This is a genomic window from Sulfitobacter sp. M39 (genome assembly GCF_021735935.1).
Taxonomy (GTDB): domain Bacteria; phylum Pseudomonadota; class Alphaproteobacteria; order Rhodobacterales; family Rhodobacteraceae; genus Sulfitobacter.
Genome location: NZ_WMDZ01000001.1, coordinates 3,002,471 through 3,059,300 on the forward strand (window position 1 = coordinate 3,002,471; position 56,830 = coordinate 3,059,300).

Below are 56,830 nucleotides of genomic sequence, written 5' to 3' on the forward strand. Positions count from 1 at the left end.
ATCTTGTTCGGCAGCGGGATTGGGCCGCGAACAGATGCACCGGTACGCTTGGCGGTGTTAACGATTTCCTGTGTGGACGCATCCAGCACGCGGTAATCGAACGCCTTCAAACGGATGCGGATATTTTGGCTTTGTGCCATATGTCATCATCCCTCATTGGGAGTAGAAACGAAGAGGAAGAGACGCCTCATCACGGCCCTTCATTGCGTTTTGTCGTAAATCAAACGGGGCGCGTAAAAACGCACCCCGCTGAGACTTGGGCTCTATAGGTCGAGTCGCGCCATGTGGCAAGGGGGGAATCCGAGGTTTCGCTCAAATCCGCCCAGTACGACCGCCATCCGCGGTCAAAACAGTCGTGTCACAGCCAGCAACGCCCGCCCCCAGACAAAGAAAAAGGCCGCCCCGATTGGGAGCGGCCTTCGCGTTCATGCCGGTTAGCGGGGTGACCCGCGGGTCGGCTTACTCGGTGATTTTGGAAACCACACCCGCGCCAACGGTACGACCGCCTTCGCGGATCGCGAAGCGCAGACCGTCTTCCATCGCGATGGGGGCGATCAGTTCAACGTCGAACTGCAGGTTGTCGCCAGGCATAACCATTTCAGTGCCTTCTGGCAGCTGAACGGTACCGGTGACGTCTGTGGTCCGGAAGTAGAACTGTGGACGGTAGTTCGCGAAGAACGGCGTGTGACGGCCACCCTCTTCTTTGGTGAGGATATAGGCTTCGGCTGTGAACTTGGTGTGCGGCTTAACCGAACCTGGCTTACACAGAACCTGACCACGCTCAACGCCTTCACGGTCAACGCCGCGCAGCAGGGCACCGATGTTGTCGCCAGCTTCACCGCGGTCCAGCAGTTTGCGGAACATTTCAACGCCGGTACAGGTGGTTTTCTTGGTGTCGCGGATGCCAACGATTTCGATTTCGTCGCCAACGTTGATCACGCCACGCTCAACACGGCCCGTCACAACTGTACCACGACCGGAGATCGAGAACACGTCTTCCACTGGCATCAGGAACGGCTGGTCAACAGCGCGTGCTGGTGTCGGGATGTATTCGTCAACAGCGGCCATCAGCGCGCGGATGGATTTCTCGCCGATTTCCTCATCGCGACCTTCCATAGCTGCCAGAGCGGAGCCAGGGATCACAGGCATGTCGTCGCCTGGGTAGTCGTAGGAAGACAGCAATTCGCGGATTTCCATTTCCACCAATTCCAGCAGCTCTTCGTCGTCAACCTGGTCAACTTTGTTCATGTAGACAACCATGGTTGGAATACCAACCTGGCGGCCCAGCAGGATGTGCTCGCGGGTTTGTGGCATGGGGCCATCAGCCGCGTTCACAACCAGGATCGCGCCGTCCATCTGAGCCGCACCGGTGATCATGTTTTTCACATAGTCAGCGTGGCCGGGGCAGTCGACGTGTGCGTAGTGACGTGCTTCGGTTTCATATTCAACGTGAGCAGTCGAAATGGTGATACCGCGTGCTTTTTCTTCGGGCGCGCCGTCAATCTGGTCATAGGCGCGGAAGTCGCCGAAGTACTTGGTGATCGCCGCGGTCAACGTGGTTTTGCCGTGGTCAACGTGACCAATGGTACCGATGTTAACGTGTGGTTTATTACGTTCAAACTTTGCCTTAGCCATGGTGGCCTCCTTGGTTTTCAAATTGGGCGGTGGGTTGATCACCCACCCTACGGTTTGGGTAGGGCGGGGTTATCCCCGCCGTCCCAGTTATTGCAACGCGCAGTTACGCGAATTTCGCTTGGATCTCATCAGAGATGTTCTGCGGAACAGGTTCGTAGTGCGAGAACTGCATGGTGAAGTTCGCACGACCCGACGACATCGAACGCAGCGTGTTGATGTAGCCGAACATGTTGGCCAGTGGCACATTTGCGTCGATCGCAATGGCGTTACCGCGTGTATCCTGACCCTGAACCTGACCGCGACGCGATGTCAGATCGCCGATGATACCACCTGTGTAGTCTTCAGGGGTGATAACTTCGACTTTCATGATCGGTTCAAGCAGTTTCGCGCCAGCTTTACGCATGCCTTCGCGCATACCCATACGGGCCGCGATTTCAAACGCCAGAACGCTGGAGTCAACGTCGTGGAATTTACCGTCGATCAGCGCAACCTTAAAGTCGATGACCGGGAAGCCCGCCAAAGGACCGGAGTCCATGACCGAGTTGATCCCTTTTTCGACGCCTGGGATGTATTCTTTCGGAACGGCACCACCAACGATGCGGCTTTCAAAGGAATAGCCTTCGCCTGGCTCGGTTGGCATCAGGATCATCTTCACCTCAGCGAACTGACCGGAACCACCGGACTGTTTCTTGTGGGTGTAGGTGATTTCCGCTTCGCGCGAGATGGTTTCGCGGTAGGCAACCTGAGGCGCACCGATGTTCGCTTCAACTTTGAATTCACGACGCAGACGGTCCACCAGAATGTCGAGGTGAAGTTCGCCCATGCCCTTCATGATGGTCTGACCGGATTCCAGATCCGTTTCAACGCGGAAGGAGGGATCTTCTGCAGCCAGACGCGCCAGACCGGTGGACATCTTCTCTTGGTCAGCCTTGGTCTTAGGCTCAACCGCGATTTCGATAACCGGATCGGGGAAGGTCATTGTTTCAAGAACAACAGGGTCGTTGACGGCGCAAAGCGTGTCACCTGTTGTCGTGTCTTTCAAACCTGCCAGCGCGATGATGTCGCCCGCGAACGCTTCTTGAATCTCTTCACGATCGTTGGAGTGCATCATCATCATACGACCGACGCGCTCTTTCTTACCTTTGGTGGAGTTCAAGAGCGTGTCGCCCTTGTTCAGCACACCAGAGTAGATGCGGGTAAAGGTCAGCGAGCCAACAAAGGGGTCGTTCATGATTTTGAACGCCAGACCGGAGAAGGCCATATCGTCATCCGCACGACGTGCGATGTTACGTGTTTCTTCTTCGTCGCCTGGTTTAAAGCCCATGTAGTCAACAACGTCCATCGGGGATGGCAGATAGTCGATAACAGCGTTCAACAGAGGCTGAACACCTTTGTTTTTGAACGCGGAGCCGCACAGTACGGGGATGAACTTGATCGCCAACGTCCCTTTGCGGATCAGCGACCGCAGAGTGTCGACGTCAGGCTCTGCGCCGTCCATCAGGTAGTTTTCCATGGCTTCGTCATCCATCTCGACCGCAGTCTCGATCAGATGCGCGCGCCATTCGTCGGCCAGGTCTTTCAACTCGGCACGGATTTCGCGCTGTTCCCAGCCGGCACCCAGGTCTTCGCCGCTCCAGACCCATTCTTTCATGGTGACCAGATCGACCAAGCCTTCCAGTTCGGTTTCGGCACCGATCGGAATTTGAATCGGCGCAGGTGTCGCACCGGTACGGTCTTTGATCATCTTCACGCAGTTGAAGAAGTCAGCGCCGATTTTGTCCATTTTGTTGACGAAAACGATGCGTGGAACCTTGTAGCGGTCAGCTTGGCGCCAAACAGTTTCGGTCTGGGGCTCAACACCGGCGTTGGCGTCAAGAACAGCAACCGCGCCGTCAAGAACGGCCAGCGAACGTTCAACTTCGATGGTGAAGTCAACGTGGCCGGGGGTGTCGATGATGTTCATCCGGTACTTGGTGTCGGATGTCGCGTCGGCTGTTGGCTCTTCCTGGCGCTGCCAGAAAGTTGTCGTCGCAGCGGAGGTAATTGTAATACCGCGTTCCTGCTCCTGCTCCATCCAGTCCATCGTGGCGGCACCGTCGTGCACTTCGCCGATGTTGTGGGACTTACCAGTGTAAAACAGGATCCGTTCGGAGCAGGTTGTTTTACCTGCGTCGATGTGGGCCATGATGCCGAAATTGCGGTAGCGTGAGAGCGGATAGTCGCGTGCCATTGGGCTGCTTCCTCGAATATATCTGAAACGGATAAATCGCGCCCCAGGGTGGGACGCGACGGGAACGGCTTATGCCGCCCGAATTACCAGCGGTAGTGGCTGAACGCTTTGTTCGCGTCGGCCATCTTGTGGGTGTCTTCGCGCTTCTTAACAGCAGTACCGCGCGATTGAACAGCGTCCAGAAGCTCACCGGCCAGGCGCTCTTCCATAGTGTTCTCGTTGCGGGCGCGGGACGCTTTGATCAACCAGCGGATCGCCAGTGCTTCGCGACGCTCGGGGCGCACTTCGACAGGTACCTGATAGGTGGCACCACCAACGCGGCGCGAACGCACTTCGACGGACGGCTTGATGTTGTCCAGCGCTTCGTGGAAGACTTCGATGGGCGCGCGTTTGATTTTGTCTTCAACGCGGTTCATCGCGTTGTAAACGATACGCTCCGCAACCGACTTCTTACCGTCGATCATCAGGTTGTTCATGAATTTGGTGAGAACCAGATCACCATACTTGGCGTCTGGCAGTACTTCGCGTTTTTCAGCGGCGTGACGACGTGACATTTAAAGCTCCTAATTGTCAGTTGCCGAGGCAGGTTTGGTCCAGTGCGTCTGGTGCATATTGCACCCCGATCGTCCGGCGCTCAGTCTTACTCGGCTCACTCCCTTACGGGAAAACATGGCGGGCGGCGGGATCCGGCATCGTGTATCCGCGATACGCGACCCCAAACCGACCCAAATTACTTTGGCTTCTTTGCACCATATTTGGAGCGACGCTGCTTACGGTCTTTAACGCCTTGCGTATCGAGAACACCGCGCAGGATGTGGTAGCGCACACCGGGAAGGTCTTTTACACGGCCGCCACGGATCAGAACAACGGAGTGTTCTTGCAGGTTGTGCGATTCACCCGGGATGTAGCTGATGACTTCGAAACCGTTGGTCAGGCGCACTTTGGCGACCTTACGCATGGCCGAGTTCGGCTTCTTAGGTGTGGTGGTGTAAACACGTGTACAAACGCCGCGCTTTTGCGGGCATTCCTGCAGGTGCATGGATTTCGAACGTTTGATTTTAGGCTGGCGCGGTTTGCGGATCAGCTGTTGGATCGTTGGCATTCCGGTTTTATCCCCGTTTAGCTCACATAAGTGGTGCAGCGGGGCGGACCCCAGTGCGGTTTCAAATTCGGTCACTTCGCACGTCCACGAAGCCTATCTTTCGCCCTACACCACTGGCGCAAAGCAAAATCACCGCAGCGTTCCCGTACCGAGGAAAACGAAGCGGTGGGGTAACAGAGGATCGAGTCAGCAGTAGACCGGATCGTGACCACAGTAGATATGATGTCGGCAAAGCAGGGCGACCCCCGCATCCGAGATAAGGGGCGTATAGGCAGAGTCGTCCACGCTGTCAACAGCCCCCGCCCCCAAGCCGCCCACGGCACGCCAAACGGGTATTCCACCTTGCAAGACACCCCGGCTACCGCGCATATTTATGCCACATTATTCGGACAGGGCGGATCACGATGCAGGTACTTGGGCTATGCCGCTTTTCCTATCCGGCGCTTGGCGGGTTTCAGGTCGGGCATGACACCACCGCTGATCGTATCGCCTACCTTTATGATCCCACGCGGCTTGAGGAAAGGTTCCGGCTGTTCGAAACCGTCGCCCTGCCTAGCCTGATGGCGCAAACAGACCCCGATTTCGAAATGATCGTGCTGGTCGGCGATCGCTTTCCCCGTGTCCATCTGGAACGGCTAACGGCTTTGCTCGCCCCACTGCCCCAAGCGCGGATTACGGTAGAACCGCCGCGACCACACCGCGAGGTGATGAAAGAGATTCTGAACAAGGCCCGCCACGCGCGCTTTGAGCCCTGCGTCCAATTCCGCTTTGATGACGACGACGCGATCGCGGTCGATTTCGTGGCCAAGCTGCGTAAAGCTGTTGATGACGCCGCCCCGCTACTGGTCCAGCACAAATCTGTCGCGCTTGACTGGAACAAGGGCTACGTGGCCAAGTTCGGCGCGGATGGTATCGCGGCGACCCCGTCGTTCCGGCCCTTCTACACCGCGGCTTTGGCAATGTTCGTGAACGCGGGGTGTCCGCTGACGATCATGAATTTTGCCCACGACAAGCTGCCTCGCTTCATGCCTGCGCTCAGCTTCCCGGACCCTGCGATGTATGTCCGCGGTCACAATGGATTTAACGATTCACGTCAAAAGAATACGCGGGCGGTCGACCTATCCCCGCTCAGCCCCGAGGAAGAGATCCTGTTCAAGGACCGCTTTGCCATCGACATCGACACTGTGCGCCGCGTCTTTTCCAAGGGTTAAAGCGGCGGCAGTGGGCGGGTTGTGATGCGTTCACGGTAGAGCGTGAACAGCCCCGTCGCAGCGACGATAGATGCGCCGGCCAGTGTTGACGGCACTGGCCAGTCGCCGAACACCAACCACCCGAGAATAAGCGCCCAGATCAACCCTGTGTAGCGGAACGGCGCGATGAACGATACGTCGCCCACCCGCATCGTCTGCACGCTGAAATAATACCCCATCAGCACAAAGACCGCGGCCGCCGTAATGGCGATCCAATGTGCGGAAGTGACCGGAGCCCACGGCGTGGTGAACTGCGCGAAAGTCGAAAACCCCGTCACGGCCAGCACAGCGGCGAAGGTCACGGTCATCGACGGCACCTCTTTCGACAAGCGGCGGGTGCTGAGATCGCGCACGGTGACAAAGAACACCGCGATCAGCGCGTAGATCGACCAAATATTGAACCCGTCGGTGCCCGGTTTGACGATCAGCATCACGCCGAGGAACCCCACAAGAATCGCAGAGAAACGCCGCCAGCCGACCTTTTCGCGATAGACCAGCGCCGCGCCCAAAGTCACCGTCAGCGGCAGGGATTGCAGAATGGCGCTGAGGTTCGCCAAGGGCATGTTGAACAGCGCGGTCACGAAGAAAAAGCTCGCCCCGACTTCGGCACCAGACCGGATGGCGACCAACTTCCAATCGCGCCGGCTAAGACGCAGGTGCATCGGGCCAAGCCGCCCCCATAGCATTACAATCAACGAGATAGAGATCACACCACGCAGAAACAGCAGCTGGAACAGCGGAACCGCCCCGCCCGTGGTCTTGGTCATTGTATCGTTCAAGACAAAGGCCGCCATGGAGCCCATCATGAAAAGTGCTCCGGCAAGGTTTGGCGACATCGGGTGGCTTTCAGTTTGTTAGGTTGACTTATCATTGGCGCAAGCCGCGGTGGAAAACCAGCCCACCTGCGCAAATTTTCGACGCTATTTCATCCCCCTGCCCCACAACGAAAAACCCCCGCCGATCTCTCGGCGGGGGCTCTGTTCGTCAGCTATCAAGCCTAGGCTTAGCTGCGGCTTTCGTCGTCGCTGGGGACGTTGTCGAAGACATCGCCACCAACGACATCGTCGGCTGTAGGCTCGGGCGCGGCCAGACGTGCTGCGGCTTCGGCTTCTTCGCGACGGGCTTCGATAACCACGTTGTCACGATCTGTCGCAACCTTACGCATCTGCTGCGTCGCACCACCGGTACCGGCTGGGATCAGACGGCCCACGATGACGTTCTCTTTCAGGCCAACCAGCTTGTCGCGCTTACCCTGAACCGATGCTTCGGTCAGAACGCGTGTGGTTTCCTGGAAGGACGCCGCCGAGATGAAGCTGCGGGTTTGCAGCGACGCCTTGGTGATCCCCAGCAGGATCGGTTCGCCCTGCGCAGGACGCCCACCTTTGGACAGCGCTTTGGCACAGGCCTGGTCGAACTCTTGCTTGTCGACGTGTTCGCCTTTCAACAGGGTGGTATCACCGCTGTCTTGGACTTCCCACTTCTGCAACATCTGACGCACGATCACTTCGATATGCTTATCGTTGATCTTAACGCCTTGCAGACGATAAACATCCTGCACTTCGTCGATCATGTAGTCAGCCAGCGCTTCGACACCCATAATCGCGAGGATGTCATGCGGCGCAGGGTTGCCGTCCATGATGTAGTCGCCCTTCTGGACAAAGTCACCTTCCGCAACGGGAATGTGCTTACCCTTAGGCACCATGTATTCGACCTTGTGATCCGGATCCTCGGACGACTCGATCGAGATACGACGCTTGTTTTTGTAGTCCTTGCCGTAGCGGACGTACCCGTCGATCTCGGCGATGATCGCGTGGTCTTTGGGGCGACGTGCCTCAAAGAGTTCCGCAACACGTGGCAGACCACCGGTAATATCCTTGGTCTTGGCACCTTCACGCGGGATACGCGCAACGATGTCACCGGCCTTGATTTCAGTCTGGTCCTCAACGGACAGAATGGCATCAACGGACATTGGGTAGGTCACCGGGTTGCCCGCATCGTTGCGGACCGGCTCGCCATCGGCATCCACCAGAATGATTTCCGGCTTCAGCTCATTGCCTTTGGGTGCTGCACGCCAGTCGATCACGATCTTCTGTGTCATACCGGTTGCATCATCGGTTTCATCCTTAACCGCGATCCCCGACGTCAGGTCGACGAACTTGGTCATACCGGATTTCTCCGCGATGATCGGCAGCGTGTAGGGGTCCCATTCGAACAGCTTGTCGCCGCGCAGGATCGACTGACCCTCCTTGACGAACAGCTTGGTCCCGTAGCCAACCTTGTGGCTGGCGCGCTCGTCGCCGTTATCATCCACGATGGCAAGCTTCATGTTCCGGCCCATTACCATGATCTCGCCTGCGGCGTTCTCAAGGGTTTGAGCGTTCTCGAACACAACCTTACCGGACTGCGATGCCTCGAGGAAGGACTGCTGGCCACCCTGCGCAACACCACCAATGTGGAATGTACGCATGGTCAGCTGCGTGCCGGGTTCACCGATCGACTGAGCAGCGATAATGCCGACAGCTTCACCTTGGTTCACCAGCGTACCGCGTGCAAGGTCACGACCATAGCACATGGCGCAGACGCCCTCTTCGGCCTCGCAGGTCAGCGGGCTGCGGATCCGTGCGGATTGAACAGCCGCTTCGTCGATGATGTCAGCCAGACGTTCGTCGATCACAGTCTGCGCAGGCACCAACACTTCGTCGGTCCCGGGGCGCAGGATGTCATCCGCCGCAACGCGACCCAGCAGACGTTCTGCCAGCGAAGAGACAACTTCACCATCATTCACAGCCGCTTCGGCAGTGATCGCGGTTTCGGTGCCACAGTCATGCATACGAACGATACAGTCCTGCGCAACGTCCACCAGACGACGGGTCAGGTAACCCGAGTTCGCTGTTTTCAAAGCGGTATCCGACAGACCCTTACGGGCACCGTGGGTGGAGTTAAAGTACTCCAGAACGGTCAGACCTTCTTTAAAGTTCGAGATAATCGGTGTCTCGATGATGTCGCCGTTCGGCTTCGCCATCAGACCGCGCATCCCGCCCAGCTGTTTCATCTGTGTGACCGAGCCACGCGCACCGGAGTGCGCCATCATGTAGACCGAGTTCGGCTCCATGACCGCGCCGTCATCATTGCGACGTTCAGCGGAAATGGCCCCCATCATCGCGTCGGTGACCTTGTCGTTACACTTGGACCAGGCATCGACAACTTTGTTGTACTTTTCACCCTGAGTGATCAGGCCGTCCATGTACTGCTGTTCAAAGTCTTTAACCTGCTCGCGCGTTTCGTCCACCAAGGTCCACTTGGTTTCTGGGATCAGCATGTCGTCCTTACCGAAGGAAATACCGGCACGGAAAGCTTCGCGGAAGCCCATGGTCATGATCTGGTCACAGAAGATAACGGATTCTTTCTGACCACAGTAGCGGTAGACCGTATCGATGACCTGCTGCACTTCTTTCTTACGCAGCAGACGGTTCACCAGATCGAACGGCGCTTTAGCGTTCAGCGGCAACAGCGCGCCAAGGCGAATACGGCCCGGCGTGGTGTCGAAACGCTTCATCACTTCGTTGCCTTCGGCATCGATCTGCTTGATCCGCGCTTTGATCTTGGTGTGCAGGTGGATCGCACCGGCACCAAGCGCGTGCTCGACTTCTTCGACAGAGCCGAACACCATGCCTTCGCCCGGCATGCCTTCGCGTTCCAGGGTCGTGTAGTACAGACCCAAGATCATATCCTGCGACGGAACGATGATCGGCGCGCCGTTTGCAGGCGACAGAACGTTGTTCGTCGACATCATCAAGACGCGTGCTTCCAGCTGTGCTTCCAGCGAAAGCGGCACGTGAACAGCCATTTGGTCGCCGTCAAAGTCAGCGTTAAAGGCGGAACAGACCAGCGGGTGAAGCTGGATCGCTTTCCCTTCGATCAGTACCGGTTCGAACGCCTGAATGCCCAAACGGTGCAAGGTAGGCGCACGGTTCAGCATGACGGGGTGTTCGCGGATCACTTCGTCCAGGATGTCCCACACTTCGGGACGCTCTTTTTCAACCAACTTCTTGGCTTGTTTCACAGTGGAAGACAGACCTTTGGCTTCAAGACGCGAATAGATGAACGGCTTGAACAGCTCGAGCGCCATCTTCTTGGGCAGGCCGCACTGGTGCAGCTTCAGTTCAGGGCCGGTCACAATGACCGAACGACCGGAGAAGTCGACGCGCTTACCCAAAAGGTTCTGACGGAAGCGACCTTGCTTACCTTTCAGCATGTCGGACAGCGACTTCAGCGGGCGCTTGTTTGCGCCGGTGATGACGCGGCCGCGACGGCCGTTGTCGAACAAGGCGTCGACGGATTCTTGCAGCATGCGCTTTTCGTTACGCACGATGATGTCAGGCGCGCGCAGTTCAATCAGACGCTTCAAGCGGTTGTTCCGGTTGATCACGCGGCGATACAGGTCGTTCAGATCCGACGTCGCGAAACGGCCACCGTCCAGCGGCACCAGCGGGCGCAGCTCTGGCGGGATCACGGGAATGACGGTCATGATCATCCACTCGGGCCGGTTGCCGGACTCGAGGAAGGATTCAACGACTTTCAGACGCTTGATGATCTTCTTGGGCTTCAGTTCGCCGGTCGCCTCTTTCAGATCGGCACGCAACTGGTCTGCTTCGGCTTCCAGATCGATGGCGGCCAGCATTTCGCGGATCGCTTCGGCACCGATATTGGCGGTGAACGCGTCCATGCCATAGGCATCCTGCGCGTCCATATACTCTTCCTCGGTCATCATCTGACCATAGGTGAGGTCCGTCAGACCGGGTTCGATCACAACGTAGTTTTCAAAGTAAAGAACACGTTCCAGATCGCGCAGAGTCATGTCCAGCATCAGGCCGATGCGCGATGGCAGCGACTTGAGGAACCAGATGTGCGCAACAGGCGACGCCAGCTCGATGTGGCCCATACGCTCCCGGCGGACCTTTTGCAGCGTGACTTCAACACCACATTTCTCGCAGACAACCCCGCGATACTTCATGCGTTTATATTTACCGCACAGGCATTCGTAGTCTTTGATCGGGCCAAAGATACGCGCGCAGAACAGGCCGTCACGCTCTGGCTTGAACGTCCGGTAGTTGATGGTTTCTGGTTTCTTGATTTCACCGAACGACCACGACAGGATCCGCTCTGGCGATGCCAGAGAGACCTTGATTTCGTCGAACGTCTTCATCGGCGCGACGGGGTTGAACGGGTTGTTTGTCAGTTCCTGGTTCATCTTAAATCCTTAGATAAGTCTCGAAAGCGGAGGGAGTGAGGTGTTTCCTGCTTCAGGAAACGGTCCGGGGTTTATGAAAACCCCGGCGCGTGCCTCACTCGTCTTCCTCCGCATCCAGGAGTTCCATGTTCAGGCCAAGACCGCGTACCTCTTTCACAAGTACGTTGAACGATTCCGGAATACCGGCTTCGAAGTTGTCTTCGCCTTTGACGATGCTTTCGTAGACCTTGGTCCGTCCGGCCACGTCATCCGATTTCACAGTCAGCATTTCCTGCAGGGTGTATGCAGCGCCGTAAGCTTCCAGAGCCCAGACCTCCATCTCACCAAAGCGCTGACCACCGAACTGCGCTTTACCGCCCAATGGCTGCTGGGTGACCAGCGAGTATGGACCGGTTGAACGCGCGTGGATTTTATCGTCCACAAGGTGGTGCAGTTTCAGCAGGTATTTGACGCCAACGGTGACGGGGCGGGCAAACTGCTCGCCTGTACGACCGTCAAACAGAACCGACTGACCGGAGGTATCGAACCCGGCCCGTGTCAGGCTGTCGTTCACGTCCGCTTCCTTGGCACCATCGAAAACCGGCGTGGCGATAGGCACACCGCGCGCGACGTTCTTGGCTGCGTCCAACAATGTTTCCTCGTCCATGCCAACGATGCCTTCTTCATAGACATCGTCGCCATAGGCGTGGTGCATTGCTTCGCGCACAGGTGTCAAATCGCCGGAGCGTTTGTATTCCTGCAGCGCCTCGTCGATGTTGATGCCCAGGCCACGTGCGGCCCAACCCATGTGGGTTTCAAGGATCTGACCAACGTTCATACGCGACGGAACACCCAGCGGGTTCAAACAGAAGTCGACCGGTGTACCATCCGCGAGGAACGGCATGTCTTCCATCGGTACAACCTTGGAAATAACACCTTTGTTGCCGTGACGACCGGCCATTTTATCACCCGGTTGCAGCTTGCGCTTCACCGCGACGAAAACTTTGACCATCTTCATCACGCCCGGGGGCAGATCGTCACCACGACGGACTTTTTCGACTTTGTCCTCGAAACGTGCATCCAAGGTCCGTTTCTGGATCTCGTACTGCTCGTTCAGGGCTTCGACGATCTTGGCATCATCTTCGTCGGCCAAAGCCAACTGCCACCACTGACCGCGCGACAAGGATGCCAGCAGGTCTTCGGTGATTTCAGAGTTTGCCTTGACGCCTTTCGGGCCTTTGACAGCCGTCTTGCCGATGATCATCGACTGCAAACGCGCGTAGATGTTACGGTCAAGAATGCCAAGTTCGTCGTCCCGGTCACGGGCCAGACGTTCGACTTCTTCACGTTCGATCTGCAGCGCACGTTCGTCTTTTTCAACGCCGTGACGGTTGAACACGCGGACTTCAACAACCGTACCGAAGTCACCGGGCTTCACACGCAGCGACGTATCGCGCACGTCCGAGGCTTTCTCACCGAAGATGGCGCGCAGCAGTTTTTCCTCTGGCGTCATCGGGCTTTCGCCCTTGGGTGTGATCTTACCGACGAGAATGTCACCGGGTTCAACATCCGCGCCGATGTACACGATGCCCGCCTCGTCGAGGTTGCGCAGCGCTTCTTCACCGACGTTCGGAATATCGCGTGTGATTTCCTCTGGCCCCAGCTTTGTATCACGGGCGGCAACTTCGAATTCCTCGATGTGGATCGAGGTAAACACGTCGTCACGCGATACACGTTCAGAGATCAGGATGGAGTCTTCGTAGTTGTAGCCGTTCCAGGGCATGAACGCGACGACCACGTTCTTACCAAGCGCCAGTTCACCCATGTCGGTCGATGGACCGTCCGCGATAACCTGACCTTTTTGAACCGTCTCGCCCACTTTCACCAGCGGACGCTGGTTGATGCAGGTGTTCTGGTTCGAACGCTGGAATTTGCGCATGCGGTAGATGTCTACGCCCGCGTCGCCCAGCTCAAGGTCTTCAGTGGCGCGGATAACGATACGGCTGGCGTCGACTTGGTCGATGATACCACCGCGTTTCGCCATATAGGCAGCACCGGAATCCCGTGCGACGACTTCTTCGATACCTGTCCCCACCAGTGGTGCTTCGGCTTGAAGCAAAGGCACCGCCTGACGTTGCATGTTCGAGCCCATCAAGGCCCTGTTCGCATCGTCGTTTTCTAGGAACGGGATCAAGGACGCAGCGACCGAGACCAACTGTTTCGGCGAAACGTCGATCAGATCGACATTCTCGGAAGGCGACAGCGTGTAGTCACCGGATTTCCGTGTCGACACCAGATCGTTGACGAACTTCATGTTCTCATCAAGGTTCGCGTTCGCCTGCGCCACAGTGTGCCGCATCTCTTCGGTGGCGGACATGTACTGCACGTCATCGGAAACCACACCGCCTGATACCTTGCGATAGGGTGTTTCGATAAAGCCGTATTTGTTCACGCGGGCGAATGTTGCCAACGAGTTGATCAGACCAATGTTCGGACCTTCGGGCGTTTCAATCGGACACATACGACCGTAGTGGGTCGCGTGAACGTCACGCACCTCAAAGCCGGCGCGTTCGCGGGTCAGACCGCCTGGCCCAAGCGCGGAAAGACGACGCTTGTGCGTCACCTCGGACAGCGGGTTGGTTTGGTCCATGAACTGCGACAGCTGGCTGGAGCCGAAGAATTCACGTACCGCAGCAGCCGCTGGCTTCGCGTTGATCAGGTCTTGTGGCATGACTGTGTCGATCTCGACCGAGGACATACGTTCCTTGATCGCACGCTCCATCCGGAGCAGGCCGACGCGGTACTGGTTTTCCATCAGCTCGCCAACGGAGCGTACACGGCGGTTACCAAGGTGGTCGATGTCATCGATGTCGCCACGGCCGTCACGCAAATCAACCAGCGCCTTGATGCAGGCGACGATGTCAGCACGGTCCAGCGTGCGCTGTGTGTCTTCTTTGTCGAGCGCAAGACGCATGTTCATCTTAACGCGGCCAACCGCGGAAAGGTCATAACGGTCCGCATCGAAGAACAGCGTGTCGAACAGGTTCGACGCGGCTTCGACTGTGGGCGGCTCGCCCGGGCGCATCACGCGGTAGATGTCCATGAGCGCGGTATCGCGGTTCATGTTCTTGTCCGCCGCCATGGTGTTACGCATGTAAGGGCCGACGTTGATGTTGTCGATGTCGAGAAGTGGGATCTCGGTGATGCCCGCGTCGATCAGCTCTTTCGCTGTACCGCCGATGAGCGTGCCGTCTTTATCGTGCTCGAGCGTCAGCTCGTCGCCCGCTTCGACATAGATCGCGCCAGTTTCTTCGTTGATGATGTCACGCGCGGCGAATTTGCCCGCGATGTGATCGAAGGGCAGCAACAGTTCTGTAACTTTGCCTTCGTCGATCAACTGCTTAACGGCACGAGGTGTAACCTTTTTGCCCTTCTCGAACAGGATCTCGCCTGTTGCAGCGTCAACCAGATCATACGATGGACGTGTGCCCCGCACACGGTCAGGGAAGAAGGGTGCAACCCAACCTTCGCCGTCTTTCAGCGTATAGTTCACGGTGTTGTAATACGCGTTCATGATCGCTTCTTGGTCAAGGCCAAGCGCGTAGAGCAGCGTTGTTACAGGCAGCTTACGACGACGGTCGATGCGCGCGAACACGATGTCTTTTGCATCGAATTCAAAGTCGAGCCACGACCCGCGGTATGGGATGATGCGGCAAGCAAACAGCAACTTACCCGAAGAGTGGGTTTTGCCTTTGTCGTGGTCAAAGAACACGCCGGGCGAACGGTGCATCTGGGATACGATAACACGCTCTGTACCGTTCACAACAAAGGTACCGTTTGGCGTCATCAGGGGCATGTCGCCCATGAACACGTCTTGTTCTTTGATGTCTTTTACCGATTTCGCACCGGTGTCTTCATCCACATCAAACACGATGAGGCGCAGCGTCACCTTCAAAGGCGCGCTGTAGGTCATGTCGCGTTGCTGACATTCCTCGACGTCGTATTTGGGCTTTTCAAGCTCGTACTTGACGTATTCAAGCACCGATGTCTCGTTGAAGTCCTTGATCGGGAAAACCGACTGGAACACGCCTTGGATGCCGTCACCGTCTGTCGGTGTTTCCGCATCGCCGGAGCGCAGGAACAAATCATAAGAGGATTTTTGAACCTCGATCAGGTTCGGCATCTCCAGCACTTCGCGGATTTTGCCATAGTATTTACGTAGACGTTTCTGGCCAAGGAAGGTTTGCGCCATGTGTCTGTCACCTTTCGTATCTCTTGCCGAGCTCGCCATCACCGGGGCCGTGATGCGCGCCCATAAGAGCGGTAAATCCTGATCAATTCTTGAGGCACGTCCCACCGTACCTCTTCCGACCACTAGGACCTATCCAGAGAAATATTTCGCACGAAATACTTTTCAAAACAGATCAGGCTGGACAGGGAATTCCCCGTCCAGCCTTAATTTTTATGGGCTTGCCCGAAGCTTTACAAACTTCGGTCTGCTCTCATCAAGTAAAAACAGCACCCTGATCGAATGGCTTAGGCCAGTTCAACTTCTGCGCCAGCTGCTTCCAGCTTGGCTTTAACGTCTTCAGCTTCCGCTTTATCAACGCCTTCTTTGATCTTGCCGCCAGCTTCAACCAGATCTTTGGCTTCTTTCAGGCCCAGACCGGTGATGCCGCGAACTTCTTTGATCACGTTGATTTTGGATGCGCCGGCGTTCTTCAGAACGACGTCGAATTCAGTTTTCTCTTCTTCAGCTGCGCCGCCATCTGCGGGGCCAGCCATCATCACTGCGCCGCCAGCTGCGGGCTCGATGCCATACTCGTCTTTGAGGATGGTTTTCAGTTCTTGTGCTTCCAGCAGTGTCAGACCAACGATGTCTTCTGCCAGTTTTTTCAGATCAGCCATGTTTAGCTCTTTCCGTTAACGATATGTGTGTTCCAACGCGAGTGTTCAACCCTGCGCCAGCTTGACGATATTGCTTCACGCAGCCGCCTTGTCCTCGATCGTGGACAAGATGGAAGCGATGTTGCTTGCAGGTGCGCCAATGGCCCCGGCGATGTTGGAAGCAGGTGCGCCCAGCATACCCGCGATGGTGGAGATAAGCTCCTCCCGCGAAGGCATCTTGGACACGGCTTCAACACCGGCGACATCCAGTGCGTTCTCACCCATTGCGCCGCCGAGAATGACAAACTTTTGATTCTCTTTAGCGAATTCCTGAGCGACCTTGGCAGCTGCCACGGGGTCTTCGGAATAGGTCAGAACGGTCATACCCGTCAGGAGATCTGCAATGCTTTCGCATGGCTTTCCGTCTAGGGCAATTTTGGCGAGCCTGTTTTTGGCAACACGCACGGCCCCGCCCGCAGCGCGAGCGCGCGCACGGAGGTCCTGCATATCAGCAACTGTCAGGCCGACGTAGTGGCTTACCACAACGACGCCAGAGCTTTCGAAGATTTGGCCGAGCTCGTCGACCAACTGTTCTTTCTGGGCTCTATCCACAGTTTCACTCCAAATCTGGGGGTTACCCCCCGGCTCAATTAAGTCCGCTTACGCGAACAGTCTTGGTCCATTTTACGGGAATAAGCCAAAATAGCCCCACGCTTACGCGAACGGTAATTCTTGCATCTCCCATCTCAGAAAGGAATTAAGGCTTGCGCCACCCTTCGTCTCGGACAGAAGACTCACCATGCGATGCATAGTGAATCGAGGGCTTCTTAGGGAATGCAGCGCGGAATGCCAAGGGGAAACTCGACTTTCTTGCGCCGAGTTTAGGCTAATCTGTTTCAAACGCCATCAGACCGCGATTTTCCGGCCGGTTTCCGCATAAAAAATCCCCGCATTGGATGACCAATGCGGGGATCTGATAACGGGCGCAGGACTGCGCCTATCGCTGAACCTTACTCGGTTACGGCGTTGTCGACTTCTACAGTCACACCTGGGCCCATTGTGGAGCTCAGCGCGATCTTTTTCATGTAGGCACCCTTGGAGCCGGTAGGCTTGGCTTTGGACACGGCACCAACAAAGGCACGTACGTTTTCAACCAGCTTGGCTTCGTCAAAGGACAGTTTGCCGATGCCAGCATGCACAACGCCGCCTTTTTCAGCTTTGAACTGAACCTGACCGCCTTTAGCAGCTTCAACAGCTTCTTTGATGTCCATTGTAACTGTGCCAACTTTTGGGTTTGGCATCAGGTTACGTGGGCCGAGAACCTTACCAAGACGACCAACGATGGGCATCATGTCAGGTGTCGCGATGCAGCGATCAAAGTCGATCTTGCCGCCTTGGACGGCTTCCATCAGGTCTTCTGCGCCTACGATGTCGGCACCTGCTGCTTGTGCTTCGTCAGCCTTGGGGCCACGGGCGAATACAGCAACGCGAACGGATTTGCCGGTGCCGTTTGGCAGGCCGACAACACCGCGAACCATTTGGTCAGCGTGACGGGGGTCAACACCGAGGTTCATCGCGATTTCGATGGTTTCGTCAAATTTCGCGGTTGCGTTGGCTTTGATCAGTGCGACTGCTTCTTCAACGGTCAGATCTTCTTTGCCTACGAATGCTTCGCGTGCGGCGCGGGTGCGTTTTCCGAGTTTTGCCATCTTACTTAACCTCGATGCCCATGGAGCGGGCAGAGCCCAGAATGATTTTCATCGCGGATTCAACATCCACAGCGCTCAGGTCGGCCATTTTGGCTTCTGCGATTTCGCGCAGTTGCTTGGTGGTCACGGTGCCGACGGTCTCGCGGCTTGGTGTTTTCGCGCCGGAGTTAACCTTGGCAGCTTTCTTCAGGTAGTAGGACGCAGGAGGCGTCTTGATGTCCATGGTGAAGGACTTGTCCTGATAGTAGCTGATCACGGTTGGGCAAGGTGCACCTGGCTCCATGTCCGCTGTCTTGGCGTTGAACGCCTTACAGAATTCCATGATGTTGATCCCGCGCTGACCCAATGCGGGGCCGACGGGTGGGGATGGGTTCGCTTGACCCGCTTTAACTTGCAACTTCATCGTACCGACGAGTTTCTTGGCCATTGGCCTTCTCCTTTTAATGTCGGTGAACTTTCATTCACCCTATACAACCACATCGCGATGTGGCCGCTTGCTAGCGTGGTGCGGTTGGGCGGCGCGCCGCTGTCCCCTTCCACAAACGAACGGTGTTGCCACCGTATGGCGGGTCGCCCCGCCGATCGCTCAGACCTGTTTGTTGACCTGAGTGAATTCCAATTCGACCGGTGTTTCCCGGCCAAAGATCGACACAGACACCTTGAGGCGCTGGTTCTCGTCGTCGACCTCTTCGATCATGCCGTCGAAGTCTTCGAACGGGCCGTCCGCCACCTTGACCTTCTCACCCACTTCAAAGTGGATCAGGGTGCGCGGTGCTTCTTCGCCCTCTTGGACGCGGCCCAGGATCGCGGTGACTTCGGCGTCACGCATCGGCATCGGACGGCCCTGCGGCCCCAGAAAACCGGTGACGCGGTTGATCGAGTTGATCAGGTGATACCCGCGATCGGACATCTCCATATGGACCAGCACATAGCCGGGCATAAAGCGACGCTCTGTCGTGACTTTCTTGCCGCGCCGGACCTCGATCACCTCTTCGGTGGGGACCAGCACTTCGTCGATCTGGTCCTCAAGCTCTTGCTCGGCGACCGTGGTGCGGATTTGCTCGGCAATCTTCTTTTCGAAGTTCGACAAAACACTGACCGAATACCATCTTTTCGCCATCTGAACTTGGTCCCTGTCTTGTGATGCAGCAACGGCCACATCTAATTCTCGTAAAAACCAGCCTGTCGCAGCATGCCGGCGGTGAACAAAAAATCGGCGCGCAACACGAATCGCCGCACGCCCCTCTTGATCAGGTCTGCGGGATAGCCCGCAATCGCACATGTTTCAAGAGGGCCGCGGCGTTTTAAGGTGCCGCACCCCTGGATCAGCCGAAGGCGGCCAGGATGTACTGCAATCCGCCACGGATGAGGATATCGACAATCGCAAAAAACACCGCTGTCAGCGCGGCAAGGATGAACACCATAACCGTGGTGAGCATGACCTCGCGACGGGTGGGCCAGACGACCTTGGATACTTCGGAACGCACTTGCTGGATGAACTGAAGCGGGTTGACTGTGGCCATGTCGGTTTTCCTGTATACGAACGATTGTGGGGATGTATCTGTCAAAAGCGCTGAATTCAAGGCTTCAAATCAAGCTTGCCTACTGGCGAAGCTGATACACCAAAGTGTGCGTTCTCATATGTGTTGAGATTGGCAGGGGCTGAGGGACTCGAACCCACGACCCTCGGTTTTGGAGACCGATGCTCTACCAACTGAGCTAAACCCCTATGCCGAGTGGTGAGGTAGTCGATATTCGCTGGGGGATCAAGGGCAGATAGACGCATTACGCATGAATAATCACGCCCGCCCCCAGACAAAGAAAAAGGCCGCCCCGATTGGGAGCGGCCTTCGCGTTAATGCCGGTGCGCGGGATACCCCGCAGGTTGGCTTACTCGGTGATTTTGGAAACCACGCCCGCGCCAACGGTACGACCGCCTTCGCGGATCGCGAAGCGCAGACCGTCTTCCATCGCGATGGGGGCGATCAGCTCAACGTCGAACTGCAGGTTGTCGCCAGGCATAACCATTTCAGTGCCTTCTGGCAGCTGAACGGTACCGGTGACGTCTGTGGTCCGGAAGTAGAACTGTGGACGGTAGTTCGCGAAGAACGGCGTGTGACGGCCACCCTCTTCTTTGGTGAGGATATAGGCTTCGGCTGTGAACTTGGTGTGCGGCTTAACCGAACCTGGCTTACACAGAACCTGACCACGCTCAACGCCTTCACGGTCAACGCCGCGCAGCAGGGCGCCGATGTTGTCGCCTGCTTCCCCACGGTCCAGCAGTTTGCGGAACATTTCAACGCCGGTACAGGTGGTTTTCTTGGTGTCGCGGATGCCAACGATTTCGATTTCGTCGCCAACGTTGATCACGCCACGCTCAACACGGCCCGTCACAACTGTACCACGACCGGAGATCGAGAAGACGTCTTCCACTGGCATCAGGAACGGCTGGTCAACAGCGCGCTCTGGTGTCGGGATGTAGTTGTCGACTTCTTCCATCAGCTTGCGGATGGAGTTCTCGCCGATGTTCTCGTCACGGCCTTCCATCGCCGCCAGAGCGGAACCGGGGATCACAGGGATGTCGTCGCCTGGGTAGTCGTAGGAAGACAGCAGTTCGCGGATTTCCATTTCAACCAGTTCCAGCAGCTCTTCATCGTCCACCTGGTCTACTTTGTTCATGTAGACAACCATGGCGGGGATGCCGACCTGACGGCCCAGCAGGATGTGCTCGCGGGTTTGTGGCATGGGGCCATCAGCAGCGTTCACAACCAGGATCGCGCCGTCCATCTGCGCCGCACCGGTGATCATGTTTTTCACATAGTCAGCGTGGCCGGGGCAGTCGACGTGGGCGTAGTGACGGCCTTCGGTCTCATACTCAACGTGTGCGGTCGAGATGGTGATGCCGCGTGCTTTTTCTTCGGGCGCGCCGTCGATCTGGTCATAGGCGCGGAAGTCGCCGAAGTACTTGGTGATCGCCGCGGTCAACGTGGTTTTGCCGTGGTCAACGTGACCAATGGTACCGATGTTAACGTGTGGTTTATTACGTTCAAACTTTGCCTTAGCCATGGAGCAGCCCTTTATATTAATGAGGGCCTGAACCCAGACCCAAACCTATCTGGCGGGCGATGTATTGGGTCTGGCGCATAAAATCAAGCACCTGTTCGCCTCACACCGCCCCAGAATTCATGTAAATGCGCACTAGTTCGCTGTTACCGCCGGCGCAGAGGGGATTTCTGCGCGCTCGATGACCGCGTCCGCCGGGCGTTCGAACCAGCCTTCGGCCTTATTTTGCTTGACCAAATAGGTCTCGATCGACTTTGCCGCATTCTGGCTGAGGTTCTTAAGCTGTTCTTCAGCAGTCTTGGTGTAGCCAGACCCGACGATAGGCCCCTGATCAAGGGATTCGAAAACGGTGATCTGGTGCGGCTCGTCCGTAAGCTTCTTACCCGCGGCGTCGTCCCAAACGGTAAGGTTCAGGATCATGATCGACTTGGGCGCAAGCACAAGCGGAATACCCGGCGGGGCAAGAACGTAGCCTTCGACGCTGACGCCAAAGTGGTAATTGCGCGCGCCTTCATAGCGGTCAAAACGCTCGGCAATGGCGTCTTTGACAGCCGTCGTCAGCACCTCTTCGCTGACTTCGCGGCTGATCGGCAGTTTCTGTACCTTCGGCGCGACGACGATGTTGTGGTATAGATTAAAGTCACCCAAAGGCACCGCCGGCTTGTCGAGGTCGGATGCCCCGTTACACGCAGAAAGGACCACGATACTGATCAAAGCTGATAAAATTCGAACCATTTCATGCCTCCTCGGCGCATTTATGCCCTTTGCGATACCCTAAGGCGGAATAGGGTGCAACGTTTGCTAAAGTGGCACGCACGGGGTGGCGTGCTACCCTATATCCGTCTGATGAAGGATAATTGCCATGGATCGCCCCCTGCCCGCCCGCGTGGCCTTGGTTAACCAGCCCCTAGGCCTGTTTCGCAGCCTCGCGATGGCGCGACGCAATGTGCTTAGCATTATTCCTGAAATAGCTGTCAAACAGCCGATGGTCTCTGGCAAAATGGGCAAGCGCTGGCACATGGTTATGGACCCGACTGCCATCCGCGAGATGCTGTTGGATCGGGTCGACGACTACCCCAAATCCTTGGTGACAAAAAACCTTTTGCGCCCCGCGATCGGAGAATCCCTGTTTATTGCGGAAGGTGCGCATTGGCGCTGGCAGCGCCGCGCGGTGGCACCGGCCTTTTCGCACCGCAATATGCTGAACCTGTCGCCCATCATGACCGCAGCGGCGCAAAGATCCGCTGACCGGATCGCCGCCGCTGGCCCGCGGGCCATCAATATGCTGGACGAGATGGTCACAACGACATTCGACGTCATCTCGGATGTCACATTCTCGGGGGGCGACGGGTTTGACCGCGACGCCGTGCACCGCGCCATCGACGACTATATTGCAGAGGCTGGGAAGCTGAGCCTTTTCGATATTCTTGGCCTTCCAGACTGGCTTCCGCGCCCAGGACGGGCGATGTCGGGCCGTGCCTTGAAAGACATGAAACGCATTGCCGACGGCGCGATAGAGGCCCGAGCCGAACGGGAGCCCAGCGATACGCCGGACCTGCTGGATCTTCTGTTAGATGGCACCGACCCCAAGACCAAGCGTCAGATGAATACGGCCGAGCTACGGGACAATCTGTTAACCTTCATCGTGGCGGGGCATGAGACGACGGCCCTTACCCTGTCCTGGGCGCTCTATCTGATGGGCTTTGATCAGGCCGTGCAGCAAAAGGCCCGCGCCGAAGCACAAACCGTGTTGCAGGGGCGCGCGGCGACAGGTGCAGACGTCGAAAACCTACCATACATCCGCCAAATTATCGACGAAACCCTGCGCCTGTACCCGCCAGCGGGGGTGATTTCACGCACCGCGCAGAGAAACGACACCTTATGCGGCAGGGAAGTTCGGCCCGGCGATACTGTCATGGTGCCGATTTACGCGCTTGGCCGCCATCAGCAGCTCTGGGATCAGCCCGACGTTTTCGACCCCGACCGTTTCAAAGATCGCAAAGCGATCGACCGATACGCCTACCTGCCCTTTGGCGATGGCCCGCGTATCTGCATCGGCGCGTCCTTTGCGCAGCAAGAGGCGGTGATCATCCTCGCGACCTTGCTTTCGCGGTTTCGTTTCACACCTGTCGCCGGAAAAAGCCCTGAACCGGTTATGATCCTGACCCTACGCCCCGAAGGCGGAGTATGGTTAACCGCAACGCCTGCCTAGTCGCAAATCCGCCGCAGGTCGCCCCAGGCGTCCACGTCGACAATAGCTGAGTATTCAGACTGCGCGCGCGCCGCATTTTGCGCTGTGGCGATGCGGTCATCGAATGATGGATGGCTCAGGAAATGGGCCATCAACGGGTTCGCGTCGCCTTGGGTCTGGCGCATGCGCTCGAACATGGCCCCCATCGCTTTCGGAGACACGCCCGCAGCCGCCAGAAGCTTATGCCCGAACGCGTCTGCCTCTGTTTCAGCCTGCTGGGTATAGTTCGCGCTGATCAAACGCTCTGCCAGAAACAACACCACGGCACCGCCTGCGAAGTCACCGAACAAAAGCCCCAACACGCCAATCGATCCGGCGGACCGCAACGCATGGCGTGTCGGGTCACGACTGACAACATGACCAATTTCATGCGCCAGCACAGCGGCGACCTCATCCGGGGACTGGGCTTGCTGGATCAGCCCGTCGAACAGCACGACAATCCCGCCGGGCAGCGCAAAAGCGTTCACCATCGGGTGGTCCAGCACCAGAACATTCAAATCCTGCACCGCCCCCTCGCCCGCGTTAAGCGCGGTGATCATGCTGGTGAGCGCCGCTTCGCCCGCCGAGGCGTCGCAAATGGCGAGGGGCTGCATGCCGGTTTCGTCCAAGGCCCTGCGAATTTGACCCAATGTCGCCTTACCCAAGGCCGCCTCTCCCGCTGGTGGGATGAAATTCGCCAAGCGGTCCGCCAGAAATGGCACCAGCACTGTAATCTGAAGCACAACGGCCGCGACGGCTGCGATTGCCCAAGCGAACAAGCGGCCCCGCCCTCGGGCCGGCGCAGGACGCCGAGCGGCAGGAAGATGTCGTAGCAGCGTCTCATCCGCAACGATAAGCCGCGCCAGCGGATCGGTAACCGAGCGCAGGGTATAGTCTTTCCCACGCGACTGATCGGGCACCAACCGAATATTGCCAAGCCGCCAGAAGATAATATCTTCGCTATCCAGTCCAATCTGCAGATTATCGTTCGCAATATGCAGGCTGACATCTTCGGCGACCGGACAATCACCATCAAAATATGCCGCCCCCATGCCGTTAAACCCGACGCTCATATCGCCGCTCCCAGGTCCAACGCCTCTGCAAACCCTTCGGCTTCGGCGAAGTCATCCCGCCCCGACTGGCTGATGCTTTGCAAACCGTCATACCGCGGAAGCGCACAGGTTTTGGCCATGTGACGCATTAACGGAAAGGTGACGAATGTGTTGTAGCAAACGTTCCACATCAAAAAGACCGAGAGGTAAAAGCCCGCCAACACCACGATCGCCAAAGCCCGAGGAATCGGAAGCGTTTCAATGTCGATCCCCAAATCAAACCCCATAAAGGCGCTTGGTCCAATGACGACAAATGCCCCTAACACTAGCAAAATCACCCCCAGAACGAGGACGGAATATGCGATAAAGCTACCGAAAACGTAGATGAACGCGATACGCGGTGCGCTTAGCCTCGACGTTATGGCGATACCATTCGCTGTCTTGTGGTTTGCCATTATTCTTTTCGAAACAAAGCGATAGTGCACTGCACCGTAGACCATGCCTAGCAGGCTCACGGGGAAAAGGAGCAACCACCAAGCGCCTTGCATAGAAAATGCTGCGCCCTGCCCGTCAGCCAGCGTTTCGAGCATCTGCGAGGCGAAGCCCGACGTATCGAAAGTCTGGGACGCGGCAGATATGTACGCGTAGGCCACGCTACCAAGAAGTAGCAACGTGAACAAACAGAACGGAATCGCGGCACGATAGAGCATGCCCCAACGCCCCCCTTGATGCAGCTGTGCCGATCCGAAAAAGGTGCGGTCGGTCGTGTATTTTTCAAGGTAGAAGGTCATACGCGGCCAAAGCAGCCCTAGCGAGAAAACGGTGACCAGCCAATGCAGCATAGCGCGCCAGACATATCCCCACGCACCCTTATCAAGGCCAAATCGCACCCCGCGCCATCGCGTGCGCCCCAAGACATACCGTCGTGCACGATATCGGGCATAAAACCACAGGGGTACAACCCCGAACCCCGCTGCGAAGTACCCTAAGGTCGCGCTTGAGAACACCGAGAAGCTGACGAACATCAGAATCAGATTAACGATCCCGATGTAGAAGGTGAGGATCACAACGGCGATAAAGAATCCCAACAGCTTCTCAATCGGATCGCCGACGTATTCCATCGGATGCCCGCCCGGCCGAATTGCGGACCAATACCATCGCCGCAAACGGGTCTTCATCCAGAACCGATAGACCCCCAGCGTCATAATCGTGAGAAGGCCGGTTTTGAACGCCAACCAAAAGAGCGCGCCGCGCCCCCCGACGAATTGAACCGACATCGCAGGTGCCGAACCGCTGGGGTATGATAGCTCGGCGTCACTCACGTCGTTTGCGATTAACTAAAACGGTTATCACGCGGGAATCCACGCGGTGCCATGCGCCCCGCTGTCGCGCGTTTGCCAGTCCATTCGGTCAGGTCAGCTTCGGTGCGTGTCCGTCCCGCAGGATCCTGCCAGCTTAGCCCGTTTTCTCGGTTAAACGTGATCGCATCAGACATGCCTCCGTCTTTGTACTTTTGAAGGCGCACACCTTTGCCGCGTCCCATTTCGGGAAGTTCGTCCAAGCCAAACACCAAGACTTTGCGATTTTCGCCCACAACGGCAACGGCATTCGCATCGCCGGTTAACGGCGCGCAGATCATTGCTTTCGCGTCACCGCGCACGTTCAGGACCTGTTTACCGCTGCGTGTCTGCGCCAGAACATCGTCCTCTGGCACGATAAATCCATCCCCGGCTGAGGAAGCCACCAATAGCCTGCGCCCCGCCTTGTGGATCAAAATATCGACAATTTGAACTTCGTTGGGCAAATCCACCATCAACCGCAATGGCTCCCCCATGCCGCGCCCGCCGGGCAAGGTCGATGCAGACACCGTGTAAAAGCGCCCGTTCGACCCGAAGACCAGCAGCCTGTCTGTTGTCTCTGCATGGAAAATAAAGCGGGGGCCGTCACCATCCTTGAACTTCAGCTCGCGGTTCAAATCGATATGCCCCGTCATCGCACGAATCCAGCCCATCTGCGAACAGACAACTGTAATCGGTTCGCGGTCGATCATCGCCTCCAGAGGGACTTCCTCGATCACGCCGGCTTCGGAAAAGCTCGTTCTACGACGACCGATGTTCTTACCGTCCAGCGACCAGTCCTTGCCGAACTGCTTTTTCGTCTCGCGCAGCTGGTCGATGATCGTATCCCATTGGGTTCCTTCGTTTTCCAACAGATCTTCAAGACCCGATCGCTCCTCCATCAAGGCGGATTGCTCGCGCAGCAACTCGATTTCTTCCAGGCGGCGCAACGACCGCAGCCGCATATTCAAAATCGCGTCCGCTTGAACTTCGGATAGGGAGTTTTCTGCGGAGGGCGCTGGCGGTACATAGTTCGCCTCGTCCATTGCGCGCACGTGATCCTTGCCCCAATCCTCGGCCATCAAAGCTGATTTCGGGTCCTCGTCATAGCGAATGATATCAATCACACGATCGAGGTTAAGAAACGCGACGATAAAACCTTCCAAGACCTCTAGGCGGTGGTCGATTTTCTCCATCCGGTGGGTCGAGCGCCGCTGAAGCACCTCGCGCCGGTGATCAAGAAACGCGCGCAGCACTTCCTTCATCGAGCATACTTTTGGTGTCACCCCGTCGATCAAGACGTTCATGTTCAACGAGAACCGCACCTCAAGATCAGAGCTGCGATACAGCATCCCCATCAGGACCTCGGGATCAACGTTCTTGGAACGCGGCTCGATAATCAGGCGAATATCGTCGGCCGATTCGTCGCGTACATCGCCCAGAATTGGAATCTTCTTGGTCTGGATAAGCTCTGCGATCTTTTCGATCAGCTTGGATTTCTGCACCTGATAGGGAATTTCAGTGATGACAATTTGCCAAGCACCGCGCCCCAGATCCTCGGTTTCCCACCGACAGCGCAAACGGAAACCGCCCTTACCCGTACGATAGGCATTCGCAATGTTTTCAGGCGGTTCAACGATAATACCGCCGGTCGGAAAATCGGGACCGGGAACGTATTTGAGCAAGGTATCATCGCGGGCATCGGGCGTTTTGATCAGGTGAATACAGGCGTCCACCAGTTCCGAGATGTTGTGCGGCGGGATGTTGGTGGCCATGCCGACAGCGATACCCGACGACCCGTTTGCCAGAAGGTTGGGGAACTGCGCCGGCAGAACGGCAGGCTCGGTCAGTGTACCGTCGTAATTCTCTCTAAAATCGACAGCATTTTCGTTGAGGCCTTCAAGCATGGCCTCGGCCACGGCGGTCATGCGCGCTTCGGTATATCGGCTTGCAGCGGGGTTATCCCCGTCGATGTTGCCAAAGTTACCCTGCCCGTCAACCAACGGATAACGCACGTTAAAATCTTGCGCGAGACGCGCCATCGCATCGTAAATCGCAGCGTCGCCGTGCGGGTGATAGTTCCCCATCACGTCGCCAGAAATTTTCGCAGACTTCCGGAATCCCCCGGTGCTATTAAGCCTCAGTTCACGCATCGCGAATAGAATCCGTCGGTGAACGGGCTTTAACCCGTCGCGCGCATCTGGCAGCGCGCGGTGCATAATTGTAGACAGCGCATAGGTCAGATACCGGTCGCCCAAGGCACGGCGCAAAGGCTCTGACGAATTGCGAGAATCTGGATCGGCGGGGGTGGTTACATCTGACATCTTCATTGTTTAGCCAAGGCCGCGAGACGCGGCAAGCGACTGTTTGGCGCGCAATGCCCCAGCACGGCGTGCGGTGTCTCTGTCATGCAACTTTGCAAACATATTGGAACGATTAGGCAGCATTTTATGTTATACTTGATAATACAGCCTTGGGGAGACCTGCTGCGGGTCTAGGCTGTCTGCTATTTCGAGGAATGTGTGATGAAGCGGTTTATTTTGTTGACCTTCGGGTTTCTTGGTTGGGCATTCTACGAGATGAGCGGCGGGGCCGATTTCCAACCCGCGAGCGCTCAGATGGCTGCGAATGCAGACCAAATGCCCGCGCAAGAGAATGAAATCACTGCCAAAACCCCAAGCAACGACACTGTCAAGACTGCAGAGGTCATCCCGGCGGTCGCGACGGCTCCGGTTGATACGACCCCGCCAGGTTTTGAAAGTACCGCGCAAGCTGATGATGCCGAGCGCGTTTCTGTCACCCTTACCACCGCATTGAATGGCGCGGACACCGGTGCCGCGACAGACGTATCGTATGTGCCTGTTGCCCAGAATATCGCGGTGAACGGGGCGGACACTCCCGCAATTATTCCCAGTCTGATTGTTCCGAACGACAGCGGTGCCGCGATTGTAGACGCCAGTGCTGAAACCAACCTGAGCAGCGAAGCGGACATTCGGTCTGTATCCGGTAACCGTGTGAATGTTCGTGGTGGGCCCGGCACCGAATTTCAGGTCGTGACCAAGCTAGGGCGCGGCGATTCGGTCGAGATCATCCAAGATAACGGCGATGGATGGGTGAAGATGCGCCCCGTGGACGGCGGGCCAGAAGGCTGGATGGCCGATTTTCTGTTGTCGAACGGGTAAACTATTCAACAACTGTTCATGCAAAAACGTTCAATTTTAATTACCGGCTGCTCCTCTGGGATCGGCTACGCCGCTGCGCATGCCTTGCGCGAACGCGGCTGGAAGGTTTATGCCTCGTGCCGCCAAACACACGATTGCGAAAAGCTAGCCGCCGAAGGATTCGATGCGCCCCACCTCGACTATACCGATGCCACCAGCATCGCCGCTGCGGTAGATCATGTACTTGAGCAAACCGGTGGCACGCTAGATGCCCTGTATAATAACGGTGCCCATGCGACACCCGGTGCCGTCGAAGACCTTCCCACAGATGCGCTGCGCGAGATATTCGAAAGCAATTTTTTCGGCTGGCACGAGCTTACGCGCAAGATCATCCCTGTGATGCGGGCACAGGGTCACGGGCGCATTATCCAATGTTCGTCCGTCCTGGGTCTTGTCACAATGCCGTGGCGTGGCGCTTACAATTCTACGAAATTCGCGCTGGAAGGCTTAACGGACACGCTGCGCATTGAACTGCGCGACACCCCCATCCACGTGACCCTGATCGAGCCCGGGCCCATTACATCCAACATCCGCGCGAACTCTATCCCGCACTTCGAGCGCTGGATCGATTGGAAAAGCTCTGCACGAAAGGCACAATACGAAAGCGCGTTGTTAGACAGGCTATACACTGCGCGAGGCCCCGACAGGTTCGAGCTTCCACCTCAAGCAGTCGTTGACAAGCTTATCCATGCGCTGGAGGCCGACCGCCCACGGCCGCGGTATTATGTCACGACGCCGACGCGTATCTCGGGCATTTTAAAGCGTATTTTACCCACACGCGCCCTGGACTGGGTACTCTCTCGTTAAATTCGGGTTGCGCTACGGCATGACCCCGCTACATCTTTCAGCAACACAAAGGATGCTTATGTTTGCTGATCCGTTATATATCCTGACCGTCGTTGCCGTGATTGCGGTGGTTATCGTATTGATTTTTGGGCTTGGGGGCTTCGCGGGTGGCGGAGAATTCAATAAGCGCAATTCAAATAAACTTATGCGTATGCGCATCATTGCACAGTTCATCGCGGTCGTTCTCATCGTCATATATGTGTACCTGCGAAAGGACGCCGGCTGATGGTTGTTCTTAATAAAATCTACACCCGCACCGGCGACAAAGGCGAAACCGCGTTGGGGAACGGGGACCGAGTGGCCAAACACGACCTGCGGGTCGAGGCATATGGCACGTCTGACGAATTAAATTGTTTTGTTGGTGTCGCGCGGCTTGAGGCGAAAGGCGAAACCGACGCCGCGCTGTCGCGCATCCAGAACGACCTGTTCGACCTGGGCGCTGATCTGTGCCGCCCCGATATGGAAGCGGATGCAGACGCCGAATACCCGCCTCTCCGCCTCGCGGCTGAACAAGTCGACAGACTTGAGCGCGAGATCGACGTGATGAACGCAGAACTGTCGCCGCTGCGAAGCTTTATTCTGCCAGGCGGCACCGCACTTGCCGCGCATTTGCACGTGTGCCGAACAGTTGCCCGCCGCGCCGAACGGCTCGCGGTGCACTTGGCAGACAGAGATTCTATTAATCCCGCCACCGTCAAATATCTGAACCGGCTAAGCGATTGGTTTTTCGTCGCGGCTAGGGCTTCAAATAACGGCGGTAAGGACGATGTATTATGGGTGCCCGGGGCAAATCGTTAAGGCCGTCAGTCAGAAACGCCGCGTCGAAAGACAATAAATTACTATTTTTGACTGTTTTGCATTCGATTGCTTCGTTACACCGACGAAGAGTTCACATGATCGGGGCCGAACCGGCCCCGATCGTCAACTGAGGAGAGAGAACGCTCATGAAGGTACTGGTACCTGTAAAGCGCGTGATCGACTACAACGTGAAAGTACGCGTCAAAGCGGACGGCACGGGTGTTGATCTTGCCAACGTAAAGATGTCGATGAACCCGTTTGACGAGATTTCCGTCGAACAAGCGATCCGCATGAAAGAGGCCGGCCAGGTCGAAGAAGTTGTGGTCGTCTCTATCGGCGTAAAGCAGGCGCAGGAAACACTGCGCACAGCGCTGGCAATGGGCGCGGACCGCGCGATTCTGATCGTGGCAGCCGACGATGTGCACAACGATATCGAGCCTTTGACCGTTGCCAAAATCCTGAAAGGCGTCGTCGATGAAGAGAAGCCCGACCTTATTCTTTGCGGCAAGCAGGCGATCGACAACGACATGAACGCCACTGGCCAAATGCTGTCTGCTCTGCTGGGTTGGTCGCAAGCGACCTTCGCCTCCAAAGTCGACATCGATGGCGACAGCGCTGTTGTTACACGTGAAGTAGACGGCGGTTTGCAGACTATTAAGGTTTCCATGCCTACAGTCGTGACTGTGGATCTGCGCCTGAACGAACCACGCTATGCGTCGCTGCCCAACATCATGAAGGCTAAGAAAAAGCCTTTGGATGAAAAGACACCTGCCGATTATGGCGTCGAGGTTTCCAACCGTTTGGAAATCATCAAGACGGCTGAGCCAGCGGAACGAGCTGCAGGCATCAAGGTCGATTCGGTCGATGAACTGGTTGCAAAACTTAAAGAAGCGGGGGCTGTGTAATGGCTGTTCTACTCCTTGCAGAAGTGACTGATGGCGAACTGGCACTCGACGCGACATCCAAGGCCGTTGCTGCGGCCAAGATGCTGGGCGATGTCACTGTTCTATGCGCTGGTGGTTCCGCCGCTGCAGCGGGCGAAGCGGCAGCGAAAATCAACGGTGTTTCCAAAGTTCTGGTTGCCGAGGATGAGACCCTTGGCCACCGCCTCGCGGAATCTACGGCGGCATTGATCGTGTCGCTCGCCGGTGATTACGACCACATCACCGCGCCAGCGACCACAGACGCTAAAAACGTGATGCCACGTGTTGCTGCGTTGCTTGACGTCATGTTGCTGTCCGATGTGTCCGGTGTTGTCGACGCCGACACGTTCGAACGTCCCATCTATGCGGGCAACGCGATCCAGACGGTCAAATCTTCGGATGCGAAAAAGGTCATCACCTTCCGCACCACGACGTTTGACGCCGCGGGCGACGGTGGCTCCGCCTCTGTAGAAACGGTATCCGCTGCGGCCGATCCCGGCCTTTCTTCCTGGGTTGAAGACCACGTTGCAGAAAGCGACCGCCCCGAGCTGACATCGGCTGGCGTGGTTGTTTCCGGCGGCCGTGGCGTTGGCTCCGAAGAAGACTTCGCCTTGATCGAAAAGCTGGCTGACAAGCTGGGTGCCGCTGTTGGCGCTTCGCGCGCTGCCGTTGATTCGGGCTATGCTCCGAACGACTGGCAAGTTGGTCAGACCGGTAAGGTTGTCGCGCCCGAGCTTTATGTGGCGGTTGGTATCTCCGGTGCGATCCAGCACTTGGCCGGTATGAAAGACAGCAAGATCATCGTCGCCATTAACAAAGACGAAGAAGCGCCGATCTTCCAGGTTGCGGACTATGGTCTAGTTGCAGATCTGTTCGAAGCCGTTCCCGAACTGATCGAAAAACTGTAAGCCTTTTAGGTTTTAATGGATAAGGCCCGCAGTCACCTGCGGGCCTTTTTCTATTTCAGGCGTTCAATCGCCTGCGCAACCGCCGTCGCAATCTCTTGATGCGCCCGAACGCCGGGGAGCTGTAGCGCCCGCTCCTTCTCTATTGCAGGGAATACCATCCCCGCCGTCGCCTCGGACACGGCCGCGTGTGACAGTGTCACATATACGACCCCAGCCGCCAGACGGCTTACCTGAGCAACCATAGCTTTGGTCACGAACAAAGGCCCCGCACTAGCCTGCGCCCTCATTTCACGAATCGGCTCCTCGGGGCCAAGGTGAAGCAGCACGCATGGCCCCGTCATCCGGCCAAGCAGCAGGGTCATCCGTGCGATCCAAGCCTGCTGAAGCTCATGCACCACCATTGCAAACCGAGTGGGCGAGACTTGCTTGAGCGCTTCCAATAGGTGGCGCGTGAAATGAAACTCCGCAAAATCGACCTCGGGGTAGATGGAGCAAAGCAGTTTCGACGGTGCGATAAATCTGTCGTTTCGGCGAGGGTGTACGGAATAGTAACGATTCGACATGTTGTGTGCCCCCAACACCTGCACCACGGACACATGCGCCCCGGCGGCAATTTTCATGACTTCGGCATCATGTAGAAACACATCCAGACCCGCATTTTGACACCCGAAATTGATGCAAGGCATCCTGCTAGACTGTTCAACCACCGCAGGGAACGGAGTTTCGACATAGCGGCCAAACGTCTGGGTGCCGCCGACGAAAACCACATAGGGCACGGAAGTTCCCCGAAGAGGTCCGCGAAAAAGTAGTTTCGACGTGCCATAGCGGCACAACGCGTAGTCCAACCGCCGCCTGCCATAATCCGTAGCGCCCATACCGCTCACCCTGTTCTACCGCTTTACGGACGCAGAATCGCCCTAAGTATTTTCAATTTCCTTAATGTTCGGATTTGAGAAAAGCTGTCGTGAATTCCGACCCTTGCGGCTGCTACCCCGCCCGCTTTATGCTGCGGCGAAACAAAAGGGGACAGCGCATGGATATCCAGACAATCGGCATCGTTGGCGCAGGCCAAATGGGCAACGGCATCGCCCATGTGATGGCTTTGGCGGGCTACGACGTGCTGTTGAACGATGTAAGCGCTGAGGCACTGCAAAAAGCGGTTGATACCATTACTGGCAACCTCGACCGTCAGGTCGGCCGCGGTAAGGTGACAGAAGCGGACCGGGACGCGACGCTTAAAAGAATCGTGACAACCCAAACACTTGCAGAGTTGGGGCAAAGCGATCTGGTGATCGAGGCGGCGACGGAACGTGAAACCGTCAAACAAGCGATTTTCGAGGATCTGATACCCCACCTCAAGCCGAGTACGATCCTGACGTCAAACACTTCGTCGATTTCAATCACCAGACTGGCCAGCCGAACTGACCGCCCCGAGAAGTTTATGGGGTTTCACTTCATGAACCCAGTGCCCGTGATGCAACTGGTGGAGCTGATCCGCGGGATTGCGACGGATAAGGAAACCTTCGAAGCCTGCCGCGGCGTCGTTGATAAACTGGGCAAAACTGCGGCCTCTGCCGAAGACTTCCCGGCATTTATCGTAAATCGTATCCTGATGCCGATGATCAACGAGGCTGTCTATACACTCTATGAAGGTGTGGGCTCTGTCGAATCTATCGATAGTTCACTCAAGCTGGGGGCCAACCACCCGATGGGTCCGCTGGAGCTTGCAGATTTCATCGGTCTAGACACCTGCCTGGCGATTATGAACGTGTTGCATGACGGGCTGGCCGATACGAAATATCGTCCCTGCCCGCTGCTGACAAAATATGTCGAAGCGGGATGGCTGGGGCGTAAATCTCAGCGGGGTTTCTATGACTATCGCGGCGATGTGCCTGTTCCCACGCGATAAATCTGCGGCAAGAAGCGGGGGCCAGCCCCCGCGCCCCCGGGATTTATCCCATTTGGAAGATAGCGTTAATCTTTAAGCGCTAGTGTATGCGCCCGTAGCCACGCCATGAAACCGCGCGGATCGTCCGCATGGGCGGCCATCTGCTCTGGCGAAAGCGGTGCGCCCACAATCGGGCCCTGCGGCTTGTCGCATGCGTGCACAATCTCGTGAAGCAGAAGCCCCTGCCGCAGGATGGGCGAGATTTTATTCGCAATTTGATAGGCTCTGCTATTTTGGCCAGGGAAGCGCATCGGCACCACTTGAGCGCCCGAACGCCGGATCATTTTCGCGGTGAAAACGTTCCATTCCGCCTCGATAGCAGGGCCGAACATTGTATCCGAAGCCGCGACGACACCAGAGGGGAACAGCGCGACAACACCGCCATCCTTCAGATGCGCCATCGCTTTGCTGCGCATTTCGACACCCTTGCGCTGCGCATCAGGGTCATGGGGAAACGGCACGGGGATCATATAGCTGCCCGCAACCTCGTCGATTGAAGTCAGCAGCGAGCGTGTGAGGATACGATAATCAGGGCGTACCCGTCCGATCAGATCGGCGAAAATCATGCCATCGACCATCCCGTGCGGGTGGTTTGCCACAACGACCACCGGACCCGTTTTCGGAATGCGATCCAGCTGTTCTTGAGGGGTCGTCAGGTCGATCCCCATGGTATCGAGTGCCGCACGCCAGAAGCCCTGCCCTGTAGGCGCACCCTGTCTCTCGAACTGTCGGATAAGGCGCAGAACCTTGAGCTTTCCGGTGAAAAGCTCAATAGCGCTGATGATCCCGGACTTTACCGGGTGGTCGAAAGTCGACGCATATGAAAGGCTGCTTCTGTCGTATTTGGTAAAGGTCACGGGCTCGCCAGTGCCCTCATTCAGCAGGGGTGCGGGTCCAGTTTGCGCATTCTCCGTCATATCGTTAACCATTCACCCTCTGTAGTGATCGCCGACGGCAATAGACGCACGGCAATCAGTGGCCTTCGCCAAACTTGTCAGCAACCAATGCAGTCAACGCTTCCGCTAAAGCATCCTGGTCAGGACCGGATGTTTGCACATCAATCATACAGCCTTTGGATGCAGCAAGCATGAGCAGGCCCATAATGCTGTCACCCGATGCCGACATACCGTCCTTGCTAACTTCGGCGCGCGCATCGAATGCCTCGACGACCTCCACCAGTTTGGCAGAGGCGCGGGCGTGCAGACCTTTTTCGTTTACAATTTTCAATGAGACTTGGGTCATAAGTTTAAGGCCTTGCTATTCCGCACTGACATTTTGGCTATCAATGTACTTTCTGCCAGCCGCCAGCGCGGCGCGCACGGCTTCTGGTACATCCAAGTCTCGAGACTTGGCGAGTTTGATCAACATGGGCAGGTTCGCGCCATATAGAATACGGCGGTTTTCAGGGCGGCATGCGAGAAGACTAAGGTTTGACGGGGAGCCCCCGAAAAGATCGGTTACGACAACGACGCCGTTCCCAGTATCCACATCGTCAGCTGCCGCACAGATTTCCTGCTGCTTTTCAGTCCGGTCGTGATCCGCGTGAATGGCAATTGCACGCACACCGTTTTGCGATCCAACAACATGTTCGATCGCAGCCAAATATTCTTTGGCCAACCCGCCGTGTGCGACAATCACAATACCAATCAACGCTGTGTCTCTTCCCGTCTGTTTCGGTCCAACTCGCGATGCCTGACCGACACTTGCCAACCTGCATTCGATAAGTTGGACGCCAGATGTTCCGCCAAAGTTACGGAACGGTGTTGCCCCCCTGTGCACCCAAAGGCAAGAGAGATATGCGATTTCCCTTCCGTCTTGCATGCAGGGAGGATCAATTTACACAAATCTTGCACCTGCGTGGCGTAGTCTCGAAACAGGAGGTCAGCCCTCACATAATCAGCGACGGGCTGCTGCGTCCCGTTCATACTCCGCAGCGAGGGTTCCCAATAAGGGTTCCGCAGAAACCGACAATCAAACACCATATCGGCGCTGCGGGGCAGCCCGCGTTTATACGAGAAAGACTGGACAGATATACTCAGATGGTGCACACCGTCGAGGGCAAACCAGCGTTCCACCTCGGCACGCAGCTGATGCACGTTAAGCTCAGACGTGTCGATCAAAACATCGGCCAAGGCCAATACAGGTTCCAACAATTCTTTCTCACGGCCAATGCCGTCAACCGGTGCCGCCGTCGGTGCCATCGGGTGGCGCCTTCGGGTTTCGGAAAAGCGGCGCAGCAATACACTCGTGTCGCAATCAAGGTAGAGCAGTTCGATGTCGACATCAGGGCGTGACCTCATCTCCGACATCAATTCGATCACTCGATCTGTAGAGAAGTCCCGGTTACGTAAGTCGACACCAAGCGCCATAGGGCGCAACTGTCCAGGTGCTTCGAGCAACGCGCGCAGCATCCGCATAGGGATGTTATCAATCGCTTCAAAGCCTGCATCTTCCAGTACGTTCAGCGCAGATGACCGCCCTGCCCCTGCCGGACCTGTTACCAGTACAATGCGCCGGTTGGGTGTAATCTCGTCAGTCATCTGGTGTGTATTTCATCATCTTTACCATCAAGTAAACAGAGGCCGCGAAATGAGGACCATTGGCGCGCTTCAGACAGCGCGCCCGTATGCCCATCACCTCACGATGGGTAATCTCCGGCAGTCGGTCGGGCTCTTCTTGGTCTAAGTCTACAATCAGATAAATCGGTACGAGCGCGCAGTGTTTCAAGGTCAGCAACCCCACCCCGCGCGCTTCAATCAAGCCTTCGATCGCTTTGGGCGGGCTCGCTAGAAGTTGGTCGCCTTGGATAATCAGATCTGTGCGATCGTCCGATACAAGGTCAGCCCCTATCGCGATCATCTGCAATGCCAGTGTCGACTTCCCACGCCCAGAAGCGCCAAGTATCATCACGCCACGCCCTTCGACCGCGATGGTGGTGGCGTGAAGATTGCTAGCCGGCATGCCCAGAGATCAGGTAGGCAAACCGACCACAAAGCGTGCGCCAAGTGGCTCGGATGTCATATCGGCATCGGTGGGCCGGATGTTCTCGGCCCAGATCACACCGCCATGCGCCTCAACAATCTGCTTGGAGATCGCAAGGCCTAGCCCCGAGTTATTACCAAAGTGTTGTTCGGGACGCTCAGAATAGAAACGTTTGAAAATTTTAGAGAGGGCTTGTTCGGGGATGCCCGGGCCTGTGTCCTCGACCACCACAAGAACCCTATTTTCCCTCTGCCTTGCCCAGACACGAATCGCGTCGCCATCCTCGCAGAAGGATACAGCGTTGCTGATCAGATTAACAAAAACCTGTGCCAGCCGGGCTTCTAGGCCATGCACGATGATTGGTTGTTCAGGAAGATCCGTGATGAAATCGATGCCGCGCTTACGGGCATCTTCACCCAAATATTGCCCTAGGTTACTGATCATCATCAGCAGATCAAACGGCTCTTCTTCCTCCTTGACCAATTCGCTATCCAAACGGGACGCATTGGAGATGTCGCTGACCAAACGGTCCAGGCGGCGCACATCGTGATCAATTACATCAAGAAGCTTCTCGCGTTGATCTTCGCGTTTGATCAAGCGCAGCGTTCCGACTGCAGAGCGTAAGGAGGCGAGAGGGTTCTTAATTTCATGCGCGACGTCGGCTGCAAATTGTTCGTTTCCGTCAATTCTGTTATACAGCGCAGATACCATACCGCGTAGTGCGCCAGACAAGCGGCCGATTTCATCGGGGCGTGCTGTAAGATCAGGAATACGGATACGCCCCGGGTTCATCTTGCGCGCATCTTTGTCCCGCCCGAGTTCAGCCGCGGCAGCCAGATCAGATAGCGGGTTCGCAATGGTAGAAGCCAAAACAAGACTAAGCCCGATGGACACCAGCGTGGCGATCACGAACATCTGCAGGACGCGTTCCCGCTCCGCGCGGACCAGCTTGTCAATTTCACCGGCTGCCGACGTGACCGCGACAACCCCAAGAGGTAATCCGTTCTGCACGATCGGGGTCGCTACGGAAAACAATGTACCGCCCTCAGCGATCAAATCGTTGCGCACTTGTGTGCCTGCGGCCAACGCACCGGTCACTAAGGGCTGCAATTGATCTTCTAACGGAGCAGCTTCTGCTACGACGTCGCCCGCAAATGGGCTGGACAACAAACCCCAAAGCCAGGTTAGCCCATCTGAAATAAACGCCCTTTCCCCAGCCGCCCCATCATCGGCCGTGCGATCAATGCGCCCCGCGGTCTGTGCGACTAAATCTTGCGCCGTATCGAAGATAAAAACCTCAACCCCGCTTCGAAGATCAAGCCTACCCAAGCTTGCATCAACATTCACCGCTCCGGCTAGATCGACGGCATCTACGGTCGCCAATTGGGCCTCAAATACGTCGGCAATCAATTCAGCTTCCGAAACGAGCGATGCCCCTCGCTGCACCACAAGACTATCGCGCGAAGAGTTAAGATAAAGGATACCAGCAGCCAAAACATTCAACGCAATTAGGTTAAATGTAATGATTTTTCGCGTCAGCGGCGACGCGCGCAGCGAGAAAAGGCCCCGCCGTGCGCGTTTGCTGCGCAATTCATCTGTCGCGGCTTTGTCCGGAGCAACCCAGTCGTCGCCCAGCACGACATCACCGTCCCCACCAGGCGTGGTCATGTCTCGCACAAAATTCCTTTCGACAATGGCCATGGCTCAGGTCACTCTTCGTTGTATCTGTAGCCGATGCCATACAGTGTTTCGATCGCGGAAAACTCGTCATCCGCAGATCGCATCTTTTTACGCAAGCGTTTGATATGACTGTCAATTGTGCGGTCGTCTACATAGACTTGATCATCATACGCGACATCCATCAGTTGATCGCGCGATTTCACAAAACCAGGGCGCTGCGCGAGCGCTTGCAGCAACAAAAACTCCGTCACCGTCAGAGAGACCTCTTTTCCCTTCCAGCTTACAGCGTGGCGCAAAGGGTCCATCCGCAGGTCGCCGCGCTCTATGACTTTTGTTTCTTCAGTTTCTCCGACCTCGTTGGTCTCGACCGCTTCTTGGCGGCGCAGAAGCGCACGTATCCGCTCTACTAATAGGCGCTGGCTAAACGGCTTCTTAACGTAGTCGTCCGCCCCCATGCGCAGGCCAAGCACTTCATCAATTTCGTCATCTTTCGACGTCAGGAAAATTACAGGCATCGCCGTTTTCTGGCGCAAACGTTGCAGCAGATCCATCCCATCCATGCGTGGCATTTTAATATCAAGGACCGCCATATCCGGCAGCTTTTTGTTGAACGCATCCAACGCCGCTTGACCATCGTTATAGGTTTCAACCTCGAAACCCTCAGCTTCCAACGTCATCGAAACCGACGTCAGGATATTCCGGTCGTCATCCACCAATGCAATTTTTGACATTGCCTGTTCCCTTTATATTCTGCTCAACTGCCATATGTTTTTTCTTCTATTGATCCTCAATTTACGCGGCCGAATCAATCGGAAACTGCGAATCGCTCCATAACTCGGCCACAATCACGCCACAATTTGCTAAGAAATGGCTAAATTGCCGCACATACAAACCTGGACCTTACGTTACTCGACAACCGTTTACGTCGAATTAATAAGAGTTTCCGCAAACAATTGGATGATGGCGCTAACTGCGACTAACCCACCTGTTCATACTGTAAATCAACGTGCTAAGAGGCATCCACGGCCCGCAGGGTCGAGCCATTTGTGCAAGAATTGGCACCACTTCTCGGTGCAGCTACAGGAGACATCACATGACGTTAGGCCGCGTAAATCCGCAATTCCGCCTCGAAGATCAGGGCATTAGCGGGCTTGGTGATGTCTATTACAACATGATCGAACCCGCGCTGGTCGAGGCCGCGCTGAAAAGAGAAGAAGGCACGCTTGGCAAAGGCGGCGCATTTCTTGTCACGACGGGCAAATTCACCGGACGCTCCCCCAAAGATAAACACGTGGTAAAGACTGATAGTGTTGCCGATAAAATTTGGTGGGAAAACAACGCCGAAATGTCTCCTGAAGGCTTCGAGGCGCTCCATAAAGATATGCTCGAGCACATGCAGGGGCGCGACTATTTTGTTCAGGATCTTGTGGGCGGGGCAGACCCCAAACACGCGATAAACGTGCGTATGGTGACCGAGCTAGCTTGGCACGGCCTCTTCATTCGTCACATGCTGCGCCGGCCTGAACGCGACTCCTTGGATGACTTCATCGCAGATTTCACCGTGATCAACTGCCCCAGCTTCTCGGCAACCCCAGAGAAACACGACTGCCGGTCGGAAACAGTTATCGCGATGAACTTTGACAAGAAGCTGATCTTGATCGGAGGCACGGAATATGCGGGCGAGAACAAAAAATCCGTCTTCACCTTGTTGAACTACTTGTTGCCTGAGAAAGGCATCATGCCGATGCACTGCTCCGCCAATCACGCGAACGGCAACCCAGTGGATACCGCCGTTTTCTTCGGCCTGTCGGGCACCGGAAAAACAACACTTTCTGCAGATCCCGGCCGGACCTTGATCGGTGATGACGAGCATGGATGGTCCGACAACGGCACCTTTAACTTCGAAGGCGGCTGCTATGCGAAGACGATCAACCTAAGCAGCGAAGCCGAACCCGAAATCTATGCGACCACCGAAAAATTCGGCACCGTTATCGAGAACATGATCTTTGACCAAGAAACCAAAGAGCTGGATTTCGACGACGACAGTCTGACAGCAAATATGCGCTGCGCCTACCCGCTGCACTATATCTCAAACGCTTCGGCCAAAGCGACCGGTGGGCATCCGAAGAACATCATTATGCTGACGTGCGACGCGTTCGGCGTGCTCCCTCCGATTGCAAGGTTGACACCGGCGCAGGCTATGTACCACTTCCTGTCAGGCTTTACGTCGAAAGTTGCCGGCACAGAGCGTGGCGTAACCGAACCAGAGCCCACATTCTCCACCTGTTTCGGCGCGCCCTTTATGCCCCGTCGTCCAGAAGTTTATGGAAACCTTCTACGCGAAAAGATCGCCGACCATGGCGCGACATGTTGGCTTGTGAATACTGGCTGGACTGGCGGTGCATATGGCACAGGTAGCCGGATGCCAATCAAGGCGACACGGGCATTGCTAACGGCCGCGCTTGAAGGCTCGCTCGCGGGGGTTGAATACCGCAAAGATCCAAACTTCGGCTTTGACGTACCTGTTTCTGTGACCGGTGTCGCTGACATTCTACTTGATCCGCGTCGGACCTGGGACAATCCCGAATCCTACGATCGCCAAGCCAATAAACTTGTCACGATGTTCGCCGAGAACTTTGAGCAATACCTCCCCTACATTGATGAGGATGTAAAATCCGCTGCGATTGGATAAGCCTATCAGAGCCGCGCAAAAGCGCGGCTCTTTTCTTTCGTGCTAAGCTGCCTTCGAAGACCTGTCTGACAGCGGCATATCAAGTATGAAGCGTAGGTCGTCGCGCCCCATGTAGGCCATAAATCCCTCGACTGGGGTGTCATTGCCCTGAATGAACCACCGCAACGTGCCAGGTTCCGTATGCATATACCCATGACGCGCAGGAAAACCCTTATAGACCACTGAGTTTGTCATAAATGCGATAACGTGATCCGGGTCCCAATGCTGCATTGCCTGCCAAAAGGCATATCGCCCCAGCACGGACGAGAGACCTGCATTTCTGAACTCCCGTGGCGTCGTTCCCACCCAGAATTCACCATGATAACAAACATCCCCGGTGATACGATGAGCTCCCGGCCCCGCACGATAGCGCGAGCGTAGAAAGTCAATGTCGACACCGGGTGGCGGGAATTCCACGAACGAACGCCGTAGGTACTCTGACAGTTTTACACCTTTCAAATCCAGCATCCGCATTGCCTGCGTATGCATAACGTCCCCGTTGATGTTTCGCCCAACGATCCAGAAGGCGTTGGTTTCGTTCAGGTCGTGCGCCGCTGGGTCGAACGGCAGGCCAAGCAAATGATCTGGGCGCGCGTCTGATAATATCGTCTTATAAACCTCAAAATCATAACCGACCGTTAATGTGATGCCGGCTTCATGCAAAAGCGCGGCGCTACTGGCGATGAACCTTTCTCCGTCGTGAAAACTCAACAAGGTCATAATGAACTCTCCTTTGATGCAAGCTGATCAAAGGTTAGCTTATCTGCCGAAAATTTTCTTTGAATTTTCAGAAGTCGGCTAGAAGCCGACAATGGCATCCTCTGGCATTCCCGCCATCACATCTTGATCCAGTCCGGAAATGGTCACATTTCGCGATCTATCCACAGCCGAGATCAAGGCAAAACTTCCGTCAGGGAAACGGCTCGCCATTAAAAGTCGCTTATAGGCCAACGGGATAAGCTCCCCCCCTGCAGTACTTCTTGGCATCTGCGTGACAACCTCGTCGAGGCGGACCCCGCCGTTCGCCTGAACCTCACGAAAGGGAAAATCCAACATCGCTTCAAACTCTGGCCCACCGGGGAAATTCCCCAACGGACGCCCGATGCTGCTCCGTGCATTTTCCCAACCCCACCAACTTGTGTAAAATGATTCTTGTCCGACCTCGATACAAATCCAACCACTGGGGGAATCCCTGTAGACCAAAACATAAGGCCGAATTTGTTGAAAATTTTCGTGCTCCAATCGACCTTCGCTTCGGACCCAGGCGGAGAATGCCTCTTTAATCATCTGCGATTCGCCATCCCATATCTGGGTGAGAGGCCGCTGTTGCTGATAGAAGTTCCACCCATTCGGCGTCTCGTGCGAAAGACGCAATAGGCCACCGCTGCTACGGGTATTGCCTTGTATCCAAACCTTTCCGCGGGCCAGAAACTCGCGTGCTTCGGGCAAAGCTTCTTCACCACGGAGTGTTAGTCGATACCGGCGCTCATCGACCTCAAACATCGGTGCGCCTAAATACTCTTCGATTTGGGCAATGTGACGCCGCACTGTTTGCCTGGTACTGCCTAACAGACGCACCGCTTGGCTTAGGTTCAACGTGTCCGCGAGAACAGTAAAAGATCTAACCATTTCATACAGTAAGGGCGGAATCCGGTCTACATCAAGATCAACTGGCTTTTGGCTGTCGATACTGTTCATAAAGCACCAGTGGTAAATCAATCATACATTAACGCATTATTCATAATACATGCGTGGCCACTTTGTAACCACAAATTGAATAAATCTATCCAATTGAACGGGAAGAGAGATTTGGGGATGACTATTTCAACAACAACCGGAGGTAATGAAAATGTCACATCCAGTGGATATCCACGTTGGCAAAAAACTAAAACAAATTCGCACGCTGCGTCGGCTTTCCCAAACTGATGTTGCAAAGCGCCTAAAGCTGTCGTTTCAACAAATTCAAAAGTACGAAATTGGATCGAACCGCGTTGCCGCCAGCCGCCTGTTTGAACTGTCTCAGATTTTAGACGTAACGCCCGCGTATTTCTTTGAAGGCCTTCACGACAACACCAATGACGCCCCAGCGTCAGACCCAAGCATTGAAATTGTGAGCGCGCTTGCCGCGATACATGATGACGCGCTGAAAACGCGCATTGTCACCTTTATCGAAGACGTCTCTGGGTTGACCGTCGCACGTCAGGGATAGGTTTTACCCCAAAAGCCCCCGACGCACCAAGTTTGCGCCAGCAACTAACAAGATGACCAGCGTCGCTTTTTTAAACGATGCTTGGTCAATCTTGTCCATCACACGACCACCAAGCCACATCCCCAGCAACGCTGGCAGGATCATCGCCGCTGAAAATGGAGCGGTTTCCGCGCGCAAAACGCCTGAGCCAAAGTGCGAGAAAAGCAGCAGCACAGCACCAAGTCCGTAAATGACACCTTGAACGCGCATCTGGTCATGCTTTGGGGTACCAAGAGCGGTCAGATAAGCGACTGTCGGCGGGCCCCAAACGGCTGAAACGCCGCCAACTGCACCGGCGAAGAAGCCAATAAATGCTTCCAATTTTGCCGATCGATGAGACAACGCAAAACTGCGCCCCGTCACTTGCCAAAGGGCGAACAGCGTGATCGGGACACCAATGACCAGCAACATTGTATCGGCCGCGAGGTAGCGAACCGTTTGCGCAGACAAGCAAAGTGCAATGCCGCCCGCAATCAGAAAAACTTTAAACATTTTCATAGATGCCCACGCAGCACCAAAGCCCTGACGTAGAGCCTGAAACATATTCGTAATGACTGTTGGAAAAATCAGCCCCGCCAGCGCGAGCTCCGGCGACAGAAACATCGTCAGGCCAGAGATCAAGACCAAAGGCATTGCAAAGCCAACGACACCCTTAATAAAACCTGCAACCAACGCAATACCGAAGGCAAACAGCCACTCATGCGGAGTCAAAAGTGCTAGCAACATATCCATATCGCCCCTCATACCAAGATTGAAGCCGAGCGCACGTGAAATCCTCAAGGTAATTTAAAACCAAATTGCCGCACTCAAACGTATCTTTATTGTGCTGCAGCTGCGAAAGGTCTATGTCATCCTCAAGCAAACAAGGGAGCAACCAGATGGCACATGACGGACACGACGTGATTTCCAGTGGGCAGGTCGTGATTGACGATCTTCTCGCAATCACCAAATCGACGCTGCCCCACGTGGATAACCTTTTGCAGGCTGCCAAGACGGCTGTCCGCGCGACGGTATCGCAAGATGAAAAAATTTCTAACGCGCTCGTCGAGGAAAACCAAACTGCCGCGCATGGCTTGGCCTGGCTGGCGACCTATGCTCAATCACTGACGCAAATGCAGCTCTGGTCAGAAAAGCTAGAGGCCGAAGGAAACTTTCTCGAGACAGAACAGCTGATCCATCAAATCGCGTTTGGTGAATATCTTTGCCAGATCTGCGGCGGCATCCAGATGAACCAAGGGGAAATTCTGCGCCTTCATGATTTGGGGATATCCAACGAGGACCAGCAAGCCTTTACCAGCACTAGCATCGAGACGCTTAAACGCGCCGGCAACACCCAAACGGCACGCACCCGGCTGGTCGAACTCATGCAAGAGCAAAGCGCAAACATCACCGTCGGGCGGTCCGGCCTTGACGAAGAGCTGGAGATGATCCGCGAACAATTCCGCCGCTATGCCGTTGAAAAAGTAGAGCCCTTTGCGCATGAATGGCATCTCAAGGATCAACTGATCCCGATCGGAGTCATCAACGAGCTGGCCGAGATGGGCGTATTTGGCCTGACCATCCCGGAAGAATTTGGCGGCTTTGGCCTATCCAAAGCTTCCATGTGTGTCGTGTCTGAAGAGCTGTCGCGCGGTTACATCGGGGTCGGCTCACTCGGCACGCGGTCTGAAATCGCTGCAGAGCTGATCATCGCAGGCGGTACGGATGCCCAAAAGGAAAAATGGCTCCCTCGGATTGCCAGTGCAGAGACTCTCCCCACCGCGGTATTCACTGAACCCAACACTGGGTCCGACCTTGGCTCTTTGCGCACACGCGCGGTGAAGGATGGCGAAGATTACAAGATAACAGGCAATAAAACATGGATCACGCATGCAGCGCGCACCCATGTCATGACGCTCTTGGCCCGAACCGATCCGCAGACCTCGAACTACAAAGGTCTGTCAATGTTCCTAGCCGAGAAAACGCCCGGCGATGACGAGAACCCCTTCCCTTCCGAAGGCATGACCGGCGGCGAGATCGAAGTGCTCGGCTACCGCGGCATGAAAGAATACGAGCTTGGGTTCGATGGCTTCCACGTCAAAGGGGAAAACCTTCTGGGTGGCGAAGAGGGCAAAGGTTTCAAACAGTTGATGGAAACCTTTGAAAGCGCGCGCATCCAAACCGCTGCACGCGCCATCGGAGTCGCACAATCCGCGCTCGACATCTCTATGCAGTATGCGATTGATCGCAAGCAGTTCGGCAAGTCCCTCATCAATTTCCCTCGCGTGTCGTCCAAACTGGCAATGATGGCGGTTGAGATTATGATCGCGCGTCAGCTCACGTATTTCTCCGCTTTCGAAAAGGATGAAGGCCGTCGTTGCGATGTCGAAGCGGGTATGGCCAAGCTTCTAGGCGCACGTGTTGCGTGGGCAGCAGCGGACAACGGCTTGCAAATCCACGGCGGGAATGGTTTTGCCCTCGAATACAAAATAAGCCGTGTCCTTTGTGATGCGCGTATCCTCAACATCTTTGAGGGTGCCGCAGAGATTCAGGCGCAGGTCATCTCGCGCCGGTTGCTCGGATAAAGCTCGGGCAGCCTGACGCGTGAAATCGTCTGGCTGCCTATCCTGACCCTATGATCAAGCTGACCTCCCTCTTACTGGCTATCACCCTGACGACCCAGTGCAGTCAGGACGAGACTCTGCGGGCCTATGGGGCCGCCGACCGCCTATGGCGCTTGCAAGAACTGAACGGGGTCGCGTTCTCAGCAAACACACAGCTGTCCTTTCCGGAAAAGGAACAGGTTATCGTTCAAGGCCCCTGCAATCGGATGTCCGGCACGAACAAACTGCCCTACCCTTGGTTTTCTTTCACGCTCATATCCTCCACCAAAAAGGCATGTCCTGATCTAAGCCAAGAAAACATCGTTATCGACGCGCTCAACAACGCCACCCTCGTCGAGATTCTGAATGACGTTATGATTCTGTCTAACACCGAAGACCTTAATATGGTGTTTCGCGCCGTCGACTAAATGCCTCTACGTAGCGCGCGCGCGCTTCGGGGAGGGGCTTGTCCCCTAGATCGCGCGCCAGATGCCGCTCCAGGAAATATCCCGTGGTTTTGAACGCCAGTGCAATATCCGCATCGCTCGCATCCCCTTCCCCGCGTAAAACGGGAGACAATGGCAGCATTTTATCAACCCACTCCCCCGCCCCTTCCCGGGTCACAGCACGCCCCGTTTTCGGGGACACGAAGACCAGCCCGCTGGTCCGTCCAGTCACCGCACAGGCGCTCAGATCAAGACCATACCCCAGTTCATCCAGCAAGCTGACTTCCCACTGAAGATAGGCCAACGGCCACAGATCGCCTTGCCCTAACAGGTCCAGCAACGCCTCGGTGCGCCGATATAGCGGAGCGTGCGGCTCGCGTTCGGGCAATGCAAAGGCAAGCAGCCCCGTCACCGCATTCAAACCCGCAAGGCTAAGCCGATCATGCATAGCCAGTGCCGCACGGCTGCGCACAGGTTCAACGGTGAACGCGCCGATATGATCCTCAAGCCGCGCGCGCCATGCGATGTCTAACTGCGCGCCCGGTTGAAGAATTGGGGCAATCTTGCGACTGGTACCGCCGCGCACGATCCCGGCATGGCGGCCGCGCTCGGGGGTGAACACCTCGATGATGGCCGATGTCTCACCATGGCGGCGCGCGCTTAGCAAAATGCCTTGATCGCGCCATTCCATCAGCTCAGCCCGTCATCATGCAGCAGATGCCGACCCTGCCTGTCTTCGACCTCGATCACCCATAGGTCCGGATCAAAGCCGCGCTGCCGGCTGATCGACGCATCAACCTCCGGCTCCTGTCCGCTTGTCATTTCAACCCAGGTCCGCTCACCACTGATTAAATCGAAACTTTTCTGAAAAAGCTGGGCATTTCCATCGAGCGTTGCGAGCTTCACTAGAACAGCGCCGCCGGTGTCATCCCCATGCGCGACCACGAACGCGGGAATATCATACACCCGCAGCCGCGCTAGATAGGCATCGACCCAGAACCGCGCGGTCAGCCGGGCCATGACAGCCCCGTCGTTCCAAATGGTGTAAAATCCTCCCCGAAGGGTCGGGCCGCACCAAACCTAGACATTGCCGTCTTTGAACTCCAACCCCATCTCGGAGTAGCGCTCCGCCTCATCCAGCCAGTTCGGGCGCACTTTGACCTGCAAAAACAGGTGCACTTTTCGGCCGAGGAATTCTTCAAGCTCCTCGCGAGAGGCTTTGCTGACCGCCTTGATCGTTTCGCCCTTGTTGCCAAGCACGATACCCTTGTGACCGTCACGTACTACATAGATCAACTGATCCACCCGCGCAGAGCCGTCTTTACGCTCTTCCCAGTTTTCCGTCTCGACCGTCAGCTGATAGGGCAGCTCCTGATGCAGACGCAGGGTCAGTTTCTCACGGGTCATTTCGGCGGCGATCATGCGCATGGGCAGATCGGCGATCTGATCTTCGGGATAGAGCCACGGCCCCTCGGGTAATTCGCCCGCCAGCCATTGGCGCAATGTATCCACACCATGCCCCCGCTCGGCCGAAATCATGAATGTTTCGGCAAAATCATAACGGTCGTTCATCTCTTTGCTCAGCCCCAACAGGACCGGAGCTTCGACACGGTCGATCTTGTTGATCGCAAGCGCGACCTTGCGTCCCTGACCAATGTCGGCGAGGCCTTCCAGGATACGCTCGACCCCTTCGGTGATCCCGCGGTTGGCCTCGATCAGCAGAATGACAACATCGGCATCCGCAGCGCCCCCCCAAGCCGCGGCCACCATGGCGCGGTCCAGACGGCGACGGGGCTGGAACAGACCGGGGGTGTCCACGAACACAAGCTGGCTTTCCCCTTCCATCGCAACCCCACGAATGCGGGCGCGTGTGGTCTGCACCTTATGGGTCACGATCGACACTTTCGCGCCGACCATGCGGTTCAGCAACGTCGATTTGCCCGCATTGGGCTCGCCGATCAGGGCGATAAATCCGGCGCGCGTGGTCATGAGGGTCTCTCCAATTGGGCCAAGAGCGTCTTGGCAGCGGCCTGTTCGGCCTGACGTTTCGATGGGGCTGACGCGACGGCGCTGGCCCCGTTTTCAATCCGGGCGGTGATGGTAAACACCGGGGCGTGGTCTGGCCCCTGCCGGTCGGTCTGAACATAGGCGGGGGGCGGCAAGCCGCGCGCTTGCGCCCATTCTTGCAGCGCAGTCTTGGCGTCGCGGGCGTCTTGCTTGACCTGCATCACGCGGTCACCCCACAATCGCAGGATCAACGCTTTGGCCTCGTCAAATCCGCCATCCAGATAGACAGCCGCGATGATAGCCTCGATCGCGTCCCCCAACAACGCCTGCTTGCGGCGACCGCCAGACAACATCTCTGACCGGCCAAGCTTCAGCACGGCGCCCATGTCGATCTCGCGCGCGACCTCGGCGCAGGCTTCCTTGCGCACCAACGCATTGAACCGCGGGGCCAGCTGCCCTTCGGTTGCGGCGGGATCAAGTTTCAGCAGCGCTTCGGCCATAACCAGCCCCAGAACGCGATCCCCCAGAAACTCAAGCCGCTGGTTGTCGTCACGATTGGCCGACGACATAGAGGCATGGGTCACCGCGCGGTTCAACAGCTCCGGCTTGGCAAAGTGGTACCCGATGCGGCCTTCAAAGGCCTTGAGATCAGCGTTTAACTTCACTTGATCGCCTTAAAGAAACGATCGCTGCGCCACGTCCAGAAGAACAACATCGACCGACCGGCCGAGCTGAACATGATCCGGTCCGCGCGGCCGATCAGGTTTTCATACGGCACGAAACCGACGCCACCGGCCTGCTGTGCCAGGCGGCTGTCGGCAGAGTTGTCGCGGTTGTCGCCCATGAAAAAGTAATGCCCTTCTGGCACCGTGTAGACACCGGTATTGTCCGACGCCTGATTGCCAATGTTCAGGATCGCATGTTCGACCCCATTGGGGAGCACTTCGATCTGACGGGATTTTTCGCATACACCACCGGCACCGACAGCACCGTTCTCGCAACGCGGACGCATACCTTGCGGGCCCTGACGGTCCATCACCTCTTCGAAGACACCATCGTCACGCAGTTCCACCGCCGTGCCATTGATGCTAACCACACCACCAGTGATCTGAACCTTGTCACCCGGCAAGCCGATCAGACGCTTGATGTAATCGCGACCAGACACGGGATGACGGAAGACCACCACATCGCCGCGCTCGGGCTCTGACCCGAATAAACGCGTGTTGTCACCGTCAAACACACCGCAGACGTCTTTTGCGTCGACCTCAATACCGAACCGCGGCATCATCACGCTGGGACAGGATGCGTAGGAATAGCCATAGGCCATTTTGTTCACGAACAGGAAATCCCCGATCAACAACGTCTCTTTCATCGACCCCGAAGGGATCCAGAAAGGCTGGAAAAACAGGGTCCGAAAGACCCCTGCGATCAACAGCGCATAGACGATTGTTTTGATGGTTTCGACAAAGGCGTTGCCGGTTTTCTCTTTGGCGGCCATTTTGGCGCTCCTGTTCATGCGTTCGAGCGTTACATGCGGGTGCCATTGACGCAAGTCAAGCAACCCTGCCCCCGATCCAACGACCGAATGAGCTATGATCTGCCGTTAGGTCTGAATACCTGCCTTGGGGCGGGCTTCGATGACGACAAAGGCCTGCGCCCAAGGGTGGTCATCTGTCAGCGTGACATGGATGATCGCCTCGTGGCCGTCGGGTGTCATTTTGGCCAAACGCTCCGCCGCCCAGCCGGTGACCTCCATCACGGGCTGGCCGGTGCGCAGGTTGCTCACCGCCATGTCGCGCCAAGCGATCCCCATGCGCAGACCGGTGCCAAGCGCCTTTGAGCATGCCTCTTTCGCGGCCCAGCGCTTGGCGTAGGTGCCCGCGACATCACGGCGACGTTCGGCCTTTTGCTGTTCAACCTCGGTGAACACGCGATTGCGGAAACGGTCGCCAAAGCGGTCCAGCGTGCCTTGAATCCGTTCGATATTCGCGAGGTCGGTGCCGATGCCCAAAATCATGCCGCGCCCTCAACCCTTGCGGGCGTCATCCATCAGGCGGCGCATCTCGGCGATGGCGGGGCCAAGGCCCAGAAAGATCGCCTCGCCAATCAGGAAATGCCCGATGTTCAGCTCTTGCACCTCGGGAAAGGCGGCGACGGGGCTGACGGTATCATAGGTGAGACCGTGGCCCGCGTGCACCTCAAGCCCCAAATCATGGGCGAATTTTGACATCTCTTCGAGCTTTTGCAGCTCCTTTTGTGCTTCCTCCCAATGCCCTTCGGCATAGGCGTCGCAATAGGCACCGGTGTGCAGTTCGATCACCTCTGCTCCGATGCGGTTCGCCGCCTCGATCTGGCGCTGATCAGCGGCGATGAAGATGCTGACGCGGCTGCCCGCTTCGCGCAGAGGAGCAATGAAATGCGCCAGCCGGTTTTCCTCGCGTGCGACTTCAAGCCCGCCTTCGGTTGTCCGCTCTTCGCGCTTTTCCGGCACGATGCAGACGGCATGGGGCTTGTGGCGCAGGGCGATGGCCTGCATCTCTTCCGTGGCGGCCATCTCGAAGTTGAGCGGCACGTTCAACACCTCTTGCAGCCCTTCGATATCCGCATCGGTGATGTGGCGACGATCCTCGCGCAGGTGCGCGGTGATGCCATCAGCGCCTGCCTCTTGCGCGGCGCGGGCTGCGCGCAGCGGGTCCGGATAGGCACCGCCGCGCGCATTCCGCACAGTCGCCACGTGGTCAATATTTACGCCCAGCCGAAGCTTACCTTGTGCCGCCATGATCTTTCCCCTCCAGAGCCGCCTGCTCTGCCTTGCGTTTCGCCTCGGCCTTGGCCGAGGCTTTCTTTTTCAACAAATCGAACTTGGCCTTGATCGCGCCCTTGCGCCGCTTTTGATAGGCCCGCAGCAAGGGCACGGCCAGATAATAGGCGATCGTGGCACAGATCATGCCGGGCACGATCCCCCCGATCAGATACGGATAGAACACCTGATGCCAGAAGACCTCAAGCCCCGACCAATCCATGTCGCGGCTGGTAAAGATCGCTACAAAATTGGCCAATAAATCGTGACCGGCGTCAAAGAACTTGCCCCCGAAGGACCGATGCTCCCCCGTCCGCATGTGGGAACCGAGAATCCAGTGCCCCATGGACAGCGATGACAACCCGATCGGTACATAGGTCAGCGGATTGCCAAAAAACGTCCCCATCAATGCGGCCAGCAGATTGCCTCGCATGACACGCGATACCAGCGCCGCCACGATAAAATGCATACCGTAGAAGGGCGTAAACGTGGTAAAAACGCCAGCCCAGATGCCACGCGCAATGCGTTCGGGCGTATCAGGCAAGCGGCGCATCCGGTGTTTGACATAGTGAAACGCCCGCGTCCAACCACCCCGAGGCCACATGAATTCAGCCATCGCGCGCACTGTCGGCTTTGGATCGCGGCGTTTGAAAATCAACAGTTCGTCCTTGGGTCAGTGCAGTCCGGGCGGATCATGCGTCTTTGGTACCTGCCTTGAACAAGTCGGGGTTCCGGTATCGGCTGATCTCAGCGACCTCGCTCTCGGCCTCCAACATCGGGATCAAAGAATGCAGATGCGCAATGTCTCGCAATTCTACGTAGATCAACAACCGGTAAAAGTCAGGCTTGCGGTCCAAAAATTCCAGATCTGCGATATTGGCAGAGGATTGGCCGATCAGCGTACAAATCCGCCCGAGCACGCCCGCCCCATTGCCGATGGTCAGATCCAGTGTCGCCCCATAGATCGCGGGATGTGGCCCGTCGTGCCAACGCAGGTCCAGCCAGCGTTCGGGCTGGTCCTCGTAATGCGACAGACGCTCGCAATCGATGGTGTGGATTTTGACGCCCTGCCCGCGGAAGGTGATGCCGACAATGCGTTCCCCCGGCAGCGCCTGACAACAAGGCGACCGGTCAAAGGATTGCCCCGCTTCCAGCCCCACCACCGCGCGCTTGCGATCAACATGCTCGCCGGGTTTGGGGCGCAGGTTGGGATAGACGGCCTGCACCACCTCTTGGCCCGTCAGTTCGGCAGAGCCAAGTTGCGCCAAAAGCTCCTCGGCGCTGGAGAGACGCAGGTTACGGGCCGCGGTGCGTAGCACTTTCTCCGTCGCCGATTTATTCATCTGCTCGAAGGCAGAGCGGGCAAGTTCGCGCCCAAGGCTGACAAAGCGCGCGCGATCCAGTTCACGCAGCGACCGACGGATCGCCGTCTTGGCCTTGCCCGTCGTTGCGATATCCAGCCATGTCGCCTGCGGTGTCTGACCTTGGGCGGTAATAATCTCGATCGACTGGCCGTTTTTCACCCGCGTCCACAAAGGCACGCGCATCCCGTCGATCTTGGCGCCGACGCAGGCAGAACCGATTCGCGTGTGGATCGCATAGGCAAAATCAATCGGCGTCGCCCCACGCGGCAGCTTGACCACCTCCCCCTTGGGGGTAAAGCAGAACACCTGATCGGCGTACATCTCAAGCTTGACCGCCTCGAGGAAATCCTCGTGGTCCTCCTCTGAATCGAGCTGCTCTGTCAGTTGCGCGACCCATTTGACCGGATCAACAGCAAAGGGGTTCCGCGACCGCACGCCATCGCGATAGGACCAATGCGCCGCCACACCGGATTCAGCGACATCATGCATCTGCCGCGTTCTGATCTGCACCTCGACCCGCTTACCATCACGGCCAGAGACGGTGGTATGGATCGACCGGTAACCGTTTGTCTTGGGCTGGCTGATATAATCCTTGAACCGCCCCGGCACGGCCCGCCAGCGCCGATGGATGGTGCCAAGCGCGCGATAACATTCATCCTCCGAGGTGGTGATAACGCGGAAACCGTAAATATCTGATAAACGGGAAAAGGATTGCTGCTTTTCCTGCATCTTGCGCCAGATCGAATACGGTTTTTTCGCCCGCCCAAAGACTTCGGCCTCGATCCCGGCTTTCTCAAGCTCGTGCCGCATGTCGCCGGTGATTCGCTGGATGACATCGCCCGTTTCGCGCTGAAGGGTGATAAAGCGCCGGATGATCGACTGCCGCCCTTCCGGGTTGAGCACGCGAAAGGCCAAATCCTCAAGCTCTTCGCGCATCCATTGCATCCCCATACGCCCCGCAAGAGGCGCATAGATATCCATTGTTTCACGTGCTTTCTGGATCTGCTTGTCAGGGCGCATCGACTTGATCGTGCGCATATTATGCAGCCGATCCGCCAACTTGACTAAGATGACCCGCAGGTCTTTCGACATTGCCATGAACAGCTTACGAAAGTTCTCGGCCTGTTTTGTCTCGTTGGAATTCAGTTGCAGGTTGGTCAGCTTGGTCACGCCATCGACCAGCTCAGCGACATCATGTCCGAACTTATCATCGACGCTGCTATAGGACGCTTTCGTGTCCTCGATCGTGTCGTGCAGCAATGCGGTGATGATGGTCGCATCGTCCAGCTGCTGTTCGGTCAAAATAGCCGCGACAGAGACAGGATGCGTGAAATAGGGCTCTCCGGAATGGCGGAACTGGCCCTCGTGCATCTGCTGGCCATACTCATAGGCCAGCCTGATCTGATTTTCGTTCGTCTTAGGGTTATAGGCGCGCACAAGCGCGATAAGGTCGTCAGCCGTAATGTCGGCGGTATTCATACCTGTCCTGCCTATAAGCCCCGAAGGGCGCGGGCCTTAGCCCTGCCCTTGTGCCGCCATCAACTGCCGCAGCAGCATCTCTTCGGACATGCTGTCCTCTTCGGGCTTGTCTTGCTCAGCCCCCATAAGAAGCGCCATTGCGTCCTCTTCGGGTTCATCAACCTCGATCTGGTTCTGGTTGCTTTCGATCAGACGCTCGCGCAGCTCGTCGGCCGATTGGGTTTCATCCGCAATCTCGCGCAGGGACACGACAGGGTTTTTGTCGTTATCGCGATCAACAGTAACCGTAGAACCTGCCGCAATTTCACGCGCACGATGCGCGGCAAGCATGACAAGCTCGAACCGGTTTGGCACTTTATCTACACAATCTTCGACAGTGACGCGGGCCATGGGGATGCTCCAATCATGAATGCTGCAAGAAGCCGACTATTTAGAAGCCATCGGCGGAATTTACAAGGGCCTATTCCAGCGGCCATACCCCCTTTTTATCTGCCTCTGGCAGGTCATTCAACATCTCGCGAACGGTTTTGCCGATTAGAGGATGACGCCAATCCGGCGCGATGTCGGCCAGCGGCACCAAAACAAAGGCGCGATCCTGAAGCCGTGGGTGCGGCAGGATCAGCTGGTCGGGCGCTTTGGCCATCTGCTGTTCAAGCGGAATCTCCCGCCAATCGGTCTGGGTCTGGACATCCGGCGACACCACATCCCCCATCGCGATCAGGTCCAGATCGACCGTCCGAGGGGCCCAACGGCTATGCCGCTCGCGCCCAAGCTCTGCTTCAACGGCATGAAGAATAGCTAAAACTTGATCAGGCTCACCCTCCGCCCTTATACTAGCGGTTGTATTTACGAAATTCGGACCTGACCCTGCGGGAAACGCATAGGTTGAATAGAACGGGCTAAGCGCGACAACCTGCACGCCCATACCAACCATAATTTCAAGGGCGCGGCACAGAGTTTCTGCCGGCCCCCCCGCAACTGATGATTGATTGCTGCCGAGGGCGATCAGCGCGCACTTGCCGATTTCACCCCCCTTGGGGTCAGGGATGGCCAATGTCTTCACTTGCTGCCTCTCGAAAAAACCTTAGTTAGTATTGTATTCATAGTCGGAAACTAAATTTGAAACATTTCGTTTTATAGCGGCTCTACACGACGCAAATTTACGACGCAAATTTCCGAACGACGTGTATTAGGAAGGCACTTCATGTTCTACAAGGACGAACGGCTAGCTTTGTTCATCGACGGCTCCAACCTTTATGCAGCTGCCAAGAACCTGGGTTTTGACATTGATTACAAGCTACTGCGGCAGGAATTCATGCGCCGCGGCAAACTGCTGCGTGCCTTTTACTACACCGCTTTGCTGGAAAACGACGAATACTCTCCCATACGCCCGCTGGTCGACTGGCTGAACTATAACGGGTTCTCCATGGTGACCAAACCGGCGAAAGAATACACCGACAGCATGGGCCGCCGGAAGGTCAAAGGGAACATGGATATCGAGCTTGCGGTCGACGCGATGGAGCTTGCGCCACATCTTGACCACATCGTGATCTTCTCCGGTGACGGCGATTTCCGCCCGTTGGTCGAAAGCCTTCAACGCCAAGGCGTGCGCGTCTCTGTCGTCAGCACGATCCGTAGCCAACCTCCCATGATCTCGGACGATCTGCGCCGCCAAGTGGACAACTTTATCGAACTTGAAGACCTGCGCGACGTTATTGGCCGGCCTCCACGTGAAACATCTGACGAATAACCCGCGACTGCGCGCCTAAATCTCCGCATCCCTCTCGCGCCCGCAATCAGTGCGCGCGCATTTGAAGCATCAGACTGTGCCGCCGCTGGTCTGGACGATGCGCCGCGCAACCCTTACCTATGGCCTATGCCCAAGGAGAGTGTGATGACCAAACCGCCTTTGACCCTGTATCTTGCCGCGCCACGCGGTTTCTGTGCGGGCGTCGACCGCGCGATCAAGATCGTCGAGATGGCCATCGAGAAATGGGGCGCGCCGGTCTATGTGCGCCACGAGATCGTGCACAATAAATTCGTCGTCGACGGGCTGCGCGAACGGGGTGCGATCTTTGTCGAGGAACTGTCGGAATGCCCTGATGACCGGCCCGTCATCTTCTCGGCGCACGGCGTACCGAA

General features: G+C 56.5%; 56 protein-coding genes and 1 tRNA gene (2 of these 57 cut by a window edge). 15 read left to right on the plus strand and 42 right to left on the minus strand.

Annotated features, from left to right (window positions below; all coding sequences use genetic code 11):
* The 5 genes from rpsJ to rpsL all read right to left on the minus strand — a co-directional run.
* Window positions 1–140, minus strand: the start of a protein-coding gene (gene rpsJ, locus GLP43_RS14625) for a 30S ribosomal protein S10 (protein WP_005849850.1). Its footprint begins 178 nt before the window's first position; the window shows 140 of its 318 coding nt (coding positions 1–140); it begins with the start codon at window positions 138–140; the stop codon falls past the left edge of the window.
* A 319-nt stretch (window positions 141–459) separates the two neighbouring features.
* On the minus strand, window positions 460–1,635 hold the full coding sequence (tuf, locus tag GLP43_RS14630; protein WP_237279855.1) for an elongation factor Tu: 1,176 nt from the start codon (window positions 1,633–1,635) through the stop codon (window positions 460–462).
* Between the two features lie 103 nt (window positions 1,636–1,738).
* Window positions 1,739–3,865, minus strand: a complete 2,127-nt coding sequence (fusA, locus tag GLP43_RS14635; RefSeq protein WP_237279856.1) for an elongation factor G — start codon at window positions 3,863–3,865, stop codon at window positions 1,739–1,741.
* An 83-nt stretch (window positions 3,866–3,948) separates the two neighbouring features.
* Window positions 3,949–4,419, minus strand: coding sequence for a 30S ribosomal protein S7 (gene rpsG, locus GLP43_RS14640; protein ID WP_005849857.1), 471 nt, complete (start codon window positions 4,417–4,419; stop codon window positions 3,949–3,951).
* 176 nt (window positions 4,420–4,595) lie between these two features.
* On the minus strand, window positions 4,596–4,967 hold the full coding sequence (rpsL, locus tag GLP43_RS14645) for a 30S ribosomal protein S12 (RefSeq protein ID WP_005849863.1): 372 nt from the start codon (window positions 4,965–4,967) through the stop codon (window positions 4,596–4,598).
* 404 nt (window positions 4,968–5,371) lie between these two features.
* Between rpsL and GLP43_RS14650 the strand changes: the two genes are divergently transcribed.
* Entirely contained in the window at window positions 5,372–6,178 is an 807-nt protein-coding gene (locus GLP43_RS14650; RefSeq protein WP_237279857.1) for a putative rhamnosyl transferase, read from the plus strand.
* Here the strand turns inward: GLP43_RS14650 and GLP43_RS14655 are convergent.
* From GLP43_RS14655 to GLP43_RS14710, 12 genes are all read right to left on the minus strand, one after another.
* Entirely contained in the window at window positions 6,175–7,053 is an 879-nt protein-coding gene (locus GLP43_RS14655; RefSeq protein ID WP_237279858.1) for a DMT family transporter, read from the minus strand. The two genes, GLP43_RS14650 and GLP43_RS14655, sit on opposite strands and share 4 nt — an antisense overlap.
* Window positions 7,054–7,220: 167 nt before the next feature.
* Entirely contained in the window at window positions 7,221–11,468 is a 4,248-nt protein-coding gene (rpoC, locus tag GLP43_RS14660) for a DNA-directed RNA polymerase subunit beta' (RefSeq protein ID WP_237279859.1), read from the minus strand.
* Window positions 11,469–11,562: 94 nt separating this feature from the next.
* Window positions 11,563–15,699: a DNA-directed RNA polymerase subunit beta gene (rpoB, locus tag GLP43_RS14665; RefSeq protein WP_237279860.1), complete on the minus strand. Its 4,137-nt coding sequence runs from the start codon at window positions 15,697–15,699 to the stop codon at window positions 11,563–11,565.
* Between the two features lie 284 nt (window positions 15,700–15,983).
* Window positions 15,984–16,355, minus strand: coding sequence for a 50S ribosomal protein L7/L12 (gene rplL, locus GLP43_RS14670; RefSeq protein WP_093734404.1), 372 nt, complete (start codon window positions 16,353–16,355; stop codon window positions 15,984–15,986).
* 75 nt (window positions 16,356–16,430) lie between these two features.
* Window positions 16,431–16,946, minus strand: coding sequence for a 50S ribosomal protein L10 (gene rplJ / locus GLP43_RS14675; protein ID WP_237279861.1), 516 nt, complete (start codon window positions 16,944–16,946; stop codon window positions 16,431–16,433).
* Between the two features lie 398 nt (window positions 16,947–17,344).
* Window positions 17,345–18,043 carry a 50S ribosomal protein L1 gene (rplA, locus tag GLP43_RS14680; RefSeq protein WP_005849875.1) on the minus strand — a complete coding sequence of 233 codons (699 nt, stop codon included), beginning with the start codon at window positions 18,041–18,043 and terminating at the stop codon, window positions 17,345–17,347.
* 1 nt (window position 18,044) lies between these two features.
* A complete protein-coding gene (gene rplK / locus GLP43_RS14685) occupies window positions 18,045–18,470 on the minus strand; it encodes a 50S ribosomal protein L11 (protein WP_005849876.1) in 426 nt (141 codons plus the stop codon).
* A gap of 159 nt (window positions 18,471–18,629) precedes the next feature.
* Entirely contained in the window at window positions 18,630–19,163 is a 534-nt protein-coding gene (gene nusG, locus GLP43_RS14690) for a transcription termination/antitermination protein NusG (RefSeq protein WP_005849878.1), read from the minus strand.
* Between the two features lie 205 nt (window positions 19,164–19,368).
* Complete coding sequence (secE, locus tag GLP43_RS14695) at window positions 19,369–19,566, minus strand: preprotein translocase subunit SecE (protein ID WP_005849880.1); 198 nt, start codon at window positions 19,564–19,566, stop codon at window positions 19,369–19,371.
* Between the two features lie 130 nt (window positions 19,567–19,696).
* Window positions 19,697–19,772 (minus strand) — tRNA-Trp (locus tag GLP43_RS14700).
* Window positions 19,773–19,933: 161 nt separating this feature from the next.
* Window positions 19,934–21,109: an elongation factor Tu gene (gene tuf, locus GLP43_RS14705; RefSeq protein ID WP_237279862.1), complete on the minus strand. Its 1,176-nt coding sequence runs from the start codon at window positions 21,107–21,109 to the stop codon at window positions 19,934–19,936.
* A 132-nt stretch (window positions 21,110–21,241) separates the two neighbouring features.
* A complete protein-coding gene (locus GLP43_RS14710) occupies window positions 21,242–21,841 on the minus strand; it encodes a hypothetical protein (protein WP_235208576.1) in 600 nt (199 codons plus the stop codon).
* 127 nt (window positions 21,842–21,968) lie between these two features.
* Here GLP43_RS14710 and GLP43_RS14715 point away from each other — a divergent pair, with 127 nt between their 5' ends.
* Complete coding sequence (locus tag GLP43_RS14715) at window positions 21,969–23,318, plus strand: cytochrome P450 (protein ID WP_237279863.1); 1,350 nt, start codon at window positions 21,969–21,971, stop codon at window positions 23,316–23,318.
* On the opposite strand, the gene GLP43_RS14720 is transcribed toward GLP43_RS14715, so the two are convergent.
* Genes GLP43_RS14720 through parC form a run of 3 tightly spaced genes read right to left on the minus strand, consistent with a single transcriptional unit; the run spans window position 23,315 to window position 28,049 of the window.
* A complete protein-coding gene (locus GLP43_RS14720; protein WP_237279864.1) occupies window positions 23,315–24,409 on the minus strand; it encodes a M48 family metallopeptidase in 1,095 nt (364 codons plus the stop codon). The genes GLP43_RS14715 and GLP43_RS14720 overlap by 4 nt on opposite strands.
* Window positions 24,406–25,665, minus strand: coding sequence for a DUF898 domain-containing protein (locus GLP43_RS14725; protein ID WP_237279865.1), 1,260 nt, complete (start codon window positions 25,663–25,665; stop codon window positions 24,406–24,408). Before GLP43_RS14725 ends, GLP43_RS14720 begins: the two co-directional genes overlap by 4 nt.
* A gap of 56 nt (window positions 25,666–25,721) precedes the next feature.
* The gene (gene parC, locus GLP43_RS14730) at window positions 25,722–28,049 is read right to left on the minus strand and encodes a DNA topoisomerase IV subunit A (RefSeq protein WP_237279866.1); all 2,328 of its coding nucleotides are present in this window, start codon (window positions 28,047–28,049) and stop codon (window positions 25,722–25,724) included.
* 201 nt (window positions 28,050–28,250) lie between these two features.
* Between parC and GLP43_RS14735 the strand changes: the two genes are divergently transcribed.
* The 6 genes from GLP43_RS14735 to GLP43_RS14760 all read left to right on the plus strand — a co-directional run bounded on the left by GLP43_RS14735 (window position 28,251) and on the right by GLP43_RS14760 (window position 32,421).
* Window positions 28,251–28,907, plus strand: coding sequence for an SH3 domain-containing protein (locus GLP43_RS14735; RefSeq protein ID WP_237279867.1), 657 nt, complete (start codon window positions 28,251–28,253; stop codon window positions 28,905–28,907).
* A gap of 18 nt (window positions 28,908–28,925) precedes the next feature.
* Window positions 28,926–29,753 carry an SDR family oxidoreductase gene (locus GLP43_RS14740; protein ID WP_237279868.1) on the plus strand — a complete coding sequence of 276 codons (828 nt, stop codon included), beginning with the start codon at window positions 28,926–28,928 and terminating at the stop codon, window positions 29,751–29,753.
* Window positions 29,754–29,811: 58 nt separating this feature from the next.
* Window positions 29,812–30,018, plus strand: a complete 207-nt coding sequence (locus GLP43_RS14745) for a twin transmembrane helix small protein (protein ID WP_037953908.1) — start codon at window positions 29,812–29,814, stop codon at window positions 30,016–30,018.
* Window positions 30,018–30,590: a cob(I)yrinic acid a,c-diamide adenosyltransferase gene (locus GLP43_RS14750; protein ID WP_237279869.1), complete on the plus strand. Its 573-nt coding sequence runs from the start codon at window positions 30,018–30,020 to the stop codon at window positions 30,588–30,590. The genes GLP43_RS14745 and GLP43_RS14750 overlap by 1 nt, the downstream gene beginning before the upstream one ends.
* 146 nt (window positions 30,591–30,736) lie before the next feature.
* A complete protein-coding gene (locus GLP43_RS14755; protein ID WP_237279870.1) occupies window positions 30,737–31,495 on the plus strand; it encodes an electron transfer flavoprotein subunit beta/FixA family protein in 759 nt (252 codons plus the stop codon).
* Window positions 31,495–32,421 (plus strand): electron transfer flavoprotein subunit alpha/FixB family protein, encoded by a 927-nt coding sequence (locus GLP43_RS14760; RefSeq protein ID WP_005849902.1) that lies wholly within the window; start codon window positions 31,495–31,497, stop codon window positions 32,419–32,421. The genes GLP43_RS14755 and GLP43_RS14760 overlap by 1 nt, the downstream gene beginning before the upstream one ends.
* A 50-nt stretch (window positions 32,422–32,471) precedes the next feature.
* Here the strand turns inward: GLP43_RS14760 and GLP43_RS14765 are convergent, their stop codons facing one another.
* Window positions 32,472–33,296 carry a DUF6473 family protein gene (locus tag GLP43_RS14765; protein WP_237279871.1) on the minus strand — a complete coding sequence of 275 codons (825 nt, stop codon included), beginning with the start codon at window positions 33,294–33,296 and terminating at the stop codon, window positions 32,472–32,474.
* Between the two features lie 158 nt (window positions 33,297–33,454).
* Here GLP43_RS14765 and GLP43_RS14770 point away from each other — a divergent pair, with 158 nt between their 5' ends.
* Window positions 33,455–34,330 (plus strand): 3-hydroxybutyryl-CoA dehydrogenase, encoded by an 876-nt coding sequence (locus GLP43_RS14770; protein ID WP_237279872.1) that lies wholly within the window; start codon window positions 33,455–33,457, stop codon window positions 34,328–34,330.
* A gap of 65 nt (window positions 34,331–34,395) precedes the next feature.
* Here GLP43_RS14770 and GLP43_RS14775 read toward each other — a convergent pair whose 3' ends face one another.
* The 7 genes from GLP43_RS14775 to GLP43_RS14805 are packed head-to-tail and all read right to left on the minus strand — an operon-like array spanning window position 34,396 to window position 39,762.
* Window positions 34,396–35,286 (minus strand): lysophospholipid acyltransferase family protein, encoded by an 891-nt coding sequence (locus GLP43_RS14775; RefSeq protein WP_237279980.1) that lies wholly within the window; start codon window positions 35,284–35,286, stop codon window positions 34,396–34,398.
* A gap of 55 nt (window positions 35,287–35,341) precedes the next feature.
* Entirely contained in the window at window positions 35,342–35,611 is a 270-nt protein-coding gene (locus tag GLP43_RS14780; RefSeq protein WP_237279873.1) for an HPr family phosphocarrier protein, read from the minus strand.
* A 15-nt stretch (window positions 35,612–35,626) separates the two neighbouring features.
* Window positions 35,627–36,019, minus strand: a complete 393-nt coding sequence (locus tag GLP43_RS14785; RefSeq protein ID WP_237279874.1) for a PTS sugar transporter subunit IIA — start codon at window positions 36,017–36,019, stop codon at window positions 35,627–35,629.
* Complete coding sequence (gene rapZ / locus GLP43_RS14790; RefSeq protein WP_237279875.1) at window positions 36,016–36,909, minus strand: RNase adapter RapZ; 894 nt, start codon at window positions 36,907–36,909, stop codon at window positions 36,016–36,018. Before rapZ ends, GLP43_RS14785 begins: the two co-directional genes overlap by 4 nt.
* Window positions 36,902–37,330: an HPr kinase/phosphorylase gene (locus tag GLP43_RS14795; RefSeq protein ID WP_237279876.1), complete on the minus strand. Its 429-nt coding sequence runs from the start codon at window positions 37,328–37,330 to the stop codon at window positions 36,902–36,904. The genes rapZ and GLP43_RS14795 overlap by 8 nt, the downstream gene beginning before the upstream one ends.
* Before the next feature lie 9 nt (window positions 37,331–37,339).
* Entirely contained in the window at window positions 37,340–39,052 is a 1,713-nt protein-coding gene (locus tag GLP43_RS14800) for a sensor histidine kinase (protein WP_237279877.1), read from the minus strand.
* A gap of 8 nt (window positions 39,053–39,060) precedes the next feature.
* Entirely contained in the window at window positions 39,061–39,762 is a 702-nt protein-coding gene (locus GLP43_RS14805) for a response regulator transcription factor (protein ID WP_237279878.1), read from the minus strand.
* A 362-nt stretch (window positions 39,763–40,124) separates the two neighbouring features.
* On the opposite strand from GLP43_RS14805, the gene GLP43_RS14810 reads away from it, so the two are divergent.
* Window positions 40,125–41,723, plus strand: a complete 1,599-nt coding sequence (locus tag GLP43_RS14810) for a phosphoenolpyruvate carboxykinase (RefSeq protein WP_237279879.1) — start codon at window positions 40,125–40,127, stop codon at window positions 41,721–41,723.
* 42 nt (window positions 41,724–41,765) lie between these two features.
* Here GLP43_RS14810 and GLP43_RS14815 read toward each other — a convergent pair whose 3' ends face one another.
* Both GLP43_RS14815 and GLP43_RS14820 read right to left on the minus strand, forming a co-directional pair.
* Entirely contained in the window at window positions 41,766–42,482 is a 717-nt protein-coding gene (locus GLP43_RS14815) for a hypothetical protein (protein WP_237279880.1), read from the minus strand.
* A 78-nt stretch (window positions 42,483–42,560) separates the two neighbouring features.
* Window positions 42,561–43,460, minus strand: coding sequence for a helix-turn-helix domain-containing protein (locus tag GLP43_RS14820; protein ID WP_237279881.1), 900 nt, complete (start codon window positions 43,458–43,460; stop codon window positions 42,561–42,563).
* Window positions 43,461–43,611: 151 nt separating this feature from the next.
* Here GLP43_RS14820 and GLP43_RS14825 point away from each other — a divergent pair, with 151 nt between their 5' ends.
* Window positions 43,612–43,971, plus strand: coding sequence for a helix-turn-helix domain-containing protein (locus GLP43_RS14825; RefSeq protein WP_237279882.1), 360 nt, complete (start codon window positions 43,612–43,614; stop codon window positions 43,969–43,971).
* 3 nt (window positions 43,972–43,974) lie between these two features.
* Here the strand turns inward: GLP43_RS14825 and GLP43_RS14830 are convergent, their stop codons facing one another.
* Entirely contained in the window at window positions 43,975–44,742 is a 768-nt protein-coding gene (locus tag GLP43_RS14830; RefSeq protein ID WP_237279883.1) for a sulfite exporter TauE/SafE family protein, read from the minus strand.
* Window positions 44,743–44,888: 146 nt separating this feature from the next.
* Here GLP43_RS14830 and GLP43_RS14835 point away from each other — a divergent pair, with 146 nt between their 5' ends.
* A complete protein-coding gene (locus GLP43_RS14835) occupies window positions 44,889–46,574 on the plus strand; it encodes an acyl-CoA dehydrogenase family protein (RefSeq protein WP_237279884.1) in 1,686 nt (561 codons plus the stop codon).
* 50 nt (window positions 46,575–46,624) lie between these two features.
* The gene (locus tag GLP43_RS14840) at window positions 46,625–47,020 is read left to right on the plus strand and encodes an META domain-containing protein (RefSeq protein ID WP_237279885.1); all 396 of its coding nucleotides are present in this window, start codon (window positions 46,625–46,627) and stop codon (window positions 47,018–47,020) included.
* On the opposite strand, the gene recO is transcribed toward GLP43_RS14840, so the two are convergent.
* From recO to folK, 11 genes are all read right to left on the minus strand, one after another.
* Complete coding sequence (gene recO, locus GLP43_RS14845; protein WP_237279886.1) at window positions 46,992–47,729, minus strand: DNA repair protein RecO; 738 nt, start codon at window positions 47,727–47,729, stop codon at window positions 46,992–46,994. The genes GLP43_RS14840 and recO overlap by 29 nt on opposite strands.
* Entirely contained in the window at window positions 47,729–48,058 is a 330-nt protein-coding gene (locus GLP43_RS14850; RefSeq protein WP_237279887.1) for a DUF1491 family protein, read from the minus strand. Before GLP43_RS14850 ends, recO begins: the two co-directional genes overlap by 1 nt.
* Before the next feature lie 60 nt (window positions 48,059–48,118).
* A complete protein-coding gene (gene era, locus GLP43_RS14855) occupies window positions 48,119–49,027 on the minus strand; it encodes a GTPase Era (protein ID WP_237279888.1) in 909 nt (302 codons plus the stop codon).
* On the minus strand, window positions 49,024–49,710 hold the full coding sequence (gene rnc, locus GLP43_RS14860; RefSeq protein ID WP_237279889.1) for a ribonuclease III: 687 nt from the start codon (window positions 49,708–49,710) through the stop codon (window positions 49,024–49,026). Before rnc ends, era begins: the two co-directional genes overlap by 4 nt.
* Window positions 49,707–50,543: a signal peptidase I gene (gene lepB / locus GLP43_RS14865; protein ID WP_132998191.1), complete on the minus strand. Its 837-nt coding sequence runs from the start codon at window positions 50,541–50,543 to the stop codon at window positions 49,707–49,709. Before lepB ends, rnc begins: the two co-directional genes overlap by 4 nt.
* Window positions 50,544–50,648: 105 nt before the next feature.
* A complete protein-coding gene (gene acpS / locus GLP43_RS14870; RefSeq protein ID WP_074637213.1) occupies window positions 50,649–51,062 on the minus strand; it encodes a holo-ACP synthase in 414 nt (137 codons plus the stop codon).
* Window positions 51,063–51,071: 9 nt separating this feature from the next.
* Window positions 51,072–51,824 (minus strand): pyridoxine 5'-phosphate synthase, encoded by a 753-nt coding sequence (locus GLP43_RS14875; RefSeq protein ID WP_009825335.1) that lies wholly within the window; start codon window positions 51,822–51,824, stop codon window positions 51,072–51,074.
* Window positions 51,808–52,503 (minus strand): DUF2062 domain-containing protein, encoded by a 696-nt coding sequence (locus tag GLP43_RS14880; protein WP_005849937.1) that lies wholly within the window; start codon window positions 52,501–52,503, stop codon window positions 51,808–51,810. Before GLP43_RS14880 ends, GLP43_RS14875 begins: the two co-directional genes overlap by 17 nt.
* A 34-nt stretch (window positions 52,504–52,537) precedes the next feature.
* Window positions 52,538–54,688 (minus strand): RelA/SpoT family protein, encoded by a 2,151-nt coding sequence (locus GLP43_RS14885; RefSeq protein ID WP_005849939.1) that lies wholly within the window; start codon window positions 54,686–54,688, stop codon window positions 52,538–52,540.
* Between the two features lie 36 nt (window positions 54,689–54,724).
* On the minus strand, window positions 54,725–55,078 hold the full coding sequence (gene rpoZ / locus GLP43_RS14890; RefSeq protein WP_005849941.1) for a DNA-directed RNA polymerase subunit omega: 354 nt from the start codon (window positions 55,076–55,078) through the stop codon (window positions 54,725–54,727).
* 70 nt (window positions 55,079–55,148) lie between these two features.
* A complete protein-coding gene (gene folK, locus GLP43_RS14895) occupies window positions 55,149–55,751 on the minus strand; it encodes a 2-amino-4-hydroxy-6-hydroxymethyldihydropteridine diphosphokinase (RefSeq protein ID WP_237279890.1) in 603 nt (200 codons plus the stop codon).
* A 141-nt stretch (window positions 55,752–55,892) separates the two neighbouring features.
* Between folK and GLP43_RS14900 the strand changes: the two genes are divergently transcribed.
* Together GLP43_RS14900 and ispH are read left to right on the plus strand one after the other, a co-directional pair.
* Window positions 55,893–56,438 carry a LabA-like NYN domain-containing protein gene (locus GLP43_RS14900; RefSeq protein WP_237279891.1) on the plus strand — a complete coding sequence of 182 codons (546 nt, stop codon included), beginning with the start codon at window positions 55,893–55,895 and terminating at the stop codon, window positions 56,436–56,438.
* 144 nt (window positions 56,439–56,582) lie between these two features.
* Window positions 56,583–56,830 carry the 5' end (the start) of a 4-hydroxy-3-methylbut-2-enyl diphosphate reductase gene (ispH, locus tag GLP43_RS14905; RefSeq protein WP_237279892.1) on the plus strand. The gene runs 703 nt beyond the window's last position, so only the first 248 of its 951 coding nucleotides appear in the window; it begins with the start codon at window positions 56,583–56,585; its stop codon lies beyond the right edge, outside the window.

Excerpts from the sequence above, each read along its gene's own strand:
- tuf (WP_237279855.1), bottom strand. The coding sequence starts at position 1,635 with ATGGCTAAGGCAAAGTTTGAACGTAATAAACCACACGTTAACATCGGT.
- fusA (WP_237279856.1), bottom strand. The coding sequence starts at position 3,865 with ATGGCACGCGACTATCCGCTCTCACGCTACCGCAATTTCGGCATCATG.
- rpsG (WP_005849857.1), bottom strand. The coding sequence starts at position 4,419 with ATGTCACGTCGTCACGCCGCTGAAAAACGCGAAGTACTGCCAGACGCC.
- rpsL (WP_005849863.1), bottom strand. The coding sequence starts at position 4,967 with ATGCCAACGATCCAACAGCTGATCCGCAAACCGCGCCAGCCTAAAATC.
- GLP43_RS14650 (WP_237279857.1), top strand. The coding sequence starts at position 5,372 with ATGCAGGTACTTGGGCTATGCCGCTTTTCCTATCCGGCGCTTGGCGGG.
- GLP43_RS14655 (WP_237279858.1), bottom strand. The coding sequence starts at position 7,053 with ATGTCGCCAAACCTTGCCGGAGCACTTTTCATGATGGGCTCCATGGCG.
- rpoC (WP_237279859.1), bottom strand. The coding sequence starts at position 11,468 with ATGAACCAGGAACTGACAAACAACCCGTTCAACCCCGTCGCGCCGATG.
- rpoB (WP_237279860.1), bottom strand. The coding sequence starts at position 15,699 with ATGGCGCAAACCTTCCTTGGCCAGAAACGTCTACGTAAATACTATGGC.
- rplL (WP_093734404.1), bottom strand. The coding sequence starts at position 16,355 with ATGGCTGATCTGAAAAAACTGGCAGAAGACATCGTTGGTCTGACACTG.
- rplA (WP_005849875.1), bottom strand. The coding sequence starts at position 18,043 with ATGGCAAAACTCGGAAAACGCACCCGCGCCGCACGCGAAGCATTCGTA.
- rplK (WP_005849876.1), bottom strand. The coding sequence starts at position 18,470 with ATGGCCAAGAAACTCGTCGGTACGATGAAGTTGCAAGTTAAAGCGGGT.
- nusG (WP_005849878.1), bottom strand. The coding sequence starts at position 19,163 with ATGGCGAAAAGATGGTATTCGGTCAGTGTTTTGTCGAACTTCGAAAAG.
- secE (WP_005849880.1), bottom strand. The coding sequence starts at position 19,566 with ATGGCCACAGTCAACCCGCTTCAGTTCATCCAGCAAGTGCGTTCCGAA.
- tuf (WP_237279862.1), bottom strand. The coding sequence starts at position 21,109 with ATGGCTAAGGCAAAGTTTGAACGTAATAAACCACACGTTAACATCGGT.
- GLP43_RS14710 (WP_235208576.1), bottom strand. The coding sequence starts at position 21,841 with ATGGTTCGAATTTTATCAGCTTTGATCAGTATCGTGGTCCTTTCTGCG.
- GLP43_RS14715 (WP_237279863.1), top strand. The coding sequence starts at position 21,969 with ATGGATCGCCCCCTGCCCGCCCGCGTGGCCTTGGTTAACCAGCCCCTA.
- GLP43_RS14720 (WP_237279864.1), bottom strand. The coding sequence starts at position 24,409 with ATGAGCGTCGGGTTTAACGGCATGGGGGCGGCATATTTTGATGGTGAT.
- GLP43_RS14725 (WP_237279865.1), bottom strand. The coding sequence starts at position 25,665 with ATGTCGGTTCAATTCGTCGGGGGGCGCGGCGCGCTCTTTTGGTTGGCG.
- parC (WP_237279866.1), bottom strand. The coding sequence starts at position 28,049 with ATGTCAGATGTAACCACCCCCGCCGATCCAGATTCTCGCAATTCGTCA.
- GLP43_RS14735 (WP_237279867.1), top strand. The coding sequence starts at position 28,251 with ATGAAGCGGTTTATTTTGTTGACCTTCGGGTTTCTTGGTTGGGCATTC.
- GLP43_RS14740 (WP_237279868.1), top strand. The coding sequence starts at position 28,926 with ATGCAAAAACGTTCAATTTTAATTACCGGCTGCTCCTCTGGGATCGGC.
- GLP43_RS14745 (WP_037953908.1), top strand. The coding sequence starts at position 29,812 with ATGTTTGCTGATCCGTTATATATCCTGACCGTCGTTGCCGTGATTGCG.
- GLP43_RS14750 (WP_237279869.1), top strand. The coding sequence starts at position 30,018 with ATGGTTGTTCTTAATAAAATCTACACCCGCACCGGCGACAAAGGCGAA.
- GLP43_RS14755 (WP_237279870.1), top strand. The coding sequence starts at position 30,737 with ATGAAGGTACTGGTACCTGTAAAGCGCGTGATCGACTACAACGTGAAA.
- GLP43_RS14760 (WP_005849902.1), top strand. The coding sequence starts at position 31,495 with ATGGCTGTTCTACTCCTTGCAGAAGTGACTGATGGCGAACTGGCACTC.
- GLP43_RS14765 (WP_237279871.1), bottom strand. The coding sequence starts at position 33,296 with ATGGGCGCTACGGATTATGGCAGGCGGCGGTTGGACTACGCGTTGTGC.
- GLP43_RS14770 (WP_237279872.1), top strand. The coding sequence starts at position 33,455 with ATGGATATCCAGACAATCGGCATCGTTGGCGCAGGCCAAATGGGCAAC.
- GLP43_RS14775 (WP_237279980.1), bottom strand. The coding sequence starts at position 35,286 with ATGACGGAGAATGCGCAAACTGGACCCGCACCCCTGCTGAATGAGGGC.
- GLP43_RS14780 (WP_237279873.1), bottom strand. The coding sequence starts at position 35,611 with ATGACCCAAGTCTCATTGAAAATTGTAAACGAAAAAGGTCTGCACGCC.
- rapZ (WP_237279875.1), bottom strand. The coding sequence starts at position 36,909 with ATGACTGACGAGATTACACCCAACCGGCGCATTGTACTGGTAACAGGT.
- GLP43_RS14795 (WP_237279876.1), bottom strand. The coding sequence starts at position 37,330 with ATGCCGGCTAGCAATCTTCACGCCACCACCATCGCGGTCGAAGGGCGT.
- GLP43_RS14800 (WP_237279877.1), bottom strand. The coding sequence starts at position 39,052 with ATGGCCATTGTCGAAAGGAATTTTGTGCGAGACATGACCACGCCTGGT.
- GLP43_RS14805 (WP_237279878.1), bottom strand. The coding sequence starts at position 39,762 with ATGTCAAAAATTGCATTGGTGGATGACGACCGGAATATCCTGACGTCG.
- GLP43_RS14810 (WP_237279879.1), top strand. The coding sequence starts at position 40,125 with ATGACGTTAGGCCGCGTAAATCCGCAATTCCGCCTCGAAGATCAGGGC.
- GLP43_RS14815 (WP_237279880.1), bottom strand. The coding sequence starts at position 42,482 with ATGACCTTGTTGAGTTTTCACGACGGAGAAAGGTTCATCGCCAGTAGC.
- GLP43_RS14820 (WP_237279881.1), bottom strand. The coding sequence starts at position 43,460 with ATGAACAGTATCGACAGCCAAAAGCCAGTTGATCTTGATGTAGACCGG.
- GLP43_RS14825 (WP_237279882.1), top strand. The coding sequence starts at position 43,612 with ATGTCACATCCAGTGGATATCCACGTTGGCAAAAAACTAAAACAAATT.
- GLP43_RS14830 (WP_237279883.1), bottom strand. The coding sequence starts at position 44,742 with ATGGATATGTTGCTAGCACTTTTGACTCCGCATGAGTGGCTGTTTGCC.
- GLP43_RS14835 (WP_237279884.1), top strand. The coding sequence starts at position 44,889 with ATGGCACATGACGGACACGACGTGATTTCCAGTGGGCAGGTCGTGATT.
- GLP43_RS14840 (WP_237279885.1), top strand. The coding sequence starts at position 46,625 with ATGATCAAGCTGACCTCCCTCTTACTGGCTATCACCCTGACGACCCAG.
- recO (WP_237279886.1), bottom strand. The coding sequence starts at position 47,729 with ATGGAATGGCGCGATCAAGGCATTTTGCTAAGCGCGCGCCGCCATGGT.
- GLP43_RS14850 (WP_237279887.1), bottom strand. The coding sequence starts at position 48,058 with ATGGCCCGGCTGACCGCGCGGTTCTGGGTCGATGCCTATCTAGCGCGG.
- era (WP_237279888.1), bottom strand. The coding sequence starts at position 49,027 with ATGACCACGCGCGCCGGATTTATCGCCCTGATCGGCGAGCCCAATGCG.
- lepB (WP_132998191.1), bottom strand. The coding sequence starts at position 50,543 with ATGGCCGCCAAAGAGAAAACCGGCAACGCCTTTGTCGAAACCATCAAA.
- acpS (WP_074637213.1), bottom strand. The coding sequence starts at position 51,062 with ATGATTTTGGGCATCGGCACCGACCTCGCGAATATCGAACGGATTCAA.
- GLP43_RS14875 (WP_009825335.1), bottom strand. The coding sequence starts at position 51,824 with ATGGCGGCACAAGGTAAGCTTCGGCTGGGCGTAAATATTGACCACGTG.
- GLP43_RS14885 (WP_005849939.1), bottom strand. The coding sequence starts at position 54,688 with ATGAATACCGCCGACATTACGGCTGACGACCTTATCGCGCTTGTGCGC.
- rpoZ (WP_005849941.1), bottom strand. The coding sequence starts at position 55,078 with ATGGCCCGCGTCACTGTCGAAGATTGTGTAGATAAAGTGCCAAACCGG.
- GLP43_RS14900 (WP_237279891.1), top strand. The coding sequence starts at position 55,893 with ATGTTCTACAAGGACGAACGGCTAGCTTTGTTCATCGACGGCTCCAAC.